We start from the raw sequence: 57,671 nt of genomic DNA on the forward strand, positions 1-57,671 counted from the left end.
TCTGCTGGGGTGGCAGCTTTGCCGTGGAATTAGTGGCAGCTTTCGCGTGGAATGGGTGGCAGACTTCGTCTGGAATCAGTGGCAACCTTGGTCTGGAATACGCAGGTTCAGCCAGTATGGTGGTCTGCGCCGATGATTGGGAATTAGAGGGGCGTTCAGCTGGACAACTACACTGACACATAGGGTCGCCATCGGCTACCAACGCTACTGTGATCTCGATCACTGGATTCGCCGTTGCGTCCGGATGGCCTACTGGCCGATAGTGGTGCAAGCCGAGAACCAAAGTCATGAGCCTGATGAAGCGCGGCGTTCATGTGCAATCGGCCGTAACGTGTGGCATAACCTGCAAAGGATCCTGGCGCAGTTCGAGGAAACCGGGGGTATTCAACAGGCGCTATCTAATGACTACCTGAAAGCCGAGGGATTAGTATCACTACGCGATGGATGCAAGCTTCACCATTCCCGGTGAAATGCCCTGTGCGGAGCCGCATGTAGGGTGTTGTGGGGGCTGGGGGCAGGTCACCCCCGGCTACCCGATTATATTTATAAAGAAAGTCCTATGTGTCCGAGAAAAAATGACTCCTTTAAGATTCGAGGGCTTTTCCTCGCGAGACGCTTGATTCCAAGAATCGATCAGCGATTTCAGCGATATCGGGGTATTTCTTCCTCGAATGATGAATTGCCGACTTGGTCGGGATAACTGACTTTACAAGAGGGTCGTAGTCTTCAAAAAACTCTTCGTATCCACTAAGTAAGCTTTGGGCGTTATTTGCAGCTCCCCGAACAACCCAGAAATCAAGCTCTTGGTAATGATAGAAACGTTCTATAAAGGACTTACCTGAATCCCACCCCCAGGCTTTCAAACTAATGGGGCCAAATTTATTCTGGCTTTTGGTCAGGCAGTCTTCTGCTAAGTGATTAAGTAAAACTGCAATCGAATAAGCAGTTTGACCACTGCTCCTCGAAACTTCTAAAAGCTGTTCTTCAACTGCTGCTGCGACCAAAATATAAGCAGCAACATATTCGTTTACTTCAAGTGGGAATTGTAGCGCTTTGGGCGGGGATTCCTCGGATGCCTTCGCATCGTCTATTACGCGTCTTAACCATTTCTCATCTTCTGCAATTTCACTATTCGAAAACTCAGGCTCAACATGGCTTAGAGCTTCTTCAACCTGCCAAGGTCTTGATAAGCGCCCCGTGTAAACCCAATGACGTAACTGACCGGCAGAAAACGCCTTTGTAGAGGTTGCAATCACGCCCAGAAGTGAGCTGTACTGCTCTTTTAAACGTGCATGGAGAGCAGCGCCAGTGGCATCAGCAGTATGACGCTTGTCTTTTTCCAGTGTATCTATTTGTTCACCCAAAGAACGGAGTTGCTGCCAACGTTGACGGGCAAGGTGATCTTCAAGGTTTGCAGCCCTTTCTTTTTCAGCATTCGCTCTAAACTTCGCCTTAATTGCTGCGTTTCGCTGATAAAAAGCAACCGCAATTGCCACGAGCAAACCAAGTATACTTGCGACGCTTCCCATTGATGCCATATCAAACATGCAATACTCCACCTAGTACGATCGCGATATATTACCGAATATCCAGATTATTTTCTTTGAAAACATGACCGTGAATCGCGAATCCCCAGGACCAGTTCGCTTGGAACGCAGAGACTGGACTATTAAATGTCGTGCCCTACCACAATCACATGAATATAACACTAACAAAAGAAGACAATTTGTAGCGCCAGCGGAAAATTGTTCCGCTGATTTCGATTGCTAAGTATCCCTCTTCAGGTGCAGGACCTCACCAAGAAAAAGGTACGTGTTTAGAAACAGAGCTCGTGCTTCTTCGACTGGGACTTCCTTGTGAACACCAGTGCATACTCGGTCGAAGAGGTTCGAGAGATTTTGTCTTAGCCTCTGTCGTCGAGATTTGCTTTCGCAGTTTTCATACACGTAAGCGTTGATCCGATTCTGGTGTTTAGAAGCGTCGAGCTTCACCTGATTGCCGCCCATATCTATGACCTCATCTGTCGGCGGATATACAGAGTCAGCAAACGATTCTATGATCCTTCGGCATGTAGTTAACGCATGGCTAATGGATTCTGTGCTTCCAATGCTTAACCGTTCCATAGCAGACGGAATCTGCTCGATAACATCCGCACAACTACTTGATATTAATCTGTCAACATCCCTTTGGTAACGCTCGAATATAGTTTCCGCAAGATTATCGAAAACCTTCTCGTAGTAAACGTCTGTCACGAATCGATGTAACAACGCCATCACTTTGCTTCGTATGCCACTAAACTTAGAAATATTGGATGACGCATCGTTCATTGCTCGAATGGCAGCAGATGCAGCATAGTTGTGATCCCCCGCCGAATCGGGTATCCGCATAACTTTAAGTTTCGATTTCTCAGCTTCAACTAGAGCCTCTAGTTGTGCGAGGGGAACCCAGTAGCCTTTATTATCGGGCTTTTTGATCCAGCGACCGGTAAGCCCCATGTACTTCAAAGCGGTCTCATTGTTACTGCGAAAGCCGCCAAGTTCGAACTTTAACCACTCTGATATTTCACTGGCGCCAACTATTCTAGCCAAGCGAGATGCCTTGAGTATAAGGCTCTCTCCGCTAGATCGGCCGAGTTCAAGATCGTCCAATAAATCTTGGACTAGCTCTAACGTATGTTCATTCTTGTTTAATGGCACAACGGTTCCTGTTTTTATGCTTAACGCCAGCGGCAGGGGCGTGACGTAAGGAGCATCCCTTGACCACATTGGTTAGCTTGCATCATTGAGTAGATAACCCCAGATATGCCCCTCGAAAAGACTCTCACTATCTTGTGGTGTGAGGTGTACATATAAATACCTCTCTGTCGGGTCGAATCCCGATACAATCTTTTCTACCGAATAATAAAAATTTTCCTCAACATGGCCCAAAACCTCGGAATCACGTGAGGGCATTTTATATATTGGATTTCCTATGTAAATTGGTGGAGGAGAAATGCTCAATTCTCTTTTTGGCCACTTTCTGTTCGACTCAATCTCTTGCTTTTTAATAAGAAAGCTCAACAATACGTCCAAGCAATAGCTAAAGTTTTCTTGATTTAGTTCGTTAGCAGCGAAATGAGGTTCATATTCCACGTGCCAGCTGTCTTTTTCGGTTTCGACTACAGTAGGCGTAAGCCTTCGAAAATTCTCTACATCAACTGTGTTTAATCCCCATTCGATACAGTCAGTCTTCAGTTGTTCATGATTTACTTGAAGATAGTTCGATGGGGATTTAACGTTTTCAGATATCCATTCACTATTCTTTTTCCAATAATGTGCTTTTACGCCTGTTAAGTCGAGGCCCAGCAGACCCAAAAAACCTTTCTGACCTGAGCCTATATTGCGAAATTGATAAATACAATACTCAAATTCATACTCTGAATAAAATGCCTTCCGAAGGTTAACAAGAGCATCCAGATATTTTTTTGATTCTGCACAACTTATCGACTCTCTGATTAAGTCTTTCGCCTTTCCATCTTTCAACATGTCAGTTAGGAAGATTTCCTGAAGGCCACAACCAACCACGTGCGAGAGCAATTCGTCAACAAATCTGCGTGCAACGTTAAAGTAATTGATAACGGACGTTGGTTCTGTCAACTGTCCATAATGTTTAGCAATCACTCTCTGCTTATTCAATGCTTTTATAGTTCCTGACTTCACTATCGGAACTTTGAACTTTTTAAGTTCACCTAAGAGTTCGTCGAAGGATTTAGACTCTAAGTTTCGCGTCTCATCGACGTCCAGTTCGTCCAACGCTGCTAGTACTACCAACTCAATGAAATCCTGGAGCAAAATTATACCAGCAGTCGAAGCATGCTTGTTCCCAACATTCACTAACGACTTGGTTTCACCATATATGGCTTTAGCAACCATTAAGGTGTTCAAAGTCGAGTGCTTCATCCGTTTCCCCTCTGAAAGCTAACAGCGTACTAGGTAGCTGTCTCCATAAACGGCCTTTTGTAACTGAGTCGTTATTTCACATCAATAGTACAAACCCACTAACCACCGACACTCTAAAACCCCAAAAAAAACATGTAACTACAAGCCCCGAAAAGAAGCAAGCCAGATCCCGCTAAGTAATATCAATGCAGTCACATTCTCACCAATAACGAAGCGCTACAAATATAGCCCCCCAACAAAAAGGCCCGGCAGCTTCCGCAACCAGGCCTTTTCATCACTCAGCGGTCAATCACCTCAACCACACTTGCTGTCGCCGCAAGACAGGCAGGTGGCGCACCCGTCCATCACGATCACCGCCTTGGTGTTGCACTTGCCGCACATGGTGGCGTTGGCGGGGTAGTCGCTGCCACTGTCGTCGTTGGTGGCTTTGTTCTGGCTGGCTTCGAACTCGGCGCGTTTCTCGGCGAGGATGCGCTTGGTGGTTTCACTCAGCTCGTCGCTTTCCAGCAGGCCGATGGCCTTCAGGTGCTTCTCGATCACGGCGCCGATTTCGGCAACCAGTGAGGGCATGAACACGCCGCCTTTCTTGAAGTAGCCGCCGTTGGGGTCGTACACGCTGCGCAGCTCTTCCACCAGGAAGGTTACATCGCCACCTTTGCGGAATACCGCAGAGATTACGCGGGTGAGGGCGATAACCCACTGGAAGTGTTCCATGGATTTGGAGTTGATGAACACTTCATACGGCTGCCGGCTTTCGTGGTCGGTGTCTTCGTTCAGCAGGATGTCATTGATGGTAATGTACATCGCGTGCTCAGCCACCGGCGGTTTGATCTTGTAGGTGGTGCCCAGCAAGAAATCCGGCCGTTCGATGTTTTCGTTCATCTCCACCGGCTTGGTTTCAGCCATTACCGGTGCCTGGTGCTCGTTAGGGGTTTCCGTGTCGGCTTTCTTGACTCGGTAGCCGACAATCTTGTTGCTGATTTTCACTGTCATGTTCGTTGTCCTGTCTGTCGGTTCCCGGGATCAATATTTACCGTAAGTGCCTTCTTTAAGCGCATCAAACAGGTTGGCGGCGGTGTGGGTTTCGCCGTCGTACTCTACCTGCTCGTTGCCCTTGAGGGTCACTTTGCTGCCATCATCCAGGGTGAACTCGTACAGCGTGTTTTCGAGGTCTTTCTCTTTAACCAGTACGCCCTGGAAGGCTTCCGGGTTGAAGCGGAAGGTGGTGCACCCTTTCAGGCCCTTGTCGTAGGCGTACAGGTAAATGCCTTTGAAGTCCTGGTACGCGAAGTCTGTGGGCACGTTGGCGGTTTTGGAAATGGAGGAATCTACCCATTTCTGTGCCGCTGCCTGAATGTCTACGTGCTGCGTGGGGGTTACATCATCGGAAGTGGTGAAGTAACTGGGCAGCTTTTTGTCTTCGTCTTCGGAGAAGGGCATAGCGCCGGGATTGACCAGATGGCGGTAGGCCAGCAGCTCGAAGCTGAATACGTCCACTTTCTCTTTGGTTTTACGGCCTTCACGGATGATGTTCCGGGCGTAATGGTGCGAGAAGCTTGGCTCAATGCCGTTACTGGCGTTGTTGGCCAGCGACAGGCTGATGGTGCCGGTGGGCGCGATGGACGTGTGGTGGGTAAAGCGGCCACCTTTCTCTGCCAGCTTTTTCACCAGTTCCGGCTCAACGTGGCCAATCTGCTGCATGTAGCGGCTGTACTTGGCGTGCAGCAGCTTACCCTTGAGGATGTCGCCCACTTTGTAGCCGTCTTTGGCCAGGTCCGGGCATTTGTTCATCATCTTGGGGGTGATTTCAAACTCGTCTTCCATGATGGGCGCCGGGCCTTTCTCTTCAGCCAGGGCCAGGGACTGGCGCCAGCCTTCCACGGCCATTTCCCGAACCACGTCTTCGGTGAACTGCACGGATTCGTCAGAGCCGTAGGGCATGCGCAGCATCGCGAGGGTGGAACCCAGGCCCAGGATGCCCATACCGTGGCGGCGCTTGTAGGTGATTTCGTGGCGCTGCTCGGCCAGCGGCAGGCCGTTGATTTCCACTACGTTGTCCAGCATGCGGGTGAAGATGCCCACTACCTTGCGGTACTTCTCGTAGTTGAAGCTGGCTTTGTCGGTGAACGGGTAGTCCACAAACTTGGTCAGGTTCACAGAGCCCAGCAGGCAGCTGCCGTATGGGGGCAGGGGCTGTTCACCACAGGGGTTGGTGGCGCGGATGTCTTCGCAGAACCAGTTGTTGTTCATCTGGTTGACTTTGTCGATCAGGATGAAGCCTGGCTCGGCGTAGTCGTAGGTGCTGGTCATGATGGTGTCCCAGATGAACTGGGCTTTCACCGTCTTGTAGATGCGGCAGGCAACCTTGCCTTCTTCGTTTACCACGTAGCCGTCCTGAACCGGGAAATCGCGGTACAGGAACTGCTCGGCGTTGTTCAGGTCCAGGCCTTCGTCTTCCACTTCCTTCTTGGTGACGGGGAAGGAGAGGTGCCAGTCGTCGCCGTTGCGTACGGCTTCGATGAAGTCTTCGGTGATCAGCAGAGACAGGTTGAACTGGCGCAGGCGGCCGTCTTCACGCTTGGCCTGGATGAATTCGATGACGTCGGGGTGGTGTACATCGAAGGTGGCCATCTGGGCACCGCGGCGGCCACCGGCAGAAGACACGGTGAAGCACATGCGGTCGAAGATATCCATGAACGACAGCGGGCCGGAAGTGGTGGCGCCGGCGCCGGCGACGTAGGCGCCGCGGGGGCGCAGGGTTGAGAACTCATAACCGATACCACAACCGGCCTTGAGGGTAAGGCCCGCTTCGTGGTTTTTCTCCAGGATGTCGTTCATCGAATCCTGGATACTGCCGGAAACCGTGCAGTTGATGGTGGAGGTGGCAGGCTTGTGAGCTTCCGCACCGGCGTTGGAGGTGATCCGGCCAGCCGGAATGGCACCGTTCTGCAGGGCCCAGAGAAACTCCTTCATGTACTTGTTGCGTACATTCTTGTTCTCCACTTCCGACAAGGCCTTGGCAACGCGCTCGTAAGTTGCGTTGATGTCTTTGTCGACCGCTTCGCCTGTCTTGGTCTTCAGCTGGTACTTGCTGTGCCAGATATCAAGCGACGCTTCCTGCATGGGAATCGTTGTGATCACTGCCTGTGCCTTAGCGTTCATTGCCACCCTCGGTTTCCAGTATGTCTCGTTTTGATGGTGCCGTCGCCGGCGCCATGCCCCTTTTTTAATGGTGTTGCGTTCTTACTGCCGGCCTGTTTTTGGGTAAAAAACACTACATGTGGTATTTGCCTGGCGGAAGGTGCCGCCTGTTCAGAGCCGGTGGATTGCCGTTATCTTGCTGTCGGAGTTGCTTTTGCCGGCTTTCCCGGCGCCCGCGTGGCGGGCTGTGTGGTTGTTATTTGCCCTATATATGGGCTTCTTGTTCGTGAAGTATAACAGGATATAGTGGTCTGTGAATAAGAGAGCAACTATTGAATGAGCTGTGAGTGCAAAGAAAATCAATGGAAGAATACTTGCAACGCGCAAAATGCCTGTTGTGTGGGCGTTCAGCCCGGTTTCGAGGGAATCACTAGATGTTGTGGTTAAAAAGCGTTCAGTCGAAATTGTTGTGATGTGCAAGTTTTTGTGATGTCTGCACGTATCGAGATGCGACGTGTCGGTAGAGTATCAGGGTGGCGTCGTAACAACGCAGTGGCCCACAGGAAGTGATAACTACTATAAAAGGAAAAGAACAATGAAAGGCCTGAAACCTACCATGCTTGCGCTGTGTGTTGCGGGGGCAGCCCCTGCCGCCATGGCGTTCCAGCCGTTGGATGAAGTCTCGATGGGTAACATCACCGGTCAGGCGGGTGTCACTATTGAGCTGGAAACACGGCTGAATATTGATCGGTTTATCTACACGGATGAGGGATCGTTGGTGATTAACGATATCTCTGTGGGTGGTACCAACCGTATTGACCTGTTCCCGGAACTGGGCTTTAACCTGACCGGAGCCGCGCCCAGCGACAAGCTGGACAACGTAAGGATCAATATCGACATTGCCAATGACGGCGATGCCATTATCAACATTCTCCCGATGACCTTCGGGGCTGTGGATATGCGCATCACCACCGGAGCCTGGGACCTGACCGGCACCGATAGCAGCACCACCATTATGGATAACTTCCAGATGGACATGCTGATTGGCTCTGGCACCATCCGGGTGGATACCGCCACGGATACTCTGAGGCTGTTAACGGATTTCGCCATTGATGACATGGACTTCGATATTCCGTTCCTGGCCATGGGCATCCGGGATCTCCGGCTCACCGGAGCGGATTATGATCTGCAGGCGCCCCAGCCCTTGCGGCTGTTCGCCACGGTGGATCTGGATATCTTCAAGGGCGCCAATGCCGCTGGCACGGAGGTTCTGGCCATTGAGATGGACAGCTTCCGGGCCGACCTGAGCATTGGTGGTGTGTTGATTGGTGGCACGTCGATTGGGTCGGTTATGCTGGACGACCTGGCGATTACCAATACCTCAATGCGCATCTACGGCCATTGATGGCTTGAGCGTTGCCTGAAAACCAAAACGGGGCCTTCGTGGCCCCGTTTTGTTTTTAGTGGAAATGAACTTAGCCCAGCAACAGGCTGTCGTCGTCCACTTCCAGCCCGCGCTGTTTCTCGAACAGACCGAGCAGATCTTTTACTTCCAGGCCTTCCCGGTCTTTACCGGCAATGTCGAACACCACCTGTCCCTGGTGCAGCATGACTGTGCGGCTTCCCACTTCCAGCGCTTGTTTCATGCTGTGGGTGACCATCAGGGCGGTCAGCTTCTGTTCTTCAATGATCTTTTGCGTGAGCTCCAGAACAAAGTTGGCGGTTTTCGGGTCCAGGGCGGCGGTGTGCTCGTCCAGCAACAGGATGCTGGACGGCGTAAGGCTGGCCATCAGTAGGCTGACAGCCTGGCGCTGACCACCGGAGAGCAGGCCCATCTTGTCGCCCAGGCGGTTTTCCAGGCCCAGCTTCAGGGTGGCCAGGCTGTCCCGGAATTGCGGCAGGTACTTGCCTTTTACCGCGGTGGTGAGGCCACGGCGCTGGCCGCGCTTGATGGCCAGTGCCAGGTTTTCCTCGATGGACAGGTTCTCACAGGTGCCGGCCAGGGGGTCCTGGAACACCCGCGCCACTCGCGAAGCCCGTTTATGGGTGGGCAGGCGGGTAACGTCCTGGTTGTCGACGATAATCTGGCCACTGTCCACCATCACCTCGCCCGACAGGGCGTTCAGGAAGGTGGACTTGCCGGCACCGTTACTGCCGATCACGGTCACAAACTCACCCTGGTTAACGGTCAGGCTCATGCCCCGCAGTGCCGGGTTTTCCAGTGGCGTACCCTTGCCGAAGGTAAGCCGTAGATCGGTTGCGCTGATCATAGTGCCTCCTCAGGCTTTCTTGCGGGTGAAGCGGTTGGTGAGATTGGTTCGTACACCGGGCAGCACAATTGCCAGGGTAACCAGTACCGCAGTAATCAGGTTCAGATCCTGCGCCTGCAGGCCAAGTACGTCTGCATTCAGTGCGAAGGCAATGGCCAGGCGGTAGATGATGGCGCCGATCACGCAGGCCAGCAGGGCACGCATAACGGTAGACGGAGTGAGTACCGCCTCGCCGCCAATCAGGGAAGCCAGGCCAATAACAATCACGCCGACACCCATGGTGACATCGGCGGCGCCCTGGCTCTGGGCGAACAGGGCGCCGGCCAGGCCAACCAGGCCGTTAGACAGCGCCACACCGAGAATGATCATGCCGCCCGTGGCGATGCCCTGAGCCCGCGCCATGCGGGCGTTGGAGCCGGTGGCTCGCATGGCCAGGCCAGTTTCCGATTTCATGAAGCGCCACAACAGCACCAGGGATACCGCCACGACGATCAGGAACAGAATCACCGGTACCTGGTGGAACTCCAGGCCGAGGGAATACCAGGGCGTCAGCACCGTTTCTTCTGACAACAACGCGATATTCGGCCGGCCCATGATGCGCAGGTTTACCGAGTACAGCGCAATCATGGTCAGGATTGAGGCTAGCAGGTTCAGGATGTTGAGTTTGACGTTCAGGATGGCTGTTACAGCACCTGCCGCCATGCCTGCCAGCGCGGCGAAGCCGGTGGCGATCCACGGGTTCCAGCCTTCCAGGATCAGAACGGCAGCTACGGCGGCACCCAGGGGGAAGCTGCCGTCCACTGTCAGGTCGGGGAAGTCGAGAACACGGAAAGAGAGGTAAATACCAAAGGCAACCAGGCCGTAGATCAGGCCGGTTTCAAGAGCACCGTAGAATGCAATTTCACTGAGCATGGGTAGTTAATCACCGTGAAAGAAAACGGGCGGGCCCTTTTGGGGTCCGCCCGTGTTGGTCAGGCGTTACTTGTCGCTTTTGACGACTTCTTTTGCGTCCTGGATGAGGTCTTCGGACAGGGTAATACCCATGCGCTCACCGGCGCCCGGGTTAACGTAAAGGTCCAGCTCTTCCATGGTTTCAACGGGCATGTCGGCGGTGCCGGCACCTTCCAGTATGCGCACAACCATGGCGCCGGTCTGGCGGCCGTGGTTGTAGTAGTTGAACCCAAGAGCGGCAACAGCACCACGCTCAACAGTGGCGGTGTCTGCCGCGAATACCGGGATCTTGGATCGTTCGCCAACGGAAATCACCGCCTCGGCGGCACTGATCACGGTGTTGTCGGTGGTCAGGTAGATGGCATCTACCTTGCCAACCAGTGACCGGGCCGCACCCAGTACTTCAGAGGTCTTGGTGGCAGCACCTTTAACCAGCTGCATGTCGCGGGCCGCCAGGCGCTCTTCGAGCAGATCGATCAGGGCGGCGGCATTCGCTTCACCGGGGTTGTAAACGGTGCCGATGCGCTTGGCATCCGGCATGATGCGCTGCAGCATGTCCAAATGCTTCTCAATAGGCAGCATGTCGCTTACGCCAGTGATATTGGCGCCCGGAGCCTCAAGGCTCTGGACCAGTTTGGCCGCTACCGGGTCTGTCACTGCGGAGAACACAACCGGAATGTTGCGGGCTGCGGCTGCTACAGTCTGGGCAGACGGGGTAGCGATGGCAACAATCACGTCCGGGCTTTCACCCACGAACTTGCGGGCAATCTGTGAAGCAATCGCTGAGTTGCCCTGGGCGCTTTCGTGCATCAGGCGTAGGTTTTCACCCACGCGGTAGCCGCGTTCGGTCAGTTCATCTTTGATGCCTTCATGAGCGGCATCCAGTGCCGGGTGCTCAACAATCTGCGTGATGGCAACTACACGGGTTTCGTCAGCCTGAACCAGGCTTGCTGCTGCCAGCAGCGAAGCGCCGATCAGGGTGCGCAAGGTCTTCTTGGCCATATGCCCATCTCCGAGTCAGTGACTGATGTCCCCGTTTGCCGGGGCGGAAAAATGAAAGTGCGCAAGTTTACCACAGGGATATAGGTTTCGGGGTAGGGATGGGCGATACTTTATCAGTTGCTATTGCGCATTTGTCTGAAATGCAGATATTTTGGTTTGGTCACGTTTTGACGTGCAGGGGTGTGTTGAAATAGGCTACGAAAGTCTAATAATACGATACCCCCCAACTATAAAGACAAACTAGGAAGGTCCATGGACACAACAAACAAACTTCCCCTCGATATGCTGTACCACTGGGAAGCCACGAAAGCTGATTCCCCTTACATGACTCAGCCGATTGGCAACGGCAAGGTGGTTGAATACACCTGGGGCCGGGCAATTGATGAAGCCCGCAGGATGGCGTCTTACCTGAAGTCCCTTAACCTGCCGGAAAAGAGCCGTATTGGTCTTATTTCGAAGAACTGCGCGCAATGGATCATGACCGACTGGGCAATCTGGTTGGCTGGCCATATATCCGTACCCCTGTACCCGACCCTGAATGCGGATACCGTCAACTACATCCTGAACCACGCCGAATGCGAGGTTCTGTTTGTGGGTAAGCTGGACGACTGGGACAGCATGAAGCCGGGCGTTCCGGATTCCGTGCGTTGCATTTCCTATCCCCTGAGCCCCCCCAACGATTTCGAGACCTGGGACGACATCGTGGCCAAGTACCCGCCGCTGGAAGGTCAGGTGCACCGTGAGCCGGAAGAGCTGGCAACCATTGTGTACACCTCTGGCAGTACTGGTCGGCCCAAGGGTGTAATGCTCAGCTTTGAAAACATGGCGTTTGCCGCTGCTGGTGGCATTGAGACTCTGGGTGTGGGCCCCGAAGAGCGCATGCTGTCTTATCTGCCGCTGGCCCACGTGTTCGAACGTACCTTTGTAGAGTTGGGCTCTCTGTATGCCGGCTTCCATCTGTACTTTGCTGAGTCCCTGGATACCTTTGTCCAGGATCTGCAGCGGGCGCAGCCCACGCTGTTCCTGTCTGTGCCGCGCCTGTGGGTGAAGTTCCAGCACGGTGTGCTGCAGAAGGTGCCCAAGCAGAAGCTCGAGCGGTTGCTGAAGATTCCGCTGGTCAACAAGCTGATCAAGAAGAAAGTCCTCAAAGGCCTTGGCCTGGACAAGGTCAAGCTGGCTGGCTCCGGCTCCGCGCCGCTGTCCAACGATGTGCTGGACTGGTACCGCAACCTGGGCCTGGAGCTGCTGGAAGGCTACGGCATGTCTGAGAACTTTGCCTATTCGCACATGAACAAGCCGGGCCGAACCCGTACCGGTTACGTGGGCGAGGCGCTGCCGGGTGTTGAGGTGAAAATCAGCGAGCAGGGCGAAGTGTTGGTGAAGAGCCCGGCCACCATGATGGGTTACTACAAGGACGAGGAGAAAACCAAGGAAACCTTTACCGAGGATGGCTTCCTGAAGACCGGCGACAAGGGCGAGATCGATGAGATGGGCCGCCTGAAGCTGACGGGCCGCATCAAGGAGATCTTCAAGACCAGCAAGGGCAAGTACATTGCCCCTGCGCCGATTGAGAATCGTCTGATGTCCCATGACGCCATCGAGATGGTGTGTGTGTCTGGTGCCAACCAGACCCAGCCCCATGCCCTGGTGCTGCTGGGTGAGGAAATCCGGCCCAAGATGGCTGACGAGAGTTTCCGTAAGGAGATTGAGGAAAGCTTCACTCAGCTGATCAAAGACGTGAACAAAACCGTTGATCCCCACGAGCAACTGGCGTTCATTACTGTGGTTAGCGATGAGTGGTCCATCGAGAACAGCTTCCTGACCCCGACGCTGAAGCTCAAGCGTAACGTGGTTGAAGACGCTTACCAGGAGAAAGTGGATAGCTGGTACGCGAAGAAGCAGCCGGTTATCTGGCAGTAATGGCAGAACGCTCTACGCGGTAAACAAGAAGGCCCGGCAAATTGCCGGGCCTTCTTGTTTCTGAATCCGCAACTGGGCCCGCCGAAATCAGGTCATGGTCCTGGAATTGGAGATGGACCGGCTCATCAGAATGATCGGAATGATGCCCGCCAGCACGATGATCAGGGAGGGCAGTGCGCTGTGGTACAACTGCTCATCGGAAGCAAACTGGTACACGTAGGTGGCCAGGGTTTCGTAGTTGAATGGACGCAGTATCAGGGTGGCGGGCAGTTCCTTCATGCAGTCTACAAACACCACCAGGGCCGCTGTCACCAGGGTGCCCCTGAGCATGGGCAGGTGCACCTTCACCAAGGTTTTACCGGGTGTGTGGCCCAGTGAGCGCGAGGCCATGTCCATGCTGGGCGTGATTTTTTGCAGGGCGCTTTCCACACTGCCAGCGGAAACCGCCAAAAAGCGAACCGTGTAGGCAAACACCAGGGCAAACGCAGTGCCGCTCAGCAGCAGGCCGGTGCTGAAGCCAAAGTAATCCCGCATCAGGCCATCGAACCAGTTGTCGAAACCGGCCAAAGGAATAATGACACCAACCGCAAGCACCGCGCCGGGCATGGCGTAACCCAGGCTGGAAAGGCGCATCAGCACCTGCATGCCGCGGGTATTGTGCAGCCGGCGGCTGTAGGCGAGGGTAACACCAATCAGCAGGGTGGTCAGCGCTGCGGTACCAGACAGGAACAGGCTGTTAAAGGTGTTGCGAATGAAATTCGGGTTCCAGCTTTCATCAAAGTATTCCCAGGCGTAGTAGCCAAGGGTGGCGCCCGGAATGATGAACCCGAATACCAGTGGGACGGCGCATACGGCCAGGCAAATCATCTGCCGCGGAAAAGACATGGTAAAGCGGTGGATGGGGTCGCGGTTATCGCGGGCGGCAAATTGTTGCTGGCGCCGGCGGGAGTAGCGTTCCAGTGTCACCAGGATCACCACGAACATAAGCATGGTGGTGGCGATCTGGGCCGCCCCGCCGAGGTTGCCCAGGTTCATCCAGGTATCGAACAGGCCCAGGGTGAGGGTTTGTACGGCAAAGAAGTCGACGGTGCCGAAGTCGTTCAGGGTTTCCATCAACACCAGTGACAAACCTACCGCGATAGCAGGGCGGGCAATGGGCAGCACTACCCGGAAAAACGTACTGATGGCTGAATGGCCAAGACTGCGGCTGACCGCAAACAGTGACGGCGATTGCTCCATGAAGGCGGCGCGGCCCAGAAGATAAACGTAAGGGTAGAGCACCAGGCCGATCATCAGGACAGCCCCTTCCAGGCTGCGAATCTCCGGGAACCAGTAGTCTGCGGCGCTTTGCCAGCCAAACCATTCCCGTAGGGCCTTCTGGACCGGCCCAGCGTAGTCGAGCAGGCTGGTATAAACGTAGGCAATCACGTAGGCCGGCACCGCAAAGGGCAGCAGCAGGGCCCACTCGAAGAATTTTCGCCCCGGGAACTCGCACATGGTGACCGCCCAGGCGGTGGAAAGCCCGATGATCAATGTGAGAATGCCCACGCCAATCATCAGTTTGATGGTGGTTGTGAGGTAGCGGGGCAGGGTGGTTTCCATCAGGTGTGGCCAGATGTTCTCATCAGGGAACAAGGCCAGGTAAAGCACAGAGAAGACCGGTAAAGCGACAATGGCCGTGGTGATCAGGGCACTGATCATCCATCGTTTTGAGGTGCGTTTGGCCAGAAGTGGTTGCGAAAGCCCCGGATTGGCACTGGAAACGACCTCGGTCATGCTTGTCCCGTTATGGAAGTGGTGATGAGAAGAATTGCAATTTTAGATACTGAGGGGACTCACTGCAATGACGGGGGTCATTTCTGTCTCTGAAATAGGCACTAAAAAGGGTACCAACGTGCTGTTGATACCCTTTCTGATAGGCGCCTGATGTCGGCGCCAGTTGGCCAGCCGTTCCGGTTAGCCGTCGTAGTCGACGCGATCAATCAGGCGAACGGCTGCGTTGCGGTTGTTGGCAATTTCCTGCAGCGACAGGTTGTCCGGGTTCATTTCGCCCCACTCAGCAACCATGCCGGTTGGCTTGACTTCCGGGTTTGCCGGGTACTCAGAGTTGGCCTCGGCGTAGATGCGCTGTGCGCTCGGTGAGGACAGGAACTCGATCAGCTTGATGGCGTTGTCCTTGTTGGGCGCGCTCTGGGTCAGGGAAATACCACTGATGTTCACGTGAGTGCCACGATCGTTAGCGTTCGGGAACACCAGGTTGACCTGCTCGGCGGTCGGGCGCTGGTTTTCGTCCATCAGCATGTTGCCGTAGTAATAGCTGTTACCCAGGGCAAGGTCGCACACGCCTTCGGCAATAGCTCTGATCTGGTCACGATCACCGCCCTGGGGCTTGCGTGCCAGGTTGTCTTTAACGCCCTGGAGCCACTCCTGAGCCTTTTCTTCGCCATGATGGGCGATCATGGAAGACACCAGCGCTACGTTGTACGGGTGCTTGCCGCTACGGGTGCAGATACGGCCTTTCCATTTTGCATCGGTCAGGTCTTCGTAGGTGCTGATCTCGCCTTCTTCAACCCGGTCTTTGGAGGTGAAGATCAGGCGGCCACGGGTGGTCAGGGCAAACCACTTGCCGTCCGGGTGACGCAGGTTTTCCGGAATGTTCTTGTTAACGGTGTCGCTGTCTACTTCCGCGACCAGGTTTTTTTCAACCAGCTCGTTGATGCGGGAGATATCGACCGTCATAACCACGTCGGCCGGGCTGTTACGACCTTCACGTTCCAGACGTTCCGCCAGACCCTGCTTGGCGAAGACAACGTTGGTCTTGATGCCGGTTTCATCGGTAAAGGCATTCAACAGCGGCTCCAGCAGATAAGCCTGGCGGTAGGAATAGATGTTTACTTCGCCATCGGCGGTGGCAGCCATCGGTGTGGCGGTCAGGGCGATGGCAACAGCGGCTGCTAGTTTTATTCGCATAGTGTTTTCCTTCCTTTTGTTTGGCTCACCTGATAGATAAACTCACAGGCAGTTAAAAACGACAACTATTCTCATTGCTATCACGGTTTGAGTCAATAACGCCGGAGGGATATTTGTGTAAAAATGGTGTTATGCTTGATAACACTATAAAAAACAGGCCAAAAACAGGGTTCCCGGGGTATGGTAGACAACGATCGCAGAGTGCACAGCCGCACCGCTTTGAGTGCGAAAGTTAAGGTGGTACACGAACAGTTTGGTGAATTCGTGTTCTCAACCCGTGATATCTCGGACGGAGGTGTATTCATCGTACTCAACGACGAGCCCTTTGCGCCGCAATTAGGTGACAAGGTAACCGTGCAGGTGCAGGGTTTACCGGTGCCGGCACCCATACTGGATATGGTGGTGGTACGGCAGACCAACGACGGTTTTGGCCTGCAGTTTGACCAGAATGATGAATAGTCCGTGGAATGTCCCCGGCCAATCCCGATAATGGAAGTCTTCGAGTCTGAGTTTTGAAAGGACGGCTTTACTGATGACTTTCGCTTTTTCAGGGCGTTCCGGGTTAGTGGCGGTGTTGTGTTCATTGCTTTTGTTGAACGGCTGCGCCAGTTACTACACACACTATGCGATGTTCCCGGCCGAGACCTCCGCCGGCGAAACCCGCCAGGTGAGGGTGTCCTGGCAAAGTGCCGAATACCCAGGCTGGTGGCTGGCCAACAACAAGGCGACGCCTATCCGGCTGGAAACCCAGTGCAGCGAAAGGGTGTGGCGTATCACTGACCAGAACCACAGTGACAGCGGCGCCTGTGGCGAGGGGATCAGAGCCTGTGGTGAGGCCGGGAAAGACCGTATCGCAGCTACTGGCCAGCCGGCTACGGGCAAGGATGTGTGTGTGGCGGTTGAGCAGGGAGCGACCCTGCAGGGTGTCGCCGATATAGGGTCGAGTTTCGGCCTGCTGGTGAGCTGCCGGCCGGAATCTGTAGTGTTTAAGCGGGGTGATGACGAGGTAAACATGGATTATCTGCGTCCGTCGCCGGTTGCTTATACCGTTCACGCCAGAAAAGTTCCCAGGGGCACGCTCAGCGCCCGCCTGCCATCGTTCAACGAAAGTGAGTGCAAAGAAGACTGACGAGTGTGGCATTCAGCCTGTGATGCCGTTCACGATGCTACATTTCGTTGCGGTTTGATAACTTGCGTTACTCATTGTTTCCTTTCTGTGGTGTTTGGATACCAAACTGTAATGGTGTCTTTTAACCAGAGTGGCAAACTGGTTGATATCCAATAGTCCAGTTTTCTGAGGTGTGCGGTGGGAGTCCAGCAGAAGAAAATCGCGGTTCATGATCTGGAGGTCGGCATGTTCGTGTCTGACCTGGATCGGCCGTGGCATCAGACCCCATTCCCCATTCAGGGCTTCTATATCCGCTCCCAGAACGACATTCGGGCCCTGGTTTCCCACTGCAAGTGGGTGATGGTCGATGTGGCTGAGAGCCGGGACTCTGTCGCCCTGAGTAAAGAGACCGGAAAATCCTTCCGTAAGGCGTCCACCAGTCGCACCAGCGGCCGGGAGGAGCTGCAGCTGGCTCCGTTGAGTATTCGTCAGCCAGTCACCTACCAGACCGCCACCACGCTCAAGAGAGAAGTAAAGGCTTCCCGCCGTTTGCTGGCGGATGCCGAGAAAGCGCTTAAGGAGACATTCGCGACAGCCCAATCTGGCCAGATGCCGGAGCTTCGGCCGGCTGCCGAGGTGGCCCGTAAAATGGTGGCAAGTGTTGCCCGCCAGCCGGATGCGTTGTTGTGGCTGAGCCGCACCCGTCAGTATGACGATTACATCTATCGCCATGCGATCAATACCGCCGTTTGGGCATTGGTCTGTGGTCGTCAGCTTGGTCTGAATGAAGGCCTGCTGAACCATCTTGGCACCGGTTGTTTGCTGTCTCAGGTGGGCAAAACCGAGCTGCCGAAAGACCTGCTGATGCGCGAGCATCAACTCGGGCCGGAGGAATACGCGGAGTATCGTAGCTACGTAACCCGGGGCGTGAAACTGCTTGAACACGCCGGCTTGTCACGTGCGGTGATGAGTGTGGTGCAGGGGCATCGGGAACGTCACAACGGTTCCGGTTTCCCGCAGGGGATCCGTGGCGACCGTATTCCGCTGCTGGCCAAGGTGGCTGGCATCGCTGAGTTTTTTGAATCGATGACGGCACCCCGTGATGATCAGCAGCCGTTGACCCCCGCTAAAGCGGTTTCCCTGCTGTACGACATGCGCAATATCGAATTCCAGGAGGACCTGGTTGAGGCCTTTATTCAGGCCATTGGTATCTACCCGACCGGTTCACTGGTGGAGCTGTCCGACGGCCAGCGGGGTGTGGTGGTTTCCCACTCGCCAGAGCGTCGTCTATGGCCCCGGGTGATGGTGATGCAAGGCCCGGATTGCCAGCCCCTGAAAACCGCCAGGATTATTGACCTGGCGAAATTCAACCAATCCCGTCCGTCCTCTGAAGCGGTGACTGTAAGGGACTGCCTGCCCCACGGAACAGAGGGATTGGACCCAGCCCTTTACGATGTTACCGGTGGCGAATTCCGGTGGTCGCTGAACAGTCTGATCAATCGATAACAACCCGCAATTGTTTGCGTACCCAGCGGTAGGTGTTGCCTGGTCTGAAGTTGATCAGCAGCTCCGATTCTCCGCCACTGGGCCCGGCCACAAAGTAGTCTACGTCTGCGTCTTGCCAGCTCCAGGAGTGGACAACGACATCCTGCTCCCGTTTGCTGATTGCCTCCAACTGAGCTAGTTCTGGCTCCCCACCGATCTTGCGGATTGCAACCGTCTTGATTTCGGTGTCGCTGGCGGCATGGTTGGCTTTATGGTCTGCCAGGTAATAGCGGCGCCTGATTTCCCGGGTGATGGCATTCAGCTCCCGGCGTAGATAGGTTCTGGCCCGTTCGTTGTCTGCATCTTCCAGGGTCCGTACGGCCTGGAGAATCCGGTTACGCAGGTTTTCCAGGTCTTCCCGGTAGTCGGTATCCGGATCAATGTCGTCGTCGTTTTCCGGCCGTGGCGGTGCGTTGTTGATGTCGTCGTCTGTGGGTGGGGCGGAGCAAAGCTCGTCGTCCTCCGGGTAGAAGCAGATCTGCGCCAGTAGTTGATTGGCGGGTGAGTCTTCTGCGGTGAACTCCGCCTGGTTGACGTTAAAATTCAGGGCGTTGGGCAGGTCCGGGTTGTCCAGGGCGGCGTTTAACTGGTCGACGACTCTTGTGCGTATATCAATGCCTGAGCCTTCAGGTACATTCTCTGTCCAGTTCAGGGCCATCAGAAACCGCGTCATGTTCAGCAGGGTGATGTTGTTGAGCTGCTGTTGTTCGCTGATGGTGTGATCCCGAAGCTCCTCGTCATTCACGCCGGGGGTGTTGAGGGCGTCCCGGGTCTCTGGCAGAAATTCGAGAAAGGTTACGTATTCCCGTGCCGGAACGTCAGAGACAATGGGCAGATTGCCAACGTTGAACGACAGGGTTTCGCCGGGATAGTAGCGGAACCGGCCCTGATCATCGGTTGTGCCGGTCTGGCTGGCGGTTTGGTAATCGAGACCACTAACCCCCAGAAATTGCACACGCCCGGTACTGGTGTCGTCTGAGCCGGAACTGCCACCGCTGTCCAGGCAACCTGCCAGAACAAACGCAGCGGAAAAAGGTAAGAGCAGGCGGGTGAGGTGAACGAATCTCATAGTGTGTCGTACAATCCCTTCGCGTTGGCCTGGCGCATCCGGTGCCGGGTGTCAGGCTTTTTGTAAGTTGTTGTAACAGCATTATAGGGAGGGCGGCAGAGGTATATCGGGAAACCTGTCGCAGTTTCTGCGTTTGCCGGTGGTCTGCCTGGTTGTGCTCACCCCCCTTGATTTTCGTCAGATCGCCACAATCACCTAGCTCTCTACCTATTTGCCGGTTTCGGCACACGTTCCTCTCAGATAACGGTTTGGTTATGACCTACGCATTGGAAATTGAAGGGCTGGTCAAAAGCTACAGCAGTGGCTTTCAGGCGCTTAAGGGGATTGATCTTCAGGTACAGGAAGGCGATTTTTTCGCACTTCTGGGCCCGAATGGTGCTGGAAAATCCACCACCCTGGGCATTGTGTCTTCGTTGGTGAACAAATCCGGTGGGCGGGTGAAGGTGTTCGGCCATGACATCGATACCGAACTGTCCGCCGCGAAGCTGAACCTTGGCGTGGTACCACAGGAGTTCAATTTCAACCAGTTTGAAAAGGTCTTCGACATAGTCACCACTCAGGCCGGTTACTACGGCATTCCCCTCAAGCAGGCCAGGATCTCGGCGGAGAAGTACCTCCGGAAACTGGGCTTGTGGGACAAGCGAGACACCCCGTCGCGGATGCTGTCTGGCGGTATGAAGCGGCGGCTGATGATTGCCCGTGCGCTGGTGCATGAACCACGCCTGCTGATTCTCGATGAGCCCACCGCCGGCGTTGATATCGAACTGCGCCGTTCTATGTGGCAGTTCCTGGAAGAAATGAACCGCCAGGGCACCACGATCATTCTGACCACTCATTATCTTGAAGAAGCCGAGGCGCTTTGCCGCAATATTGCGATCATTGACCACGGGGAGATTATCCGGCACACCAGCAAGCGCGAGCTGCTTAAACAGCTGAGTGTGGAAACATTCGTGCTGGATCTCGAGCAGCCCGTTGATGCCGCCCCGGAGCTCGAAGGCTTTCATTGCGAACTCAACGACGACGGGGCACTGGAGGCCGAGGTGGCCAAAGGGCAGGGCCTGAACGCCCTGTTTGTTGAGCTGGAAAAGCAGGGCATCAAGGTAATCAGCATGCGCACCAAAGCCAACCGGCTGGAAGAGCTGTTCGTGCGCATGGTGGAAGATAACGCCCGTGAGACCAACCGGCAGGCGGAGGTGACGGCGTGACCTTGCATGCTTTGTGGACCGCATTCTGTACCATTGTACTTCGAGAGATTCGCCGGTTTACCCGGATATGGCCCCAGACTCTGTTGCCGCCTGCGGTCACCATGACGCTGTATTTTATTATCTTCGGCAACCTGATCGGCTCGAGCATTGGTGAAATGGGTGGGTTCGACTATATGCAGTTCATTGTGCCGGGGCTGATCATGATGGCGGTGATCACCAACTCCTACGCCAACGTGGTGTCATCGTTTTTTTCCATGAAGTTTCAGCGCAGCATTGAGGAGCTTCTGGTGTCGCCGGTTCCAAACTGGACTATCCTGGCCGGTTACGTGGCGGGCGGTATGGCCCGGGGGCTGAGTATTGGCCTGGTGGTTACCTTGCTGTCTCTTGCCTTCACCCGGTTATCGATTCACAGCCTGCCCATGGTGGTGGTGACGGTATTCCTGACATCGGCGTTGTTTTCCCTGGGTGGCTTCATCAATGCCATGCTGGCGACCAAGTTTGACGATATTTCCATTGTGCCCACGTTTGTGCTGACGCCGCTGACGTACCTTGGTGGGGTGTTCTACAGCATCGATATGTTGCCGGGGTTCTGGCAGGACGTGTCGATGGCCAACCCTATACTCTATATGGTGAATGGTTTCCGATTCGGCATACTGGGTGTCTCAGACGTTAATCCGTTTGTCTCCCTTGGTATGATTCTGGTTTTCATTGTCCTTTTGGCGACCATTGCACTGCGTATGCTTGCCCGGGGCAAGGGTATCCGCCACTGAAAGGTTTCAGGTAAAACTATGGCTTTGCACAATGCGCCGCTGGGTAAGTCCAGCGACTATCCGGATCAGTACGATCCGTCCCTGTTGTTCCCGGTTGCCCGTGAGGAAAACCGCCGCCGTATCGGGCTGGAGGATGGCCGCTGGCCATGGTTTGGTGAGGACCTCTGGCAGGCGTGGGAGATATCCTGGTTGCGCCCGGGCGGCGTGCCAGCAGTTGCCTGGGGGGAGATCCGTTTTCCGGCGGCGTCGCCGTCGATTATCGAAAGCAAATCCCTGAAGCTCTACCTGAATTCCCTGAACCAGGCGGTGTTCTCATCGGCGGATCAGGTTGCCGAGACCATTACCGCAGACCTGTCCAGTGCCTGTGGTGCCGCCGTGACTGTGCGGCTGTTCAGTGTCGACGAATCCGCGCCTGCGGAAGGTCGGCCGCAGGGCTATGAGCTGATTGATGACGAGCCGGTAGACGATGTGGTTTACGAATACTCGGCGGATTCACTCAGCGCTGGCGAGGAAGTGGTCAGCGAGCAGCTGTGTTCCCACCTGCTGAAAAGCAATTGCCCGGTCACTGGTCAGCCTGACTGGGCCAGCGTGTTCGTTCGTTATACCGGCCCGAAGATAGACCGTGCGGGTTTGCTGCGTTACGTGGTCAGTTTCCGCCAGAAGCAGGATTTCCATGAGCACTGTGTGGAAACCGTGTTTACGGATTTGATGGCCCGGTGCCAGCCAACGGAATTGATGGTTTGTGCCCGGTACACGCGGCGTGGAGGGCTGGATATCAACCCATGGCGCAGTACCCGTGCAGAGGGTGATGCCGGACCGAGGTTGGTCCGGCAGTAGTTAGTCGGCGTCGTCTTCCTGACGCAGCCGGTCGGCTGCGTCTTCCAGGGCGGCGAGTACGTCTCTGCGTTCCCTTTCGGTGATCTTGTCGGAGTCCAGGTACATGGCAAAGCCGCTGTGTTCATGCTCCAGGAAGCTGCGGTTCGGGCCCATGTCCCGGCGGAAGTCCACCACCTCGTAAATGGGCACCGGCTTGCCGAAGCCCTTCACGGTGATCTCGCCTTTGTCCCGGCACATGATGCGATCTTTGATCAGAGAGAAGGTCTCGTAGGACACCAGAATCTCGCCAGGTTCTGCGAGGCTTTCCAGCCGGCTGGCCAGGTTCACCTCCTTGCCGATAATGGTGTAGTCCATCCGGTTTTCGGCGCCAAAGTTACCCACCGTGGTGTACCCGGTGCTGATACCCATACGGATCTCAAGCGGGGTTTTGATGCCCTGGCTCCGCCATTTCTGGCGCATGATCTTCATATGCTTGCGCATGTCGATGGCCATCGACACACAGGCGAAAGCATCTTCTCGCTGGCCGCGGCTGGTCGGGTCGCCAAAGAAGATCATGATGGAATCGCCAACGAATTTATCGATGGTGCCGCCGTATCGGAGAGCGACTTCTGACATTTCATTGAAGTAGTGATTGAGCAGTTCGGTCAGGGCTTCGGGTTCCATTTCTTCAGACAGTTCGGTGAAGCCCTTGATGTCGGAGAAGAACACGGCCAGTTTTTTGCGCTGGGTTTCCAGGCGAACGTCACGCTCGCCGGTAAAAATGGATTGCCAGACCTGCGGGGACAGGTATTTGGATAGCTTGTGGGAGAGTGCGATGGACTGTTCGCGCTGGTTCTGGATCTGGGTTTTTGCCAGCAGTAGCGTGCGGGCCTGCTGGTGGGAATAGTAGGCGGTTACGCAAATATAGACGCCGGTAGAGGCCAGGGCCAGGATGCTGGTCAGCAGTGGCGATTGCAGGCTGTCGGCAACGCCAAAGGTAGCTGCAGACGCCGCAAGTGAGGCGAGCATGAGTACGGTGCCGAACAGCCACTGGCGGATACCGCCCACAATCAGGCAACTGAACATCAGCATTAACAATATGGACACCGAGGGAATGGCAATCAGGCCGATAAGGCCGATGAAGGTGCCACCAATAACGCAGTCGAGAAACAGCATCTTCTGCCGGATTCGTGGTGAGCGGCGAAGAAACGTACGCCTGGTCAGCAAATGGGCGATGTGCGGCCAGGTAAGTGCGCCGGCCACAAACCACAGCAACCATTGCTGAAACACGCCCTGGAGGATTCCGGCGACAATAATCGCGGCCGTTGCGGTGTAGGCGATGATTCGGCCGTTATAATCCGGCATGGGCGGAATGGCCACGGTGTGGTCGTGGATGTCCGCGGAAGCGAGCTTACCCGCGCTGCTGGCGACATTGCGCAAATCGGCCTGTGCGCTCATCATGTCAGAACCGAGTCTTCCCGGTGGCAGGAATACAGGGCCCTGCAGTTGCGAAAAGCTTGTTGGTCACTCATTGTATGCCGCCGAACACGTTATCGTTGTTGGTGGTTATTTTTCTATGTGTAGTTACTACTAAAGGTTAACAGTATTACGTATAACCCACAATTCGCTGAGGCATCTTTGCCCTTAGGGCAACAGATACAGCCATCTTGACTGTGAGCCAGTATGACGTCTGTAACCCGATTTTTACTCGAAAGAGCATCCGAACCACGATTAGAAGACCCGGCACCGCCGCGGAGTATAGTTGATGTGGCCCTTCAGTGTGCCGCCAGGGCACCGGACCATGCCTTACTGAGGCCATGGCGCTATCTTGTGGTGGAAGGGGATGCCCGGCAGGCCCTGGGAGACCTGTTCGCCAAGGCATGTCCTGATAGCGCCAGTGAGCAGGAAATCGAGAAAGCCCGGCGGGCGCCGCTGCGGGCACCGATGGTGATCGTAGGAATCGCAACGCCCAAATCCCACCCGAAAGTGCCGGAGGTCGAACAGCTTATGTCTGCCGCATCGGGCATGAGCTTTCTCGGCCTTGCCCTGCAGGATGCTGGTTTTGGCGTGATGTGGCGTACCGGGGGTGTGGCCTACCATCCCGATGTGCTTGAAGGGTTGGGTTTAAAGCCCGGGGAAACGGTCGTCGGCTTCCTGTATACCGGTACGGTGTCGGTTGAGAAACCTTCAGTGCCACGCCCGGCTACCGGGGATTTTGTAAAGGTCTGGCGTGGGCCCGGGCGCCAGGAAAGTTGGTGAGCTTCCCGCTGATGTTTTGATAGCGGCAATCCGTTTAACCGCCAAGGGAAATGGTTTGCCGCCTTTGCTCTGAACCCTTCTCCGTTGCCGCTCAAAATCTGATCGCATCCCTCCAGAAGCCCTGGCGCCCAAGCACTCTCGAAAACTGGCACCACCTTTGCTTTGACACTTCCAGAACGCAAATCCGGCAAGCCGCCGTTCAAGCGGTGCCGGTGCAGAATTCCGGAGGCAGTCATGGCAATTACATTTGATAAGGCATTGGGTATTCACGAGCACGCACTTCAGGCCCGGGTGCAGCGTGCGGAAGTACTCGCCAACAACCTGGCCAATGCCGATACCCCGGGCTACAAGGCACGGGATATCGATTTCAGGGCGATGATGCAGAAAGCTCAGGAGTCGGTCAGTGGTCTGCAAATGGCGACCACGCACCAAGGCCACATGGACACCTCCAGCCCCGGCAGTGACGGCGAGTTGCTTTACCGCAATCCGCACCAGCCGTCTGTCGACGGCAATACCGTGGATGCCCAGGAAGAGCAGAGCCGCTTCATGCGCAATGCCATGGACTACCAGGCCAGCTTCCAGTTTTTGAGCAGCAAGTTTTCCGGACTGACCAAAGCCCTGAAGGGTGAGTAAGCCGCAGTCATTTACGATTTGAGGAGATTGCCATGTCACTGGGCAACATTTTTGACATCGCCGGTTCCGGCATGACCGCACAATCCCTGCGGCTGAATACCACGGCTTCCAACATTGCGAACGCCGAGACTGCCAGTTCCAGCACAGAGAATGCTTACCGGGCGCGCAAACCGGTCTTCGCCGCCATTCAGCAGGCCATGCTGAATCCGGGCCAACAGCAGAGTTTCGGCACCAGCCTGAATGAAGGTCCCGGCGCCGGTGTGCGGGTTGAGGGGATTCTCGAAAGCGATGCAGAGTTGCAGATGCGCTACGAGCCTAACCACCCTGCTGCCAATGAAGACGGTTACGTGTTCTACCCGAACGTGAATGTGGTTGAGGAAATGGCAGACATGATGTCTTCCTCCCGCAGTTTCCAGATGAACGTGGACGTGATGAACACTGCCAAGTCCATGATGCAACGAATCCTGACGCTGGGTCAGCAGTAAATAGTGAGGAGTGAGTCATGAGTGCAGTGAATTCGGCTTCGGCCTCAGACGTACTGAGCCAGTATCGGATCAATCAGGACGACAAGGCCCGGGGCGGCAGCGAGCTTGGCAAAGACGCCTTTATGGAACTGATGCTCGCCCAGCTTAAGAACCAGAACCCGTTAGAGCCCCAGGACAACGGCGATTTTATCTCCCAGCTGGCGCAGTTCAGTTCCCTGGAGGAGATGCAGAACCTGTCGGGCACCGTTGAGGATGTGGCCGGACAGTTCCGTTCCAGTCAGGCGCTGCAGGCGTCTGCAATGGTTGGCAAGACCGTTCTTGCGCCTTCCAATGTGGGAATTTTGGGCAATGATGGCGAGATTACCGGAACCATCGAAGTGCCGGCATCTACCGGTGGGCTGCGCTTGTCGGTAATGAACCAGAGCGGTGAGCTGGTGCGCCAGATTGATATGGGCAGCAGCCAGGCCGGTGTGGTGTCGTTCCGTTGGGATGGCGAGGACGGCAACGGCAATCCTTTGCCGCCTGGGCCGTACCAGATTGTCGCGCAGGGCTCTTATCCATCCGGCCCTGAGCAACTGGGCACCATGGTTAGCGCCAATGTGGACAGTGTGTCCCTGGGTAAGGGTGGTTCGATCACTCTCAATCTTGCCGGTATGGGCTCCATTGCCCTGTCCGACGTCAAACAAATTAACTGATCCGGTGTCAGACCAGGAGGTATAAGTCATGGCATTTAATACAGGTTTGAGCGGCCTTCGGGCGGCCTCGGTTGATCTGGATGTCACCGGCAACAACATTGCCAACGCCAGCACGGTGGGCTTCAAAGGCAGCAAGGTACAGTTCGGTGATTTGTACGCCAGCGGCTTTCTGAGTGGCGGCACCAACCCGATCGGTGATGGCGTGCGCGTGCAGGACGTCAAGCAGTCCTTCGGCCAGGGCAACATCAGCTTTACCGATAACGGCCTGGACATGGCCATCAGTGGTGATGGTTTCTTTATCCTGAACAACAACGGTGAAATCCGTTATTCCCGGGCCGGCCAGTTCGGTATCGATAAAGACGGTTTTGTGACCAACAACCAGAACATGCGGGTTCAGGGTTTTACCGCGGATGATGACGGCAACCTGTCTGGTATTCGGGGTGATCTGCAGATTGAAACTGACAACCTGGCTCCGCGCCGTACCACCAATCTGCGATCCGATCTGAACCTGGACTCCCGGCAATCTGTGCTGGAAAGCCGGGTGGTGGACTTCCAAACGGTTTCCATGGGTGATCTGACCGTAGACGATGTGTTCCGTATCGCCTATTCAGATGGCACCAACTCGCCAGACATCACCATCCCTGCCGGTTCCACCGCGAGAGACGCTGCGGGCATCATCAATCAGCAGCGCGGGTTGTCGGCCTCTGCCACCACGGCGGTCACCCTTGGTCAGGAATTCTCGATTACTGATCTGGAAGATGCATTAGCGGCCGGCGATACTGAATTCCGGATAGAGCTGGATGGCCAGAATGTGCCTATCTCACTCAGCGGGGTCAGTTCATTGCAGGGGCTGGTAGACGCCATCAACGCCTCTAGCGCCACAAGCCTGTCTGCCTCCCTGGTTGATGGTGGAAGCGATATCCGGATTATTGATAACCGTGGTTCAAATGTGGGTATCAGTTTTGCCAGCACCGATGCGGGGGTCAACCAGCCTCTTGAGGTGTTCCAGGGTGACGTGAACATTCAGTCTGATCGCACGGTTCAGGACATTCTTCCGGCTGGTGCGAGCAGCGAGATTGCCGATGCCTTTGCAGGTGGCGACCTGCGGATTACCAATTCCTTCAATCCCCTTGATCAGAGAACCTACAACCACGCCACCTCAACCACCATTTTTGACAGCCTGGGTAATTCCCACGAACTGACCCAGTTCTTCGTCAAGAATCCTTCGCCTGGCAACGGCATCGGTGTCAGTGAGTGGTCGGTCTATCTGCAAATCGACGGTGAGCTGGTAGCTGGTACCGATACTTCACCTTACACTGCCCGCTTTAACGAGGACGGCACCCTGCAGTCCATCAATGGTGATCCAAACGGCGAGATAGTGATCACTGACTGGATTCCGAAAGACCCGAACGGTGAACCGAATGGCGCAGATGGCCCACCACTGCCGGGTGAAGAGGTTGTTACGCCTATTCCCGAGCCGCCAACAACCTCAGCCTTCGTGGTGGACCTTGGGAATACCACCCAATATGGCGCCAATTTCGGTGTCAACGACCAGCGCCAGAACGGCTACAGCACCGGCCGTTTGTCTGGCCTGGACGTGTCTGACCAGGGTGTGATCTTTGCCCGATATACCAACGGCCAATCCAAATCATTGGGGCAGGTGGCGTTGGCATCGTTCAACAACACCAATGGGCTGTCACCGGTGGGTGAAACCACCTGGGTGGAAACCTTTGAGTCTGGCCAGCCGATTATCGGCGCACCGGATACCGGTACCCTGGGTTCCATTAAGGCAAGCTCGGTGGAAGAGTCCAACGTGGACCTCTCCGCAGAGCTGGTCAACCTGATCATTGCCCAGCGCAATTACCAGGCTAACGCCAAGACCATTGAAACCTCCGATGCGGTCACCCAGACCATCATCAACCTCCGGTAACGCCCTTCCATAAACATGGCATGACTCCTGCAGGATGACTGGAAACAGTCAAAATTCCGGCAGGAGTTTGCCCATGGACAAAGCTCTTTATATTGGAATGTCTGGCGCCAAGCAGAACATGCTGGCCCAGCGTGCCCATGCCAATAACCTGGCAAACGTGAACACCACCGGTTTCAAAAAGGATTTTGCCCAGGCCCGCAGTATGCCTGTCTTTGGTGAACACCATCCCACCCGCGCCTACGCCATGACCGAGCGCCCCGGCACCGATCTCTCTGCTGGCGCCCTGATGGACACCGGTCGCAAGCTGGACGTTGCCGTAGAGGGCGATGGCTGGCTGGCAGTGCAGAACGATCTGGGTGAAGAGGTGTTTACCCGCAGCGGCAGCCTCCAGGTGGATGTAAACGGCCTGGTTCGCCTCGCCAGCGGTGAGCTGGTGCTGGGCAATGGTGGCCCCGTGGCCCTGCCGCCCTTTGACAACCTGCAGGTGGGGGCAGATGGCACCATCTCTATTGTGCCCGTCGGTGGCCCGCCGGATCAGCTGGTGGAAGTGGACCGCCTGAAACTGGTGAACCCGCCCGGCAATGCCCTCGAGAAGGGGCTGGATGGATTCATCCGCCGCAAGCCGGATCAGGCCCTCGATGGCCCGGAGCCGCCGGATGCCGCTATGCGCGTCGCCACTGGTTTTTTGGAAAGTTCGAACGTTAATGCTGTGGAAGAAATGATTGCCAACCTGCAGTTATCCCGTCAGTACGAGATGCAGGTGAAGGTCATGTCGACTGCCAACGAGAATTCCGAGGCTGCGGCACGACTGTTGCAGAACCTTTGATAACACTGAGATCAGATCATCCACTGGCCACAAGCGGCAAAGAATCGCCGCTGCAGCCGGCGGGTAAGGAGTAGAGCAATGCATCCAGCACTTTGGGTCAGCAAAACCGGGTTGAGCGCACAGGACACCAACATGTCCACCATCTCAAACAACCTGGCAAACGTGAATACCACGGGCTTCAAGCGTGACCGGGCGGTATTCCAGGATCTCCTGTACCAGATCAACCGGCAGCCGGGCGGTCTGAGCACTGAGAACACCGAGCTTCCGTCTGGCCTGCAACTGGGTACCGGGGTGAGGGTGGTTGGCACTGCCAAGCAGTTCAGCCAGGGCAACCTGCAGATTACCGATCAGCCGCTGGACCTGGCCGTGAATGGCCGTGGCTTCTTCCAGATTGAGCTGCCGGATGGCCAGATTGCCTATACCCGGGATGGTCAGTTCCAGTTGAATGCCGACGGCGATGTGGTAACGCCGGATGGTTACCCGCTGGAACCCAACATCAACGTGCCGGAAGACGCGACCAACATCACGATTGGTAAGGATGGCACCGTCACTGTGGTGACCGATGACCAGGCTGCGCCAATCAACCTTGGCCAGATCACCCTGGTGGACTTCATCAACCCCCAGGGCTTGCAGGCCATCGGCAACAACCTGTTCAAGGAAACCAACGCCAGTGGCGATCCGGCAGAGGGTGAGCCTGGCCTGGCCGGTCTGGGAAATATCGAGCAGGGCACCATTGAGTCATCCAACGTCGAAGTGGTGGAAGAACTGGTCAATATGATCACCACCCAACGGGCCTATGAGATGAACTCCAAGGTGGTCTCCACCACCGATCAGATGCTCCAGTTCATTACCAATAACATCGGGTAAGTTATGAACATCATTCATCACACCTTCAAGAAAGAACGGTTCGCCACCCTGGCACTGGTGGGTGTGCTGATTGTTCTGCAGGGCTGCACCGCCATGAGTCGCCCACGGGCACTGCCAGACGACCCGGCATACGCACCGGTGCGCGCCCAGGCCATGATGCAGCGTGACCCGGACTCCGGCGCCATTTTCCAGCCGGCCCGTAACTACAACCTGTACGGTGATACCAAGGCGCTGAACATCGGTGATGTGTTGACTGTGACCCTGCAGGAATCAACCCGTGCCAGCAAGAGCGCCGAAACCAGTATCACCAAAGATCAGGAGCTGAACATTCCGGAGCCGAGCATCTTTGGTAAGGCCAACATTGGCCTGAATGCCAGGGCGAACTTTGAGCGGGACTTCAACGGTTCTGCAGAGGCGGACCAGAGCAACAGCCTGGCCGGCAGCATCACCGTCACCGTCACGGAAGTTCTGCCCAACGGTGTCCTGCGCGTTCGTGGTGAAAAGTGGCTGTCGCTGACCAACGGCGACGAGTACATACGCCTGACCGGTATGGTGCGGCCGCAGGATATCAAGCCGGATAATACCGTGGCCTCCAACCGGGTAGCGGATGCCCGCTTTGCCTATGGCGGCACCGGTGATTTCGACCAGGCTAACCAGATGGGCTGGCTGGCGCGGTTCTTCAACAGTGAGTGGTGGCCGCTATGATGCGCCGAATGATTGCTGTGTTCGCGTTGCTGGCAGTGTGTGCCTCTCCGGTGATGGCTGACCGCCTGAAGGATCTGGCCAAGGTAAAAGGTGTCCGCAACAACCAGTTGATCGGTTACGGCCTGGTGGTGGGCCTGGACGGTACCGGCGATAAAGCGCCGTTCACCAACCAGACCTTCCGCAACATGATGAATCAGTTCGGCATAACTCTGCCGGATGGCGTTAACCCGAACCTGGCTAATGTGGCGGCGGTTACCGTCAGTGCCACTTTGCCGCCTTTTGCCAAATCCGGCCAGGAGCTGGACATCACCGTGTCTTCCATCGGTAACGCAGACAGCCTGCGGGGTGGCACGCTTCTGATGACGCCGCTCAAAGGCGCTGATGGCCAAGTCTATGCCATGGCCCAGGGCAGCCTGGTGGTGGGTGGCTTCGGTGCCCAGGGGCAGGACGGCTCCCGGATTACGGTGAACGTGCCCAGTGTTGGCCGGATTCCCAACGGTGCCACCATCGAGCGGGAAGTGGAATCGCCGTTTACCCGTGGCGACACCATAACCTTCAACCTGATGAGAGCCGACTTCACCACCGCCCGCCGGGTAGTGGAAGCCATCAACGATACGCTTGGGCCGGATATGGCCTACGCCCACGATGCAACCGCGATTTCCGTGCGGGCTCCCCGCGACCCATCGCAGCGGGTCAGCTTCCTGTCGATTCTCGAGAACATTGAAGTGGAGCCGGCTGAGGAGGCCGCGCGGGTGGTCATTAACAGCCGCACCGGCACCATTGTGGTTGGCCAGAATGTGCGGGTCAGCCCGGCGGCGGTCACCCACGGCAATCTGACGGTGACGATTCAGGAAAACCCGGAAGTGGTGCAGCCCAATCCGTTTGCCCAGGGTGACACTGCGTTGCAGCAAAACACCCAGATAGCGGTGACGGAAGACCCGGCCAGAATGTTCCAGTTTGGCCCTGCCACCACACTTAATGAGATCGTTCAGGCCGTTAACCAGGTGGGAGCGGCCCCCGGGGATGTCATGGCCGTACTCGAAGCCCTGAAAACAGCCGGCGCTCTGCGTGCCGAGCTGATCGTGATCTAGGTGTAGCCATGCAGGACTATCGCGTACAACAGGCCGAGATCTACACCGACTTCAGTGGGCTGAACGCCCTGAAGACCCAGGCGAGATCGGATAAACAGGCAGCCCTGGAGCAGGTGGCGCGCCAGTTTGAAAGTCTGTTTCTGGCGGAGATGCTGAAATCCATGCGTAAGGCCGGGGAGGCCTTTGCCGAGGGTAATTACCTCAACAGCAACGAATCCGAGTTCTACCGGGACATGTTCGACAGCCAGGTCAGTTTGAGCATGTCTGGCGGCAGTGGAACAGGTCTTGCGGAGGCGCTGGTCCGGCAACTGAGCCGCGATGTGCCCGGCATGGCCAGTAATGGCGAGCGGCTGGCGGGGCACAAGGCCACCCTGGCGGACTATGACCGCAGTATGCCGGCGATATCCCGCAACTTGCCAGAGCAGCTGAAGGCCATCGATGAAATGACTCAGGCGGCCGAACAGAAGCAGCCCGAGCAAACCGTGACGGCGGCAGAGTTACCATTGACCTTTGAATCACCGGAGCACTTTGTCGCTGAGTTGATGCCATTTGCCGAGCGCATCGGTAAGGAAAGCGGCATTGACCCAAGGTTGATGGTGGCCCAGGCGGCGCTGGAAACCGGTTGGGGGCGCCACATGATCAAAGGGGATGGCGACCAGCCCAGTTTCAATCTGTTCGGTATCAAGGCCGATACCCGCTGGGGCGGTGACGCCGTGACCATCACCACCACCGAATTCCGTGGCGGTGTGCCCATGAAGGAGCGCGCTGACTTCCGGGCTTACCCGGATTACGAGGCGAGCTTCAGGGATTACGTGGATTTCCTTCACAGCAACCCCCGGTACCGGGATGTGCTGTCGTCAGCCGACCAGCCTGAAGTCTTTGCAGACAAGCTTCAGGAAGCCGGCTATGCAACTGATCCGGAGTATGGTTCCAAGATTCGCCGGATTATGAACAGGGATTCTCTGATGACGCTGTCCATGAACAGCGACGTGCCGAGGGAGTAAAGCATCATGGCAGGGTTGATCGGAATCGGTTTGACCGGGGTGCTCAGTCATCAGACAGCGCTGAACACCACCGCCAATAACATCACCAATGCAAACACTCCGGGTTACAGCCGGCAGGAAGTGCAATTCGATACCCAGGAAGGGCGGCGTACGGGTGCCGGTACCATTGGCAGCGGGGTGTCCATTTCAAACATTCGCCGGCTGGCGGATGAGTACCTGACCCAGCAGTTGCGGGAAGACAGCACGCTGTTCGGGGAGCAGAACGCCCTGAACGCTGAGCTGACCCGGCTGGATAACCTGCTGGGGGGCGAAAGCACGGGGTTGAACAATGCCCTGAACAATTTCTTCGCGGCCCTGCAGAATGCAGCGGAAGACCCGGCTTCACTGCCTCAACGCCAGCTGGTGCTTAGTGAGGCCCAGCAGGTGGTGAATCGCTTCCAGGCGCTCAACCAGGAATTTATCCAGCAACGGGAATCGGTTAAAACCCAGATGCAGCAGGGCGTGAAAGACGCCAATTCCCTGCTCAAGAGCATCGCCGATCTGAACCTGGCTATTTCTGAGTCTCCGGGCCTGGCCCAGGGCAAGATGCCCCTGGAGCTGATGGACAAGCGGGATCAGAAGCTCAAGGAGTTGTCGGAACTGGTGGGCATTCGGGTTACCCAGACAGAGGGTAGCCAAGTGAATGTGTCACTGGCTAATGGCTTGTCGCTGGTAACCGGCGCCAATGCCTCCGAATTTGCCACCCGGACCAGTGCAGAAGACCCCACCCGCCTGGAGTTCACCCTGACCACCAGTGGCCGCACCCTGCAGGTGGATGAGCAGATCAATGGCGGCAAACTCGGCGGCCTGCGGCGGTTTGACCAGGAGGCCCTGAAACCCGCGTTTGATGAGTTGGGTCGGTTGGCCGTTGCGATTTCAGCGTCCATCAACCATCAGCATGAAATCGGGATGGATCTTGAGGGTGATCTGGGAGGTAACTTCTTTACGGATGTTAACGACATCGGGCTTCAGCGCAGTAGAGTTGTGCCCAACGCTAACAATGCAGATCCCAAAAATGGCCAGCTGGCGGTTGAGATTACCGATAGCAGCCTTTTACCAGCGGGCACCTGGACATTGCAGTTCAGTGGTGACGGCCGCAACTTCGAGCTGATCGATTCCGCCACTGGCAAAACCGTCAACCAGGGCCGACTGCCAGACCCGGTACAGTCCGAGATTTCCATGCCCGGTTTTAATATCCGGGTGGAAGGCGGGCAGTTCAATGCGGGCGACAAGTACCTGATCCAGCCGAGTCGAAATGCCGCTGAGAATATTAAGCTGAACGTTCTGCGGGAAGAAGATCTGGCGTTCGCCAGCCCGATCCGGGCTAGCGCGGATGACGCCAACCTCGGGACAGCCAAGATCAATCAGGGCAACATGCTGAACGTTCGCAACCCGAACACCAATGCCCTGTTGCCGGGGTTTGAAACCCGGGGCGAGCTGGCGAACGGGCCATTGGAGATACGATTCAGCAATGATGGCACCGACGTTACCTACACCATATTTGATGGTAATGGTGACCCGTTGAATCCTGCGAACCTGGCCTATGATCCGCAGCGGATCAACACCATTTTCAGTAACGATCCGACCGCCGGCGACCTCTATCAGGGCTACCAGTTCGAAATGACCGGCGAGCCGGCCGACGGTGATGTGTTCACCATTGGCTATAACAGCAACGGCATTTCCGACAACCGAAATGCTGAGCTGCTGGCTGCCTTGGGTACCGCCAATACGTTGAACGGTGGCCGGCAAAGCTTCACCGAGGGCTATGCGGGCCTGGTCGAGGATATCGGCGTCAAAACACGCCAGAGCCAGCTTGATAAAGAGGCTGGTAAAACGTTACTGGAGCAATCCAATAACCAACGTGAATCGATCTCCGGCGTGAACCTGGATGAGGAAGCCGGCAAGCTGATTCAGTATCAGGCGGCCTATAACGCGTCGGCACAGGTTATGTCTGTAGCGCAGGATCTGTTCAACACCTTGTTGCAGAGCTTCCGGTAAGGCGAGGTAAACGAAAATGATCCGGATTTCATCTCAGCAGATTTTCTCTGGCGGCATCAGCCGGATGCAGGACGTGAACAGCAACCTGGTGAAAACCCAGGAGCAGATTTCCACTGGCAAAAAGGTCAACCGGCCCTCCGATGATCCAGTGGCTGCGGCGCGCATCCTGAAGCTCAATCAGGAGGTCAAGCGCATTGAGACCTACGAGCGCAACGCCAACCTCGCCGACAACCGCATCAAGCAGGAGGAGAGCACCCTGTCCAGCGCGGTGGATATCATCCAGCGGGTGCGGGAACTGACCGTTCAGGCGGGTAGCGGCTCGTTATCTGCCAACGATCGCCAATCCATTTCAGCAGAGCTGAAGGAGCGGCTGGGCCAGCTGGCGAACATTGCCAACACCCGGGATGCCTCCGGTGAATACATTTTCAGCGGCTTTCAGGGCAGTACCCCGGCATTCGCCAAGGACGACTTTGGCGCCTGGAAATATCAGGGTGATGAGGGCCAGCGGGTACTCGAAATAGATGACGGCGTGACAGTTCCGATCAGCGACCATGGCAAGGGTATTTTTGTGAACGTGCCAGCGGCGGTTTCTGTTACTGGTTCGGATGACGGCACGGGCACCGGTGTTGCTGCCCAGGGTTATGTGTCCGGGTTGGAGCTGATTGCACCGAAAGACCTGAGAGACGCGTTCAGCCCGGCGGTTCCCGATGACCTGACGGTGAGGGTGATTGATGTTGGTGGCGGCAATCTGAATATCGAAGTGGAGGATCCGCGTACAGGCACGATTTTGACGACACAACCCTCGCCGGCGGTGCCTGGTGAGGAGTTTGTGGTCGCTGGTCTGCGTATGACCGTTAACGATGCCGCCGATGGTGACGAATTTACACTGGGTATCAGCGACAAGCAGTCCATCTTCGGCACCATCGAGAAACTGATCGCTGGTCTGGACAGCATCGACAAGGCGACACCAAAATCCAGCGCCGAGTACGATGCGCTCATTGCGGAATCGTTGACTAACCTGGACAACGGCCAGGAGTCCATCATTCTCAAGCAAACTGAACTGGGTGGCCGGTTGAATGCCATCGAATCCACTTCGTCATTTCTGGAGGATTCGGGGCTGTACACCAAGGAAATACGTTCACAGTTGCAAGACGTGGATTATGCCGAGGCCATCAGTAACCTGAGCTTCCAGAGCTTTGTGTTACAGGCCGCCCAGCAGTCGTTTGCGCAGATCTCCAGGCTCTCTTTGTTTGATCGTCTGTAATTGGCTGAGGCGGTAGGAGATTTTTACTCCCCGCCCGGTTGCTTTCAGATTCAGGCTCAGTATAATCCTCCCACTCTCCGATGGCGGCGTGGTGAAATTGGTAGACACGACGGATTCAAAATCCGTTGGGGTAAAACCCGTGGCGGTTCGAGTCCGCCCGCCGCTACCACTTATTGGCCGCAACCTGCGGCATCGTGAATAGCCGGCCCATGAACGTCTCCGATTTTCATTTTGACCTGCCGGACGAGCTCATCGCCCGTTACCCGCTCAAGCAACGCAGTGCGTCCCGACTGCTGGCACTTGAAGGCCTTACCGGCCAGACCCAACACCTGAACTTCACCGATCTCCCCGGCCTGTTGCAGCCTGGCGATCTTCTGGTATTCAACAACACCCGTGTTATTCCGGCCCGCTTGTTTGGCCAGAAGGAATCCGGTGGCCGTGTTGAAATTCTGGTGGAGCGCCTGTTGGGTGAGTTTGAATTGCTGGCCCACGCCCGTGCCTCAAAGGCTGTTAAAGAAGGCCAGAAGGTCCTCCTGGAAGATGGCTCTGCTCTGCGCATGGTGGGCCGGGAAGACGCACTTTTCCGATTTGTATACGAGGGCCTTGAGCCGGTCCTTGATGTGCTTGAACGTATCGGGCACATGCCGTTGCCGCCGTACATGGAGCGGGATGATGACCAGTCTGACCGGGAGCGATATCAAACCGTCTATGCCAAAGAAGCAGGCGCTGTGGCGGCGCCAACGGCAGGGCTGCATTTCGACGACGAGATACTTGAGGTCCTCAAGAGCAACGGCATTGAGTTTGCGTATGTAACCCTTCATGTAGGTGCGGGAACCTTCCAGCCGGTGCGGGTCGACAAAATTGAAGACCACCTGATGCACAGCGAAGTGGCCCATGTGCCCCAGGAAACCGTGGATGCGGTTGAGCGCACCCGGGCCCGGGGCGGCCGGGTGGTTGCGGTTGGCACCACTTCCGTGCGTTCGCTCGAATCCGCCAGTCGGGCAGGGCAGCTGAATACGTTCCGGGGGGAAACCGATATCTTTATCTACCCGGGCTATCGTTTCCAGACCGTTGACGCCATGATCACCAACTTCCATCTGCCGGAATCCACACTGATCATGCTGGTCAGTGCCTTTGCCGGCTACCGTAATATCATGTCTGCCTATCAGGAAGCCGTTGAACAGCGGTACCGTTTTTTCAGTTACGGTGACGCCATGTTCCTGACCGCCCAGGAGCCAAGCCTGGGCATGCTGGCCGGGGCAAACCAGACCGAATCCCGTGGAGAATCCTTGTGAGCAATTCCTGTTTTATGTCGTTCGAGAAGCTGGGCGAAGACGGCAGGGCCCGCCGGGGCCGGCTGACCTTCCCCCGTGGAACGGTTGAAACGCCTGCGTTTATGCCGGTCGGTACTTACGGCACGGTTAAAGGGATGTTGCCAAGAGATATCGAGGCAATCGGCGCGGAAATTATCCTGGGCAACACCTTCCACTTGATGCTGCGCCCGGGCACGGAAGTAATCAAGGCCCACGGCGACTTGCACGATTTCACCCAGTGGCAGGGGCCAATACTGACCGATTCCGGCGGCTTTCAGGTGTTCAGCCTGGGCGAGATGCGCAAGATTACCGAGCAGGGCGTGACCTTCCGCTCCCCGGTAGACGGCTCAAAGGTGGAGTTGTCGCCGGAAATTGCCATTCAGGTGCAGCGTGACCTCGGTTCCGACATTGTCATGATATTTGATGAATGCACGCCGTATCCTGCTACCGAGAAACAGGCAAAAGAATCCATGGAGCTGTCCCTTCGTTGGGCGGAACGCAGCAAAAAGGCCCATGAGGGCAATCCGGCGGCGTTGTTTGGCATTGTCCAGGGTGGCATGTTCGAGCCCTTGCGGGACCGATCCCTGCAGGGGCTGACCGATATCGGGTTTGATGGCTACGCCATTGGCGGTCTGTCGGTGGGCGAGCCGAAAGAAGACATGATTCGCATTCTGGACCATTTGCCTTCGAAAATGCCGGAAGACAAACCTCGTTACCTGATGGGGGTTGGACGTCCGGAAGACATTGTTGAGGCAGTTCGCCGGGGGGTAGACATGTTTGACTGTGTTATGCCCACCCGTAACGCCCGGAATGGCTACCTGTTCACCTCGACCGGCATTGTCAAGATTCGTAATGCGAAGAATCGTCACGATACCGGCCCGCTGGATGAACGTTGTGACTGTTATACCTGTCAGAATTTCTCAAAGAGCTATCTGCATCATCTGGATAAGTGTGGTGAAATGCTGGGCGCGCAGCTCAATACCATCCACAATCTGCGCTTCTATCAGAACCTGATGAGTGGATTGCGTGGGGCCATTGAAGCAGGTACATTGTCCGACTTTATAAGCGAATTCTATGCCTTACGTGGCGAATCTGTGCCGCCGCTGGGTGAATCCTGAGCAATTTTTACCTCAATATCAGTCAATAAACGGAGAACCTGAATGAAATCAATCAAACTGCTCATCGTTGGTCTGCTGTCTCTGATGCCTGCACTTGCCATGGCGCAGGATGCCGGTGCCCAGGGCATGAGCGTGATGGGTCAGATCATCTTCTTCGCCGGCTTTATCCTGATTTTCTACTTCCTGATCTGGCGCCCGCAGTCCAAGCGTGCCAAAGAGCATAAAGCGCTGATGTCCGGCCTGAACAAGGGCGACGAAGTGGTGACTTCCGGTGGCGTTGCCGGCCGCATCACCAAGGTGTCTGACGACTTCATCGTGCTGGAAGTGTCTGATAACGTCGAGATCAAGATTCAGAAAGTGGCGGTGGCTGCGGCGCTGCCCAAGGGCACACTGAAAGATATCTGAGCCAGTTGTGCGCAGGGCGGCCTATGGTCGCCCGTTTTGTGTTGACTTGCTGAAACACCAAGGCCGGCGCCATAGCTGGCTCGAAGGATTCTCATGCTGAACAAGTATCCTCTCTGGAAGAACCTGATCATAGTGTTCGCACTGGTCATCGGGTTCATTTACGCGTTACCGAATTTCTTTCCCGATGATTTCGCCATACAGGTTACCGGCGCCCGGGGCAGCACCGAGGTAGACCAGCGTGTGCTGGACCGTGCCCTCGGCGCCCTTGAAAGCCGCGGGATCGAAGTCAAGGAAAGTTCTCTTGAAGACCGCAATGCCCTGATTCGCCTGAACAGTTCCGACGCGCAGTTGCGGGCTCGCCCGGCAGTGCAGGCCGCCCTTGGTAACGATTACCTGGTGGCTCTGAACATGGCTCCCTCAACTCCTGGTTGGCTGCGTAGCCTCGGTGCAGGCCCGATGAAGCTCGGCCTTGACCTGCGAGGTGGTGTTCACTTCCTGCTGGAAGTAGACATGGACACGGCTGTCAGCCAGCGTCTGGAGGCGTTTTCCGGGCAGATCAAAAGAGAGCTTCGGGATGAGCGTATTCGCTATCGGGGTGGAGATGTTGAAGGCAACCGGGAGATTGTTCTTAGCTTCCGGGATTCTGAGTCTCGCAGTGCAGCCTTTGATCTGATTCGTCGGCAGTACAATGAGTTTCTGCTCAATGAAAGCACCCGGGAAGGCGAATTCCTGTTGGCACTGACCCTCTCTGAAGCTGAAGTGAGGAATATCCAGGAATATGCCCTGGAACAGAACCTGACCACCATCCGTAATCGTGTCAACGAACTCGGCGTGGCGGAGCCTCTGGTTCAGCGCCAGGGCGCAGATCGTATTATCGTTGAGCTGCCAGGTGTGCAGGATACCGCCCAGGCCAAGCGGGTTCTCGGCGCAACAGCCAATCTGGAATTCCGGATGGAAGCCCGCCAGGATACCCCGGGAGCAGAAACCGAGCAGTTCGGTTTCCGTGACAACCCCCAGCGAACAGCTCGCCTCGAGCGGGACGTGATTGCCACCGGTAATAATGTGGCTAATGCCCAGCAGGCCTTCGATGAGAATGGTCAGCCGCAGGTTAACATCACCATGGATTCGGTTGGCGGCGACCTGATGAACCGCGCTACCCGCAATAATGTGGGGCGCCGCATGGCGGTGCTGTTTATCGAGTTCCGCACCGAGACTGAAGCGCAGGAAGTAGACGGTGAGATTCGGGAAGTCGAAAAGCGGATTGTGGAAAAGGGGCTGATCAGCCTGGCAACCGTCCAGTCAGCGCTGGGTAGCAGTTTCCGCATTACTGGTCTGGATTCGATACCGGAAGCTGCAGAGCTGGCGCTGCTGTTGCGGGCAGGTGCACTGGCGGCACCCATGTACTTTGTTCAGGAGCGGACCATTGGGCCAAGCCTCGGACAGAAGAACATCGACGCTGGTGTAACCTCTGTTGCCTTTGGTTTCGCCTTGGTACTCATCTACATGTTGGTGTTCTATCGTGGCTTCGGGGTAGTGGCGAATATCACGCTGACCCTGAACCTGATGTTGCTGCTGGCCTGTATGTCCATTCTGTCTGCCACGCTTACCTTGCCGGGTATTGCCGGTATCGTTCTGACAGTGGGTATGGCGGTTGACGCCAACGTTCTAATCTTTGAGCGAATAAAGGAAGAGCTTAAAGCTGGTGTGCCGCCGCAGAGTGCGATTAACTCGGGGTACAGCCGGGCCTTTGTGTCTATCTTTGATGCCAACATAACCACTCTGTTGGTCGCTGTGATCCTGTTTGCCATGGGTTCCGGCCCGGTCAAAGGGTTCGCGGTAACACTGAGCATCGGCATCCTGACCTCGATGTTCTGTGCCCTGGTGGTCAGTCGCGCCATTGTGAACGTTGTCTACGGCGGCCGCAGGGTCGAGAAATTGTCGATCGGGGGGAAGCTGGCTAATGGCTGATACACAGAAACAACCATTTGATTTCATGGGGTTGCGGAAGATTGCTTCCGTGCTTTCGATCACACTGGTGGTGATTTCCCTGGCTTTGTTGGGTGTTCGCGGCCTGAACTTTGGCATGGACTTCACCGGCGGTACCTCAGTAGAGCTGGAGTACGCCGAGGCGCCGAGCCTTGACGCTATCCGGGACCAACTGGCAGAAGCGGGCTATGAGCAGTTCGTCGTTCAGAACTTCGGCGCGGATACCACCATCCTGATCCGCATGGCGGAAGCTGAGAACGATCAGTTAGCCCGTGAGGTGGCTGGCATGCTGGCTGCCTCCGGCGCCGAGCTCGAGTTGGTGGGGTCCGAGTTCGTCGGTTCTCAGGTTGGCGATGAGCTCAAAGAAGACAGTGGTCTCGGGCTGTTGATTGCCTTGGCGGTGGTGCTGATCTACGTGGGCATGCGCTTCCAGTTCAAGTTCGGTATCGCGTCTGTGATACCGCTGGCTCACGACGTCATTATTGTGCTGGGCGTGTTTGCGCTGTTCCAGTGGACGTTTGACCTGACCGTGCTGGCAGCGTTGCTGGCGGTAATCGGTTACTCGCTGAACGATACCATCGTTGTGGCGGACCGTATCCGGGAGAACTTCCGGAAAATGCGGGTAGGCGAGCCCTGGGATATCATCAACGAGTCCATTCACCAGACCATCACCCGTACCATCAATACTTCTGGTACAACCTTGGTGGTGTTGCTGGCGTTGTATTTCTTCGGTGGTGAGGCCATCAACAACTTCGCCCTTGCGCTCATTATTGGCGTGGTTGTGGGTACCTACTCCTCCATCTATGTCTCTGCCAATATGCTGATGGTGATGGGTGTTACCCGCGAAGACCTGATGGTACCGGCGAAGGAAGGCACCGGTGAAGAAGCCGAAGAAGAGCAGCCGCCCGAGTGGCTTAACCGGATGTGATCCGGTGGGGGAGGCCCGGGCCTCCCGCTTTCCGAGGCATGAAAAAACCGCCAGTCCCGTGAGGGAGTGGCGGTTTTTTTGTACCGGGAAGTCTACCTGGGCAGACGGCCGCGGAACGGGTGCAATACCTTGAGCACTTCGCGGAACAGCTTTGGATTGGCCACAACCAGCTGTTTGGCATTGCCAGCAGACGGGTTGCCGGAGAAATCGCCAGTCAGTGCGCCGGATTCCATGGCCAGGGTGACACCCAGGTCCAGGTCTGAGGCTTCCGGCCGGAAGATTACAGCGGCGTCCAGAAGGCCTGCAGAAACGCGGGCAATATCCAGAACAACGCAGCCGGAGGTGCGGAACATGGCGCTCTCACGCGCCAGCACTGCGGCCATTTCGCCCCAGATCATCGGGTCGTCGCCTTTGCGAGCCTGATCCAGCAGGTTGGTGGCAAATGCCGCCTTGCCGGGTAATTTGATTTCAGACGTGCGCACACGGCGGCTGTTGAGGGCTGCCCCATGGCCGCGGCTGGCAGAATATTCTTCACCTGTGATCGGATTGACCAGCAACAGGTTTTCTGTCCGGTTGTTCTTTTTCTGGCTCAGTGCCAGGGCAAATTCCGGAATACCACGAATGAAGTTTTCGCGGCCAAGCACGGGGAAGATGTGCCAGCTGCGCTCGCTGCCAGCGGCGTCGGCCTCGCCCATCGGTGCGATGGTGTGATCCCGATATGCCTTTTCCAGTTGCTCGGTGAAGTTGTCATAAATGGATTTCTCAACCCGTTCGAGCTGGCGGTAGCGCTCGGCCTCGTCCTTGCCGTTGGGTTCCTGTCGCTCGAAATGTGCTTTCAGGTAATCTGATCCCTGGCGGGCAACGCGCAGGGCCATTTTAATTGCTGGTTGCATCTGAGTGTTCATTATCCGGGTGTGTGAAGGCCCGGTATGATAGCAAAAACAACCCGCGCTTGTACGTTTTTTGGCTCAGCAAATGCACGGATACCATGGGTTTCGGCAACTCCGGAGAGCAGGGCGGCCCGGGTTTCTGCTATCATTCCCTTCCAATATTTAACGTCTGTTAATTCATAGGCCCGAAAACCATGCACAAGCCCGCATTGCCACAGGAAGGTTCTGACACGTTCAATGATCAGGTCAGGATCGTCCTGGTTGAAACTTCGCATTCCGGCAATATTGGTGCGGTCGCAAGGGCGATGAAAAACATGGGGCTGGGCAACTTATGGCTGGTTAACCCGGCTTCGTTCCCGGATGAGGCCTCTTACGCGCGTTCTGCCGGTGCCTCAGATGTTCTGGACAGGGCCCAGGTGGTTGCCACGCTTGACGACGCGCTGGCGGATTGTGTGCTGGTGATGGGTACCAGTGCCCGCGGCCGGAAGGTGCCCTGGCCGGTGATTGCTCCGCCCCAGGCGGCAGCGACGGCGGGCGAATATAGCCGGCAGGGTCGGGTTGCGCTGGTGTTCGGGCGTGAAAACCACGGTTTGTCCAATGATGAGCTTCAGCGTTGCCACTACCACATTCATATTCCGTCGAATCCGGACTACAGTTCATTGAATCTGGCCATGGCGGTGCAGGTGGTTTGCTACGAATTGCGCATGCATTACCTGCGCAGCCTTGAAGAAGGTGAGGCGAGTCCCAATCTTGAGGCCATGGTTGGACCGGGCGACCGTGGCTGGGATGTGCCGCCGGCAGAAGTGCAGGAGGTGGAAGGCTTCTTCGGGCATCTGGAACAGGTGTTGGTGGATGTGGATTTCCATCGTCGTAACAACCCCAGGCAACTGATGACCCGCCTGCGACGCCTGTTTCAGCGCGCACGTCTTGACCAGATGGAAATCAATATCCTTAGGGGCATTCTGACATCCGTACAAAAGGCTGCCGGAACCCTGCCGGGGAGCGACAAGCAGAAAAATACTGCGGATGAGGGGCAGGAAAAAGGCCATGTTTGAGCGTTTAAGGGAAGATGTCAAAAGCGTATTTCACCGGGATCCGGCGGCGCGGAACACCTTCGAGGTGCTTACCAATTATCCGGGCCTCCATGCATTGCTGTTTCACAGGTTTTCCCATTGGCTCTGGAATCTTGGGCTGAAGTGGCTGGCGCGGACCATCTCCACGTTGGCGCGCTGGTTCACCGGTATTGAGATTCATCCGGGTGCGACCATCGGTCGGCGGTTTTTTATCGACCACGGCATGGGCGTGGTGATCGGGGAAACCACGGTTATCGGCGATGACGTCACCCTCTATCAGGGCGTTACCCTGGGCGGAACGAGCTGGAACAAAGGCAAACGCCACCCGACTATCGGTGATGGCGTGGTTGTCGGTGCAGGTGCAAAGATTCTTGGGCCGTTCGAAGTGGGCCCTGGTGCGAAGATTGGTTCCAATTCCGTGGTTACCAAAGCCGTCCCCGCCGGCGCTACAGTGGTGGGTATTCCGGGCCGGGTGATTGTGAAGCGCCACTCCGACGATGACGTGCGGCGCAAGGAGATGGAAGAGCGCATGGGCTTTGACGCCTATGGTGTGACGGAAGAGATGCCAGACCCGGTTGCCCGGGCCATGCGTTCGCTCCTCGACCACATGCATGCGGTGGATGATCGAATTGAAACCATGTGCAAAGCACTCCGTAAGGTGAACAGTGAATATCAGAACGGAGAGCTGCCGCCGTTGCATGAAGAAGACTTTGACTGTGTGCGCGACGAGGCGGACAACGAGGGCAGGGGTTGAATACTTGACTGTTTTGGTGGGTCAATTCATACTCAGCCCTGCGAATCGAGATTCAATCCCATCACTGGGGCTGAGAATATGAAGCTGACCACCAAAGGCCGCTACGCTGTGACGGCGATGCTTGATCTGGCTCTGCACGGAAGCCAGGGGCCGGTAAGTCTTGCGGATATTTCAGCCCGGCAAGAAATTTCCCTCTCTTATCTGGAACAGTTGTTCTCGCGTCTGCGTCGCCAGCATCTGGTGGTGAGTGTGCGTGGTCCGGGCGGTGGCTACCGCCTGAGCCGGCCTGCCGACGACGTGTTTGTTGCTGAAGTGGTGGATGCGGTCAGTGAATCGCTCGACACCACCCGTTGCGGCAACAAGGGCGATTGCCAGAATGGCGAGAAGTGTCTTACCCACCATTTATGGTCTGATTTGAGTGATCAGATCCACCAGTTCCTGAGTGAAATCAGTCTGGGGGATTTGATGCGGAAGCGCGAGATCCGTCAGGTGGCGGATCGCCAGAACCGGAAGCACTCGGATGATGACTCTGACGCGATTAATACCCAACGCCTGACCGACCAGGCCACTGCCTGATAAACAGCATCCTGTGATTATGAAAAAGCCCGTATACCTGGACTACGCGGCCACGACGCCCGTTGATCCGTCTGTTGCCTCAGACATGATGAACTACCTGACCCTTGACGGAGTGTTTGGTAATCCTGCTTCTCGTTCCCATGGATACGGGTGGCAAGCGGAAGCGGCCGTTGAAAACGCTCGACGCCAGGTCGCTGACCTGATTCACGCCGACCCAAGGGAGATTGTCTGGACCTCCGGCGCTACCGAGTCCGACAACCTGGCCATCAAGGGTGCGGTTGCCGGCCACGAATCGCCTCACATTGTAACCTCGGTGATCGAGCACAAGGCGGTTGTGGATACCTGCAAATGGCTCGAGCAAAACGGTGTTGACGTTACCTGGCTGCACCCCGAGTCTGACGGCCGGATTGACCCCCAGGCGGTGGTAGCCGCCCTGCGTGATAACACCGTGCTGGTCAGCCTGATGATGGTGAATAATGAGCTGGGGTGTGTGACCGATATTGCCGCCATCGGCGAGCAGCTTCGCCAGCGAGGCATCCTGCTGCATGTTGATGCCGCTCAGGCTGCGGGTAAAATCCCAGTGGTGGTGGGCGAGCTGAACGTTGATCTTCTGTCTTTGTCAGCGCACAAGGTCTATGGCCCGAAGGGCGTGGGAGCGCTTTATGTGCGCCGTTCTCCCGATGTGCGTATTCAGGCCCAGATGCATGGCGGTGGCCATGAGCGGGGGATGCGTTCTGGTACCCTGCCAACCCATCAGATTGTTGGCATGGGGCGGGCGTTTGAGCTGGCCGGCGCGGGGCTTGATGATGAACTGTCCCGGCTTGAATCGCTGCGCGAACGATTTCTCACAGGGCTGGAAGGGCTCGAAGGGGTGCACTTTAACGGCAGTCGGGAACATCGGGTGCCTGGCATTGTCAATCTGTCATTCGAGGGTGTGGAGGCTGAGTCTTTAATGCTCGGGCTACGAAATCTCGCGGTATCGTCCGGTTCCGCCTGCGCCTCAGCGACAGTAGAGCCCTCGTTTGTGTTGCGGGGCATAGGTTTGAGCGATGAGTTGGCGCACCGTGCCCTTCGGTTTTCGTTTGGCCGGTTCAGCACCGAGCAGGAAATGGATTTTGCCTGTTCGCAAATTATTGATGTTGTTACCCGACTTCGTGCCGTGCGGTAGGCAGTTGCACCCGGACTGCGTATAATCGCACCTCTGAATTTTCATGAACCTGACTGGAGAAATACCATGGCAAACGAGCGCACGCTCTCTATTATCAAGCCCGACGCGGTCGCCAAGAACGTTATCGGCGAAATTTACAGCCGTTTCGAGAAAGCTGACCTGAAAATCGTCGCTGCCAAGATGATGCACCTGACCCAGGAGCAGGCAGAAGGTTTCTACGCCGAGCACAAAGAGCGCCCGTTCTTCAACGATCTGGTTGCTTTCATGACGTCTGGCCCGGTGGTTGTGCAGGTGCTGGAAGGCGAAGGCGCCATCCTCAAGAACCGCGATCTGATGGGTGCTACCAACCCGAAAGAAGCGGCGGCCGGCACTATCCGTGCCGACTTTGCATCATCCATTGATGCCAATGCCGTTCACGGTTCGGACTCAGCAGCTTCCGCTGAGCGTGAAGTGGCGTATTTTTTCAATGACAACGAGATCTGCCCGCGCGGTTGATGTTGTTGGTTCAGGGGTGGTGAAAACCACCCCTGAATTGGTTATCTGATCGAGGTTATTGCATGACTGGCACTGCCGAAAAAATCAATCTCCTGGGGATGCCCAAAGCCAAGCTTGAGGCGTTCTTTGAGACCCTGGGCGAAAAGCGCTTCCGGGCGCAGCAGGTGCTGCAGTGGATCCATCAGCGAGGCGTTGATGACTTCGATCAAATGACCAATATGAGCCGCGTACTGCGTGAACGGCTCAAGGAAATCGCCGAAGTTCGTGGTCCGGAGGTGGTCTACGACGAAACCTCCAAAGATGGCACCCGAAAGTGGGTGATGCGCATGGATAACGGCAACAGTGTTGAAACCGTACTGATTCCGGATGGCGAGAGGGGCACCCTGTGCGTATCTTCGCAGATTGGCTGCAGCCTTGACTGCACGTTCTGTTCCACCGGCAAGCGTGGCTTCAACCGTAACCTGACTGCTGCTGAGATTATTGGTCAGGTCTGGGTTGCCCGAAGAGCCTTCATGCCCTTTGATCCCACCGACCGCCCGATCACCAACGTGGTGATGATGGGCATGGGTGAGCCACTGCTCAACTTTGACAATGTCGTCGATGCCATGAACCTGATGATGGAAGATCTGGCCTATGGAATCTCCAAACGGCGGGTGACCCTGAGCACGTCTGGCGTGGTGCCTGCCCTGGACCTGTTGGGTGAGGTTACCGATGTTTCACTGGCCATCTCGCTCCACGCACCCAATGATGAGCTACGCAACACGCTGGTTCCATTGAATAAAAAGTATCCCATAGCGGAACTTCTGGCGGCGACACGGCGGTATCTGGCTCGGTTGCCGGATAAACGTAAGGCCACCATTGAATATACGGTTATTGAAGGCGTTAATGATAAACCGGAACATGCGCGGGAGCTGGTGGCCCTGTTGAAAGGCCTGCCTTGCAAGATTAACCTGATCCCGTTCAACCCGTTCCCGGAAAGCGATTTCAAACGGCCCAGCATGAACGCAACGCGGCGATTCCAGACGGTACTCAACGAGGGCGGATACGTAACCACCATTCGTACCACCCGTGGTGATGACATAGATGCTGCCTGTGGGCAATTGGTCGGGCGGGTGGAGGACCGAACTCGCAGGAGCAAGAGATACATTGCAGTACAGCAGGTAAATCCCTGATTTAACAACGCGGAAGCGACTAAGGTAAGGTGTTTCGTGAAAGGAAAAGCACAAGGCTCGCATCTGTTTACAATGGCTGTTCTATTGTTCGGTCTTGTTCTCTCCGGTTGTGTGACCACAACCGACAGTCGCTTTTCCCGGGAAGCGGACCGCGACAAAGCGGTCAGTAATTACGTACAGCTGGCCACGGCCTATATCGGTCAGGGCAATCTTGATCGTGCTCGCCACCACCTTGAACGTGCCCTGGAACTCTCCCCGAATAGTTCTGAAGCCCTGGCAGCCATGGGGTTGGTCTATAACGCTGAAGGCGAGCCGGAGCTGGCTGAACGTAACTTCAAACGCGCCATCAGTCAGGATTCCAGCTACTCCCGGGCGCGGGTTTACTACGGTGCTTTTCTATATAGCAACGGACGGTTTTCCGAAGCCCGGGATCAGTTCAGTGTTGCTTCACGCGATACCGGTTATCGGGAACGCGGAGCGGTATTCTATAATCTGGGCATGACCGAGGAGCGGCTTGGTAACCTCGATGCTGCCGCGGGTGCCTACCGACGTGCTGTGGAACTAACTCGCGGTGAAGCAAGGACTTTGCTTTCTCTGTCCAGGGTGTTGGTTGAACAGGAGGATTTTACCGAGGCTTCCCGTTATTACAGCCGCCTTCAGACCATGATCCAGCGCAATACCCGCTTGTCACACTCGGCGGAAAGCCTGTATACGGGTATTCTGATAGCCCGGCATTTTAATGATCGTGATCAGGAAGTGAGCCTGGCGATGTTGCTCCGAAATGATTACTCAAATTCTTTGGAATACCAACAATACAGGGTGTTGATTGCCAATGACCGGTGACGTGGAGCCAGATCAGGTGACGGCGGAGCCTGTCGGGGAGCAGCTTCGGCAAGGGCGTGAGCGTCTCGGATTGAGCGTCTCAGCCATTGCTGATGAACAGCATCTCCGGCCGTCTGTGATTCAGGCTATAGAAAACGGCGATTACAGCAAAATAGACAGTGAGCTTTTCCTAAAAGGGTATGTGCGTGCCTATGCCCGCCAGGTGGGGCTGGACGCAGACGCGGTTATTGCCGACCTGAATCGGGAGCTGGAGCCGGCTCGCCAGCAAAGGGAACAGGAACACCAGGCAAGCCCCCTGGTTTCCATTGAACGCAAGAAACGCCGCAAGCGTCAGGTTGCAAAAGTGCTCTTGGCGCTGTTGGTTGTCGCGTTGGTGGCCTACCTGATCGCAGGATATCTTGCGGAGCAGGGAGAGGGCGGCGAGGCAGCTCCAGAGGCGGAAACCCCGGCCGAGACAGTGACGCCGGAACAGGGCCCGGCGGCCGATGGTCAGGACGTGCAGCCGGTGACCGAGCCGAATGACGAGTTCGGCGCTGCGGAACAGCCGTTACCTGAAGAAGGCTCGACGGTTCTGGAAAGTGAACGTGTACCCCCGGCAGAGCCGCTGGAGCCTGAACCCATCGGTGCGGAGCTGGATGAGCTTCCGGCTGATCGGGTGCCCGCTGTCACCCAGTCGACAGAGCCTGCCTTGCAGGAAGAGCAGCTGCTTGCTCCCGCGGCGACAACCGAGGCCCGGCTGCAGATTGCTTTTTCAGGAGATTGCTGGGTACAGGTGACAGACGCCGGCGGTAGCCGGTTGGTCAGCGGCTTGCGACGTAGCGGAGAGCAACTGGATGTGACCGGAGATGCACCGTTGACTGTGGTTATTGGTGCTGTGAGCGCCGTTGAGTCCATTCGATTCCAGGGTGAAGCCCTGAATATTGGTGATTTTCGCGTAGTGAACAACCGGTCGGAGTTCACGCTCGAACTTTGATCCGAACGCCCGAATAACTGTTGGTTCCAGCAAATGAAACACGAATCCCCGATCAAAAGACGTAAATCCCGCCAGATCATGGTGGGCAATGTGCCGGTTGGCGGCGATGCACCGATTGCGGTTCAGAGCATGACCAACACAAACACCTGTGATGTAGAGGCGACTGTTGGCCAGATTGCAGCGTTGCAGGAGGCCGGCGCCGATATCGTCCGTGTTTCAGTACCCTCCATGGAGGCCGCTGAAGCGTTCGGACAGATTCGCAAGCGCGTATCTCTGCCGCTCGTTGCCGATATTCACTTCGATTACAAAATTGCCCTGCGAGTGGCCGAGCTTGGTGTTGACTGTTTGCGCATCAACCCCGGTAACATTGGTCGGGACGATCGCGTCAACGCCGTCATCAGCGCGGCTCGGGACGGCAATATCCCGATCCGTATTGGCGTGAATGCCGGGTCTCTTGAAAAGAGCCTGCAGCGTAAATACGGTGAGCCTACCGCAGAGGCCCTGGTAGAGTCTGCCATGCGGCACATCGATATTCTGGATAAACACGATTTCCAGGATTTCAAAGTTAGCCTGAAGGCGTCAGAGGTATTTATGACCGTTGATGCCTACCGGAAGATTGCCTCCCAGATTGTACAGCCTTTGCACCTGGGTATTACCGAGGCCGGTGGCTTTCGTTCGGGCACAGTAAAATCCTCTATCGGCCTTGGCATGTTGCTGATGGACGGTATTGGCGACACCATTCGGGTATCACTGGCCGCAGACCCCGTGCAGGAAATCAAGGTTGGCTTCGATATTCTCAAGAGCCTGCGTTTGCGCAGCCGTGGTATCAACTTCATCGCTTGCCCCAGCTGTTCCAGGCAGAACTTTGATGTGATCCAGACCATGAATGATCTGGAGGCTCGCCTGGAAGACGTCAATACCTCCCTGGACGTTGCCATTATTGGCTGCATAGTGAACGGTCCCGGAGAAGCCAAGGTGGCGGACCTCGGGTTGACGGGCGGTACGCCGAAAAACCTTCTGTATTTGGACGGAAAGCCAAATCAGAAGTTGGACAATGCGACGTTGACGGACGACCTGGAGCGAATCATCCGGGAAAAAGTTGCAGAGCGGCAGCAGCAGGAAGAATCCGTGATTGCCCGGTCTGCGGACTGAGCCGTCCAATTCGACATCATTCATTAAAGTATCAGGGTTTTAACTTGGCTAAGATTCAGGCAATCCGCGGAATGAACGATATTCTGCCGGAGCAGACCCCCGTCTGGCAGTATGTAGAGTCAACGGTACGTCAGGTACTTGGGCAATACGGATACCAGGAAATCCGCATGCCGGTGGTTGAACAGACCGAACTGTTCAAGCGCTCGATCGGTGAAGTCACTGACATCGTCGAAAAAGAAATGTACACCTTTGACGACAGGAATGGCGACAGCCTGACCCTTCGCCCGGAAGGCACAGCCGGTTGCGTCAGGGCAGCCGAAGAGCATGGCCTGCTGTTCAACCAGACCCGCCGGCTTTGGTATACCGGCCCGATGTTCCGCCACGAACGCCCCCAGAAAGGCCGCTACCGCCAGTTCCACCAGATTGGCGTGGAGTGTTTTGGCATGGATGGTCCGGATATAGACGCCGAGTTACTGATACTCACGGCGCGGCTGTGGCAGGCCCTTGGTCTTGCCGGGCATACGCGCCTTGAGATTAACTCCATTGGCACCAGTGAAGCCCGGAAAGTCTACCGCCAGGCTCTGGTTGATTATCTGGAGCAGTACCGGGATCAGTTGGATGACGACAGTAAGCGCCGGTTGACCACGAATCCGTTACGGATTCTGGACAGCAAGGATGCCGGAACCCGGAAAATCCTGGAAGGGGCGCCAAGCCTGGACGATTACCTGGATGACGAATCCCGGGCCCACTTTGAGCAATTGAAGGGGCTGTTGGACGCCGCCAGCGTGAAATACAGCGTAAACCCGGCCCTCGTTCGGGGTCTGGATTATTATGGCAAAACCGTTTTCGAGTGGATTACCGACAGCCTCGGTGCACAAGGCACCGTGTGTGCTGGTGGCCGTTACGATGGCCTGGTAGAGCAGTTGGGTGGCAAACCAACCAAGGCGGTGGGCTTTGCTATGGGGCTGGAGCGACTGATCCTGTTGCTCGAAACCCTGGAATTGGTGCCTGATTACGTTAACAACCATGCCGACGTATACGTAACCGCCATGGGCGACAAGGTTATCGCTCCGGCGATGGCGATTGCGGAAGAACTTCGCAGCGCGTTACCCGGTCGTGTGGTTGTCACTCACTGTGGCGGTGGCAGCTTCAAGAGCCAGATGAAGAAGGCGGACCGCAGCGGCGCCCGCTACGCGGTCATCCTGGGCGAGAATGAGCTGGCCAGTGGCAATGTTGGCCTGAAGCCCTTGCGCGACGATGAGCCGCAGCAGGACATTGCCCGCAGTGAACTGGCCCAGGCGCTCGCCAACCGGTTTGCACAATGAATTTCACAAGAACAGCAACATTATTGATGAACAGGAGTTTACATGGCTGAGTTGCGCACCGAAGAGGAACAGATCCAGGCGATCAAGGACTGGTGGAAGAAGAACGGCAGTTCTCTGCTGATTGGTATCGGTGCTGCGCTGGCCATCGTATTCGGCTGGCAGGCCTGGCAGAACCACCAGGCTCAGCAGCGTGCGGAAGCGGCTAACCAGTTTGCCACTCTGCTCAATGCCTTTGCCGATGAATCCGACGAGAATGCCAGCGAAACCGTCGCATTTGTTGCCGAGACCCTTCGCAACGACTATGGCAAGAGCGCCTACGCCATCTATGGCAACCTGGTACTGGCTCGCCAACAGATGATGGTGGACGGTAACGCCGAGGCCGCCATTGACTCGCTGAGCTGGGCCCTGGACAAGGCAGCGGATTACCCGGCCCTGAGCCTGGTTGTGCGTAACCGACTGGCCCGGGCACAGTTTGCTGCCGAGCGGTACGATGACGCCCTCGCAACCCTGGATGGTGCGGCCAATGCCGACGCCTTTGCTGGCGTGTTCTCAGAATTGCGTGGGGACATCCTGCTCGCACAAGGTGACACCGACGGCGCCCGTGATGCCTACATCACGGCACGGGAGCAAAACCAACAGGGCCGCAGCGGTATTCTGGAACTTAAGCTCTCTGACCTTGGTGTCGGGGAGGGGGCCTGATGCGGGTAACTCGCAACAGGTTCGTTCGTTTTTCTCTGGCATCCTTGGTGGTGCTGCTCGTGGGCTGCAGCACCAAGGATACCTTTGAACAGCCGGTGCCGGTTCCTGAAATTGATGCCAGTGTTGAGTTCAAGCGTATCTGGACCATGTCAGTCGGTAAGGGGCATGATGACCAGTTTTTGCACCTGGCACCGTTGTACGCCGGCGACGTGATCTATGCAGCCTCTGCCGATGGCCTGCTGGTGGCGGTGGAGCCCGGGAATGGCAAGGCGCTCTGGCAGCGGCGGTCGAAAGACCGGATATTTGCCGGCTTCGGTGGCGACGGTAACCAGTTGTATTACATCACCCGCGATGCCGAACTGGTTGCCTTGTCACGGGAAACCAGCGAGGAGTTATGGCGGGCCTCATTACCGACCGAAGGTCTTGCTGCGCCCCAGTCCAATGGCTCTCTGGTGGTTGCGCAAACCACCGATGGCCGCGTTATCGGTTTCGATGCTGCTAATGGCGAACGCCTCTGGCAATACGACGGCCAGGTACCGGTGCTGTCCATGCGGACGGCGGCGGCTCCTTTGGTGGGCGGCGACATTGTGATTGCTTCTTTCGCCAACGGCCGTGTTATAGCGCTCACCGCGGATGCTGGCCAGCCGGTCTGGCAGTACGAGGTCGGGCAACCACAGGGCCGTACAGAACTGGAGCGGCTGGTGGATATCGGTGGCCAGCCGTTGGTCCTTGAATCGGCCATTATGGTGGCCGGGTACCAGGGCAAACTGGCGCTGGTTGATATTCGCTCCGGGCAGGAAATCTGGAGCCGCCGTGCTTCAAGTTTCTACTCGCCAAGTATCGGTGGTGGCAGCATCTTCCTGGCGGCGGCGAACGGCGACATTATTGCCTATCGGGGCAGCGACCGCCGTGAACTCTGGGTTCAGGACCGGTTGTCCTGGCGCCAGGTCACCCGGCCGGTGGCCAGTGGTGACTACGTGGTCACCGGGGATTACGAGGGCTACCTGCACGCACTGTCCCGTGAGGATGGCGCCTTGCAGGGCCAGCTGAAGTTCGACAGTGACGGTATCCGCGTACCGGTTCAGGTGATTGAAGATGGTAACCTGCTGGTTTACGGCAACGGTGGGCGAATGGCGGTCTATAGCCTGAAACCAAAAAAGTAACACCGTTCACATGATCAGCCCGGCATGAGCTGGGCTTTTGACCTTTTTATATAGCAGAACATTATGACCCCAGTTATTGCCCTGGTAGGACGCCCGAACGTGGGTAAGTCCACTCTTTTCAATCAGATGACCCGTTCCCGCGACGCCTTGGTGGCGGATTTTCCGGGTTTGACCCGTGACCGGAAATACGGAGAGGGTCAGTACGAGGGGCAGAAGTTCATTGTCATCGACACCGGTGGTTTGACCGGTGACGAGGTGGGGCTGGACGCAGAGATGGCCCGGCAGTCCATGCAGGCCGTTGAGGAAGCCGATATCGTCCTGTTTCTGGTCGACGGCAGGGCGGGGCTGACAGCCGGTGATGAGATGATTGCAGATCACCTGCGCCGTTCCGGCAAGCAGGCGCATCTGGTGGTGAACAAGACCGATGGCCAGGACCCGGATGTTGCCTCCGCCGATTTTTACTCCCTGGGTTTTGAGTCCACCTTCCCGATTGCGGCTGCCCATAACCGGGGTATCCGCTCGCTACTGGAAGTTCTGCTGCCTGGGCCGGTGGACGTTGAAGAGCAGGACCGGGCTGATCGGTACCCGGGTATTCGAATTGGAGTGGTCGGTCGCCCGAACGTAGGCAAGTCGACTCTGGTCAACCGGATGCTGGGTGAGGAACGGGTCGTTGTCTACGATATGCCCGGCACCACACGGGACAGCGTGTATATCCCCTACGAGCGGCACGGCCATCAGTACACCCTCATTGATACAGCCGGTGTGCGGCGCCGGAAGAACGTGAAAGAAGTGGTGGAGAAGTTCTCCATCATCAAAACCCTTCAGGCCATAGACGACGCCCATGTGGTTATTCTGGTGATTGATGCCCGGGAAGGCCTCGTTGACCAGGATATGCACCTGATTGGCTTTGTTCTGGATGCGGGCCGCTCCCTGGTGATTGCCATCAACAAATGGGATGGCATGGATCCGGAAGACCGCGAAAAGGTGAAAGAGCAGGTGGGGCGCCGCCTGGACTTCCTGGACTACGCCGACAAGTATTATATCTCGGCTTTGCACGGTACCGGTGTTGGCACCATGTACGAGTCTGTGCAGGCCTGTTATGAGTCCGCAATGGCCAAATGGCCAACCAATCGCTTGACCGCCATCCTGCAGGATGCCGTGGCCCAGCATCAGCCCCCCATGGTTCATGGTCGTCGTATCAAGCTGCGCTATGCCCACCAGGGTGGTTCTAACCCGCCGGTGGTGGTGGTGCATGGCAATCAGGTGGATTCGTTGCCCGGTGCTTATAAACGGTACCTGGAAAATACCTTCCGCAAGGTGCTGAAGGTGGTGGGCTCGCCCATCCGGTTTGAGTTCCGGTCTGGTGAAAACCCCTTCGCCACCAAGGTGGACCGCCTGACGCCGCGCCAGAAAGTGAAGAAAGACAACGACATCAAGAAGGGGCGCCGTGTGCGCAAAACCCGACAGAAGAGCGTCAAGCGCTGATCTGCCGGGCCGCGCCCATTCTGTAACGGGTTGGCGTTACGCCAACCCGGCACTCTCTACCTGGCGGGCCTGAACCGCTGTCAGGGCAATTGTGAAGACAATATCCTCCACCAGCGCCCCACGCGACAGATCGTTTACGGGTTTTCTCAGGCCTTGCAACATCGGGCCAACACTGACCACATTGGCACTTCTCTGAACCGCCTTGTAGGTGGTATTGCCGGTGTTGAGATCCGGGAACACAAATACCGTTGCCTTGCCGGCCACCTTGCTGTCGGGTGCCTTGGCCTTGCCGACACTTTCGATGGCTGCGGCGTCGTACTGCAGTGGGCCGTCTATCAACAGATCAGGGCGGCGTTCCCTGGCAATGCGAGTGGCTTCCCTGACTTTATCCACATCTGCGCCGGTGCCGGATTCCCCGGTGCTGTAGCTGATCATGGCAACCACGGGCTCGATGCCGAAGGCTTCGGCGGACTGGGCGCTCTGGATGGCAATATCTGCCAATTCCTCAGCGTTCGGGTCCGGGTTGATGGCGCAGTCACCGTAAACCAGGACCTGTTGGGGCAGGAGCATGAAGAATACCGATGAAACCACTTTGGCGTGATCGTGGGTTTTGATCAGCTGCAGAGCCGGTCGAACGGTATTGGCGGTGGTGTGAATGGCCCCTGACACCAGACCGTCGGCTTCATCCATGGCAACCATCATGGTGCCCAATACCACGTTGTCCTCGAGCATGGCTTCCGCCATGTCTTCAGTTAGCCCTTTGTGTTTTCGCAGTTCCACCATGGGCGCGATATAGCGATTACGGACTGACTGAGGGTCAAGTATCTCAAGGTCTTCGGGCAGTTCAACGCCCTGGGAGTTGGCAACCGATTGTATTTCTCGTGGATCACCGATCAGAACACAGCGGGCAAGTTTACGCTGGTGGCAAATGATGGCGGCCTGAACGGTTCTGGGTTCCGCACCTTCAGGCAGCACGATGCGTTTGTTGGCGGCCCGGGACCGTTCGGACAGTTGATAACGAAACGCTGGTGGCGACAGGCGCCCCTGGCGCTGAACCTTCAAATGTTCCTGCAGCCAGTCGGTATCGATTCGCGTAGCCACAGACTCCATGGCCTGTTCAATCCGATCGGGGTCATCGATGGGAATGGTGGCCGACAGGTTGGCAAGCATGTGGGCGGTTTCATAGGTATTGGTTGAAGAACTGAGCACCGGCAGCCCTGTTTCGAGTGCCCGCCGACACAGGTCAATTACCCTGTCATCGGGCATCAGGCCACCGGTGAGCATCAATCCGGCGAGCGGCACACCGTTGAGTGCTGCGACGGCTGTGGTCACGATGATGTCTTCCCGGTCGCCGGGGGTGACCAGCAAGGTGCCTGGCTTGAGGATGTCGGTCATGTTCCGGATGGTACGGGCGCACACAGAAACGCGCTGTACCCGCCGGGAGTGCATCTGGCCGCCATGGAGCACCGGTACCGCGAGCTCGCGGGCCACGTCGGAAACACGGGGTGCCAGCAAGTGCGGTTGCCAGGGGATTTCACCCAACAGGCGAAAGCGCCCGGTGTTGAATACCGAACAGGCGGTCTGATAATCGATGTCCTGATGCTGGTGATCGAGGTGCTGGTCCAGGGCAATGCCAGTTTTTTCCGGGGCAC

Annotated in this window: 52 protein-coding genes and 1 tRNA gene (1 of these 53 running past the window's edge); 39 read left to right on the forward strand and 14 right to left on the reverse strand. The window is 56.3% G+C overall.

From position 1 onward, the window contains the following. Positions 1 to 584: 584 nt before the first annotated feature. The 5 genes from J122_RS09625 to J122_RS09645 all read right to left on the reverse strand — a co-directional run bounded on the left by J122_RS09625 (position 585) and on the right by J122_RS09645 (position 7,100). Positions 585 to 1,547 carry a hypothetical protein gene (locus J122_RS09625; RefSeq protein ID WP_061332090.1) on the reverse strand — a complete coding sequence of 321 codons (963 nt, stop codon included), beginning with the start codon at positions 1,545 to 1,547 and terminating at the stop codon, positions 585 to 587. Positions 1,548 to 1,766: 219 nt separating this feature from the next. After that, positions 1,767 to 2,765, reverse strand: a complete 999-nt coding sequence (locus tag J122_RS09630) for a hypothetical protein (protein ID WP_197463834.1) — start codon at positions 2,763 to 2,765, stop codon at positions 1,767 to 1,769. Positions 2,766 to 2,768: 3 nt separating this feature from the next. After that, positions 2,769 to 3,938: a hypothetical protein gene (locus J122_RS09635; protein ID WP_061332093.1), complete on the reverse strand. Its 1,170-nt coding sequence runs from the start codon at positions 3,936 to 3,938 to the stop codon at positions 2,769 to 2,771. Between the two features lie 294 nt (positions 3,939 to 4,232). Further along, positions 4,233 to 4,931 (reverse strand): NrdJb, encoded by a 699-nt coding sequence (locus J122_RS09640; protein WP_061332095.1) that lies wholly within the window; start codon positions 4,929 to 4,931, stop codon positions 4,233 to 4,235. A gap of 30 nt (positions 4,932 to 4,961) precedes the next feature. Then, entirely contained in the window at positions 4,962 to 7,100 is a 2,139-nt protein-coding gene (locus J122_RS09645; RefSeq protein WP_061332097.1) for an adenosylcobalamin-dependent ribonucleoside-diphosphate reductase, read from the reverse strand. A 574-nt stretch (positions 7,101 to 7,674) separates the two neighbouring features. Between J122_RS09645 and J122_RS09650 the strand changes: the two genes are divergently transcribed. Continuing rightward, positions 7,675 to 8,484 carry a DUF6160 family protein gene (locus J122_RS09650; RefSeq protein WP_061332099.1) on the forward strand — a complete coding sequence of 270 codons (810 nt, stop codon included), beginning with the start codon at positions 7,675 to 7,677 and terminating at the stop codon, positions 8,482 to 8,484. Positions 8,485 to 8,554: 70 nt separating this feature from the next. Here J122_RS09650 and J122_RS09655 read toward each other — a convergent pair whose 3' ends face one another. The 3 genes from J122_RS09655 to J122_RS09665 form a co-directional block, all read right to left on the reverse strand. Beyond that, positions 8,555 to 9,349, reverse strand: coding sequence for an ABC transporter ATP-binding protein (locus J122_RS09655; protein WP_061332101.1), 795 nt, complete (start codon positions 9,347 to 9,349; stop codon positions 8,555 to 8,557). A gap of 9 nt (positions 9,350 to 9,358) precedes the next feature. Beyond that, the gene (locus J122_RS09660) at positions 9,359 to 10,261 is read right to left on the reverse strand and encodes an ABC transporter permease (protein ID WP_061332103.1); all 903 of its coding nucleotides are present in this window, start codon (positions 10,259 to 10,261) and stop codon (positions 9,359 to 9,361) included. 66 nt (positions 10,262 to 10,327) lie between these two features. Beyond that, a complete protein-coding gene (locus J122_RS09665; RefSeq protein WP_061332105.1) occupies positions 10,328 to 11,302 on the reverse strand; it encodes an ABC transporter substrate-binding protein in 975 nt (324 codons plus the stop codon). Positions 11,303 to 11,554: 252 nt separating this feature from the next. Here J122_RS09665 and J122_RS09670 point away from each other — a divergent pair, with 252 nt between their 5' ends. Next, positions 11,555 to 13,222 carry an AMP-binding protein gene (locus J122_RS09670; RefSeq protein ID WP_061332107.1) on the forward strand — a complete coding sequence of 556 codons (1,668 nt, stop codon included), beginning with the start codon at positions 11,555 to 11,557 and terminating at the stop codon, positions 13,220 to 13,222. 87 nt (positions 13,223 to 13,309) lie between these two features. On the opposite strand, the gene J122_RS09675 is transcribed toward J122_RS09670, so the two are convergent. Both J122_RS09675 and J122_RS09680 read right to left on the reverse strand, forming a co-directional pair. After that, a complete protein-coding gene (locus J122_RS09675; protein ID WP_061332109.1) occupies positions 13,310 to 14,998 on the reverse strand; it encodes an ABC transporter permease in 1,689 nt (562 codons plus the stop codon). A 180-nt stretch (positions 14,999 to 15,178) separates the two neighbouring features. Beyond that, on the reverse strand, positions 15,179 to 16,192 hold the full coding sequence (locus tag J122_RS09680) for a Fe(3+) ABC transporter substrate-binding protein (protein ID WP_061332111.1): 1,014 nt from the start codon (positions 16,190 to 16,192) through the stop codon (positions 15,179 to 15,181). A 180-nt stretch (positions 16,193 to 16,372) separates the two neighbouring features. Between J122_RS09680 and J122_RS09685 the strand changes: the two genes are divergently transcribed. From J122_RS09685 to J122_RS09695, 3 genes are all read left to right on the forward strand, one after another. Further along, a complete protein-coding gene (locus J122_RS09685) occupies positions 16,373 to 16,651 on the forward strand; it encodes a PilZ domain-containing protein (RefSeq protein ID WP_061332113.1) in 279 nt (92 codons plus the stop codon). Positions 16,652 to 16,724: 73 nt separating this feature from the next. After that, positions 16,725 to 17,321, forward strand: a complete 597-nt coding sequence (locus J122_RS09690; protein ID WP_061332115.1) for a hypothetical protein — start codon at positions 16,725 to 16,727, stop codon at positions 17,319 to 17,321. 177 nt (positions 17,322 to 17,498) lie between these two features. Further along, on the forward strand, positions 17,499 to 18,806 hold the full coding sequence (locus J122_RS09695) for an HD-GYP domain-containing protein (RefSeq protein WP_061332117.1): 1,308 nt from the start codon (positions 17,499 to 17,501) through the stop codon (positions 18,804 to 18,806). Here J122_RS09695 and J122_RS09700 read toward each other — a convergent pair. Next, entirely contained in the window at positions 18,796 to 19,914 is a 1,119-nt protein-coding gene (locus J122_RS09700) for a hypothetical protein (protein ID WP_061332119.1), read from the reverse strand. The two genes, J122_RS09695 and J122_RS09700, sit on opposite strands and share 11 nt — an antisense overlap. A 254-nt stretch (positions 19,915 to 20,168) precedes the next feature. Here J122_RS09700 and J122_RS09705 point away from each other — a divergent pair, with 254 nt between their 5' ends. The 3 genes from J122_RS09705 to queF are packed head-to-tail and all read left to right on the forward strand — an operon-like array spanning position 20,169 to position 22,726. Beyond that, positions 20,169 to 21,119, forward strand: coding sequence for an ABC transporter ATP-binding protein (locus tag J122_RS09705; RefSeq protein WP_061332121.1), 951 nt, complete (start codon positions 20,169 to 20,171; stop codon positions 21,117 to 21,119). Beyond that, a complete protein-coding gene (locus J122_RS09710) occupies positions 21,116 to 21,889 on the forward strand; it encodes an ABC transporter permease (protein ID WP_061332123.1) in 774 nt (257 codons plus the stop codon). The genes J122_RS09705 and J122_RS09710 overlap by 4 nt, the downstream gene beginning before the upstream one ends. 18 nt (positions 21,890 to 21,907) lie before the next feature. Beyond that, a complete protein-coding gene (gene queF, locus J122_RS09715) occupies positions 21,908 to 22,726 on the forward strand; it encodes an NADPH-dependent 7-cyano-7-deazaguanine reductase QueF (RefSeq protein ID WP_061332125.1) in 819 nt (272 codons plus the stop codon). Here the strand turns inward: queF and J122_RS09720 are convergent, their stop codons facing one another. After that, positions 22,727 to 24,166, reverse strand: coding sequence for an adenylate/guanylate cyclase domain-containing protein (locus tag J122_RS09720; RefSeq protein WP_058091113.1), 1,440 nt, complete (start codon positions 24,164 to 24,166; stop codon positions 22,727 to 22,729). Between the two features lie 222 nt (positions 24,167 to 24,388). Between J122_RS09720 and J122_RS09725 the strand changes: the two genes are divergently transcribed. The 18 genes from J122_RS09725 (at position 24,389) to secF (ending at position 42,251) form a co-directional block, all read left to right on the forward strand. After that, a complete protein-coding gene (locus tag J122_RS09725; protein ID WP_061332127.1) occupies positions 24,389 to 24,964 on the forward strand; it encodes a nitroreductase in 576 nt (191 codons plus the stop codon). A gap of 234 nt (positions 24,965 to 25,198) precedes the next feature. After that, positions 25,199 to 25,597, forward strand: a complete 399-nt coding sequence (flgB, locus tag J122_RS09730) for a flagellar basal body rod protein FlgB (RefSeq protein ID WP_058091111.1) — start codon at positions 25,199 to 25,201, stop codon at positions 25,595 to 25,597. 32 nt (positions 25,598 to 25,629) lie between these two features. After that, complete coding sequence (gene flgC / locus J122_RS09735) at positions 25,630 to 26,082, forward strand: flagellar basal body rod protein FlgC (RefSeq protein WP_061332129.1); 453 nt, start codon at positions 25,630 to 25,632, stop codon at positions 26,080 to 26,082. 17 nt (positions 26,083 to 26,099) lie between these two features. After that, complete coding sequence (locus J122_RS09740) at positions 26,100 to 26,777, forward strand: flagellar hook assembly protein FlgD (RefSeq protein WP_061332131.1); 678 nt, start codon at positions 26,100 to 26,102, stop codon at positions 26,775 to 26,777. Between the two features lie 28 nt (positions 26,778 to 26,805). Beyond that, positions 26,806 to 28,707, forward strand: coding sequence for a flagellar hook protein FlgE (locus J122_RS09745; protein ID WP_061332133.1), 1,902 nt, complete (start codon positions 26,806 to 26,808; stop codon positions 28,705 to 28,707). 73 nt (positions 28,708 to 28,780) lie between these two features. Continuing rightward, positions 28,781 to 29,533: a flagellar basal body rod protein FlgF gene (locus tag J122_RS09750; RefSeq protein WP_058091107.1), complete on the forward strand. Its 753-nt coding sequence runs from the start codon at positions 28,781 to 28,783 to the stop codon at positions 29,531 to 29,533. A gap of 78 nt (positions 29,534 to 29,611) precedes the next feature. Further along, entirely contained in the window at positions 29,612 to 30,400 is a 789-nt protein-coding gene (flgG, locus tag J122_RS09755; protein WP_058091106.1) for a flagellar basal-body rod protein FlgG, read from the forward strand. A 3-nt stretch (positions 30,401 to 30,403) separates the two neighbouring features. Continuing rightward, a complete protein-coding gene (gene flgH, locus J122_RS09760; protein ID WP_061332135.1) occupies positions 30,404 to 31,105 on the forward strand; it encodes a flagellar basal body L-ring protein FlgH in 702 nt (233 codons plus the stop codon). Next, positions 31,102 to 32,196 carry a flagellar basal body P-ring protein FlgI gene (locus tag J122_RS09765; protein WP_061332137.1) on the forward strand — a complete coding sequence of 365 codons (1,095 nt, stop codon included), beginning with the start codon at positions 31,102 to 31,104 and terminating at the stop codon, positions 32,194 to 32,196. The genes flgH and J122_RS09765 overlap by 4 nt, the downstream gene beginning before the upstream one ends. Before the next feature lie 8 nt (positions 32,197 to 32,204). Beyond that, on the forward strand, positions 32,205 to 33,200 hold the full coding sequence (gene flgJ / locus J122_RS09770; RefSeq protein WP_061332139.1) for a flagellar assembly peptidoglycan hydrolase FlgJ: 996 nt from the start codon (positions 32,205 to 32,207) through the stop codon (positions 33,198 to 33,200). A gap of 6 nt (positions 33,201 to 33,206) precedes the next feature. Beyond that, positions 33,207 to 35,237 (forward strand): flagellar hook-associated protein FlgK, encoded by a 2,031-nt coding sequence (flgK, locus tag J122_RS09775; RefSeq protein WP_061332141.1) that lies wholly within the window; start codon positions 33,207 to 33,209, stop codon positions 35,235 to 35,237. Between the two features lie 16 nt (positions 35,238 to 35,253). Then, positions 35,254 to 36,501 (forward strand): flagellar hook-associated protein FlgL, encoded by a 1,248-nt coding sequence (gene flgL, locus J122_RS09780; protein WP_061332143.1) that lies wholly within the window; start codon positions 35,254 to 35,256, stop codon positions 36,499 to 36,501. Positions 36,502 to 36,583: 82 nt separating this feature from the next. Beyond that, positions 36,584 to 36,670 (forward strand) — tRNA-Leu (locus J122_RS09785). Positions 36,671 to 36,710: 40 nt separating this feature from the next. Further along, positions 36,711 to 37,796 carry a tRNA preQ1(34) S-adenosylmethionine ribosyltransferase-isomerase QueA gene (gene queA / locus J122_RS09790; protein WP_061332145.1) on the forward strand — a complete coding sequence of 362 codons (1,086 nt, stop codon included), beginning with the start codon at positions 36,711 to 36,713 and terminating at the stop codon, positions 37,794 to 37,796. Between the two features lie 14 nt (positions 37,797 to 37,810). Continuing rightward, positions 37,811 to 38,932, forward strand: coding sequence for a tRNA guanosine(34) transglycosylase Tgt (gene tgt, locus J122_RS09795; protein WP_061332226.1), 1,122 nt, complete (start codon positions 37,811 to 37,813; stop codon positions 38,930 to 38,932). A gap of 42 nt (positions 38,933 to 38,974) precedes the next feature. Next, entirely contained in the window at positions 38,975 to 39,337 is a 363-nt protein-coding gene (gene yajC, locus J122_RS09800; RefSeq protein ID WP_058091100.1) for a preprotein translocase subunit YajC, read from the forward strand. Between the two features lie 93 nt (positions 39,338 to 39,430). After that, the gene (gene secD, locus J122_RS09805; RefSeq protein WP_061332147.1) at positions 39,431 to 41,305 is read left to right on the forward strand and encodes a protein translocase subunit SecD; all 1,875 of its coding nucleotides are present in this window, start codon (positions 39,431 to 39,433) and stop codon (positions 41,303 to 41,305) included. Beyond that, positions 41,298 to 42,251, forward strand: coding sequence for a protein translocase subunit SecF (gene secF, locus J122_RS09810; protein WP_058091098.1), 954 nt, complete (start codon positions 41,298 to 41,300; stop codon positions 42,249 to 42,251). Before secD ends, secF begins: the two co-directional genes overlap by 8 nt. Before the next feature lie 92 nt (positions 42,252 to 42,343). Here the strand turns inward: secF and J122_RS09815 are convergent, their stop codons facing one another. Next, complete coding sequence (locus tag J122_RS09815; protein WP_058091097.1) at positions 42,344 to 43,144, reverse strand: inositol monophosphatase family protein; 801 nt, start codon at positions 43,142 to 43,144, stop codon at positions 42,344 to 42,346. Positions 43,145 to 43,335: 191 nt separating this feature from the next. Here J122_RS09815 and trmJ point away from each other — a divergent pair, with 191 nt between their 5' ends. The 13 genes from trmJ (at position 43,336) to der (ending at position 56,019) form a co-directional block, all read left to right on the forward strand. Beyond that, positions 43,336 to 44,196 carry a tRNA (cytosine(32)/uridine(32)-2'-O)-methyltransferase TrmJ gene (trmJ, locus tag J122_RS09820; protein ID WP_058091096.1) on the forward strand — a complete coding sequence of 287 codons (861 nt, stop codon included), beginning with the start codon at positions 43,336 to 43,338 and terminating at the stop codon, positions 44,194 to 44,196. Continuing rightward, positions 44,189 to 44,968, forward strand: a complete 780-nt coding sequence (gene cysE / locus J122_RS09825) for a serine O-acetyltransferase (protein WP_058091095.1) — start codon at positions 44,189 to 44,191, stop codon at positions 44,966 to 44,968. The genes trmJ and cysE overlap by 8 nt, the downstream gene beginning before the upstream one ends. 78 nt (positions 44,969 to 45,046) lie before the next feature. Continuing rightward, entirely contained in the window at positions 45,047 to 45,544 is a 498-nt protein-coding gene (gene iscR, locus J122_RS09830) for a Fe-S cluster assembly transcriptional regulator IscR (RefSeq protein WP_061332149.1), read from the forward strand. A 19-nt stretch (positions 45,545 to 45,563) separates the two neighbouring features. Then, the gene (locus J122_RS09835) at positions 45,564 to 46,712 is read left to right on the forward strand and encodes an IscS subfamily cysteine desulfurase (RefSeq protein ID WP_061332151.1); all 1,149 of its coding nucleotides are present in this window, start codon (positions 45,564 to 45,566) and stop codon (positions 46,710 to 46,712) included. A 66-nt stretch (positions 46,713 to 46,778) separates the two neighbouring features. Then, positions 46,779 to 47,207 carry a nucleoside-diphosphate kinase gene (gene ndk / locus J122_RS09840; protein ID WP_058091092.1) on the forward strand — a complete coding sequence of 143 codons (429 nt, stop codon included), beginning with the start codon at positions 46,779 to 46,781 and terminating at the stop codon, positions 47,205 to 47,207. A gap of 62 nt (positions 47,208 to 47,269) precedes the next feature. After that, positions 47,270 to 48,379 (forward strand): 23S rRNA (adenine(2503)-C(2))-methyltransferase RlmN, encoded by a 1,110-nt coding sequence (gene rlmN, locus J122_RS09845; RefSeq protein WP_061332153.1) that lies wholly within the window; start codon positions 47,270 to 47,272, stop codon positions 48,377 to 48,379. 72 nt (positions 48,380 to 48,451) lie between these two features. Then, the gene (gene pilW, locus J122_RS09850) at positions 48,452 to 49,222 is read left to right on the forward strand and encodes a type IV pilus biogenesis/stability protein PilW (protein WP_061332155.1); all 771 of its coding nucleotides are present in this window, start codon (positions 48,452 to 48,454) and stop codon (positions 49,220 to 49,222) included. Continuing rightward, positions 49,212 to 50,195 (forward strand): RodZ domain-containing protein, encoded by a 984-nt coding sequence (locus J122_RS09855; protein WP_061332157.1) that lies wholly within the window; start codon positions 49,212 to 49,214, stop codon positions 50,193 to 50,195. The genes pilW and J122_RS09855 overlap by 11 nt, the downstream gene beginning before the upstream one ends. 33 nt (positions 50,196 to 50,228) lie before the next feature. Next, complete coding sequence (gene ispG / locus J122_RS09860) at positions 50,229 to 51,347, forward strand: flavodoxin-dependent (E)-4-hydroxy-3-methylbut-2-enyl-diphosphate synthase (RefSeq protein ID WP_061332158.1); 1,119 nt, start codon at positions 50,229 to 50,231, stop codon at positions 51,345 to 51,347. Positions 51,348 to 51,391: 44 nt separating this feature from the next. After that, the gene (gene hisS / locus J122_RS09865; protein WP_082780550.1) at positions 51,392 to 52,672 is read left to right on the forward strand and encodes a histidine--tRNA ligase; all 1,281 of its coding nucleotides are present in this window, start codon (positions 51,392 to 51,394) and stop codon (positions 52,670 to 52,672) included. 42 nt (positions 52,673 to 52,714) lie between these two features. Then, positions 52,715 to 53,371: a YfgM family protein gene (locus tag J122_RS09870; protein WP_061332160.1), complete on the forward strand. Its 657-nt coding sequence runs from the start codon at positions 52,715 to 52,717 to the stop codon at positions 53,369 to 53,371. After that, positions 53,371 to 54,534: an outer membrane protein assembly factor BamB gene (gene bamB, locus J122_RS09875; protein WP_061332161.1), complete on the forward strand. Its 1,164-nt coding sequence runs from the start codon at positions 53,371 to 53,373 to the stop codon at positions 54,532 to 54,534. The genes J122_RS09870 and bamB overlap by 1 nt, the downstream gene beginning before the upstream one ends. A gap of 63 nt (positions 54,535 to 54,597) precedes the next feature. Further along, a complete protein-coding gene (gene der, locus J122_RS09880; protein ID WP_061332162.1) occupies positions 54,598 to 56,019 on the forward strand; it encodes a ribosome biogenesis GTPase Der in 1,422 nt (473 codons plus the stop codon). 36 nt (positions 56,020 to 56,055) lie between these two features. On the opposite strand, the gene pta is transcribed toward der, so the two are convergent. Further along, positions 56,056 to 57,671, reverse strand: partial view of a phosphate acetyltransferase gene (gene pta / locus J122_RS09885; protein ID WP_061332163.1) — the 3' portion only. 538 nt of this gene lie beyond the right edge of the window; 1,616 of the gene's 2,154 nt are visible here — the last part of the coding sequence; its start codon lies off the right edge, out of view; its stop codon occupies positions 56,056 to 56,058.

The organism is Marinobacter excellens LAMA 842, from assembly GCF_001574445.1.
GTDB lineage: Bacteria > Pseudomonadota > Gammaproteobacteria > Pseudomonadales > Oleiphilaceae > Marinobacter > Marinobacter shengliensis.

Coding starts and splice junctions, on each gene's coding strand:
- flgK (WP_061332141.1), top strand. CDS start 33,207: ATGGCAGGGTTGATCGGAATCGGTTTGACCGGGGTGCTCAGTCATCAG.
- flgL (WP_061332143.1), top strand. CDS start 35,254: ATGATCCGGATTTCATCTCAGCAGATTTTCTCTGGCGGCATCAGCCGG.
- pilW (WP_061332155.1), top strand. CDS start 48,452: ATGGCTGTTCTATTGTTCGGTCTTGTTCTCTCCGGTTGTGTGACCACA.
- J122_RS09740 (WP_061332131.1), top strand. CDS start 26,100: ATGAGTGCAGTGAATTCGGCTTCGGCCTCAGACGTACTGAGCCAGTAT.
- J122_RS09765 (WP_061332137.1), top strand. CDS start 31,102: ATGATGCGCCGAATGATTGCTGTGTTCGCGTTGCTGGCAGTGTGTGCC.
- J122_RS09680 (WP_061332111.1), bottom strand. CDS start 16,192: ATGCGAATAAAACTAGCAGCCGCTGTTGCCATCGCCCTGACCGCCACA.
- der (WP_061332162.1), top strand. CDS start 54,598: ATGACCCCAGTTATTGCCCTGGTAGGACGCCCGAACGTGGGTAAGTCC.
- flgG (WP_058091106.1), top strand. CDS start 29,612: ATGCATCCAGCACTTTGGGTCAGCAAAACCGGGTTGAGCGCACAGGAC.
- J122_RS09725 (WP_061332127.1), top strand. CDS start 24,389: ATGACGTCTGTAACCCGATTTTTACTCGAAAGAGCATCCGAACCACGA.
- J122_RS09750 (WP_058091107.1), top strand. CDS start 28,781: ATGGACAAAGCTCTTTATATTGGAATGTCTGGCGCCAAGCAGAACATG.
- J122_RS09720 (WP_058091113.1), bottom strand. CDS start 24,166: ATGATGAGCGCACAGGCCGATTTGCGCAATGTCGCCAGCAGCGCGGGT.
- J122_RS09670 (WP_061332107.1), top strand. CDS start 11,555: ATGGACACAACAAACAAACTTCCCCTCGATATGCTGTACCACTGGGAA.
- secD (WP_061332147.1), top strand. CDS start 39,431: ATGCTGAACAAGTATCCTCTCTGGAAGAACCTGATCATAGTGTTCGCA.
- tgt (WP_061332226.1), top strand. CDS start 37,811: ATGTCGTTCGAGAAGCTGGGCGAAGACGGCAGGGCCCGCCGGGGCCGG.
- J122_RS09870 (WP_061332160.1), top strand. CDS start 52,715: ATGGCTGAGTTGCGCACCGAAGAGGAACAGATCCAGGCGATCAAGGAC.
- J122_RS09660 (WP_061332103.1), bottom strand. CDS start 10,261: ATGCTCAGTGAAATTGCATTCTACGGTGCTCTTGAAACCGGCCTGATC.
- J122_RS09630 (WP_197463834.1), bottom strand. CDS start 2,765: ATGTGGTCAAGGGATGCTCCTTACGTCACGCCCCTGCCGCTGGCGTTA.
- iscR (WP_061332149.1), top strand. CDS start 45,047: ATGAAGCTGACCACCAAAGGCCGCTACGCTGTGACGGCGATGCTTGAT.
- J122_RS09815 (WP_058091097.1), bottom strand. CDS start 43,144: ATGCAACCAGCAATTAAAATGGCCCTGCGCGTTGCCCGCCAGGGATCA.
- J122_RS09640 (WP_061332095.1), bottom strand. CDS start 4,931: ATGACAGTGAAAATCAGCAACAAGATTGTCGGCTACCGAGTCAAGAAA.
- J122_RS09625 (WP_061332090.1), bottom strand. CDS start 1,547: ATGTTTGATATGGCATCAATGGGAAGCGTCGCAAGTATACTTGGTTTG.
- secF (WP_058091098.1), top strand. CDS start 41,298: ATGGCTGATACACAGAAACAACCATTTGATTTCATGGGGTTGCGGAAG.
- J122_RS09705 (WP_061332121.1), top strand. CDS start 20,169: ATGACCTACGCATTGGAAATTGAAGGGCTGGTCAAAAGCTACAGCAGT.
- J122_RS09645 (WP_061332097.1), bottom strand. CDS start 7,100: ATGAACGCTAAGGCACAGGCAGTGATCACAACGATTCCCATGCAGGAA.
- J122_RS09745 (WP_061332133.1), top strand. CDS start 26,806: ATGGCATTTAATACAGGTTTGAGCGGCCTTCGGGCGGCCTCGGTTGAT.
- J122_RS09665 (WP_061332105.1), bottom strand. CDS start 11,302: ATGGCCAAGAAGACCTTGCGCACCCTGATCGGCGCTTCGCTGCTGGCA.
- yajC (WP_058091100.1), top strand. CDS start 38,975: ATGAAATCAATCAAACTGCTCATCGTTGGTCTGCTGTCTCTGATGCCT.
- J122_RS09690 (WP_061332115.1), top strand. CDS start 16,725: ATGACTTTCGCTTTTTCAGGGCGTTCCGGGTTAGTGGCGGTGTTGTGT.
- J122_RS09675 (WP_061332109.1), bottom strand. CDS start 14,998: ATGACCGAGGTCGTTTCCAGTGCCAATCCGGGGCTTTCGCAACCACTT.
- queF (WP_061332125.1), top strand. CDS start 21,908: ATGGCTTTGCACAATGCGCCGCTGGGTAAGTCCAGCGACTATCCGGAT.
- bamB (WP_061332161.1), top strand. CDS start 53,371: ATGCGGGTAACTCGCAACAGGTTCGTTCGTTTTTCTCTGGCATCCTTG.
- J122_RS09655 (WP_061332101.1), bottom strand. CDS start 9,349: ATGATCAGCGCAACCGATCTACGGCTTACCTTCGGCAAGGGTACGCCA.
- ispG (WP_061332158.1), top strand. CDS start 50,229: ATGAAACACGAATCCCCGATCAAAAGACGTAAATCCCGCCAGATCATG.
- J122_RS09700 (WP_061332119.1), bottom strand. CDS start 19,914: ATGAGATTCGTTCACCTCACCCGCCTGCTCTTACCTTTTTCCGCTGCG.
- ndk (WP_058091092.1), top strand. CDS start 46,779: ATGGCAAACGAGCGCACGCTCTCTATTATCAAGCCCGACGCGGTCGCC.
- J122_RS09635 (WP_061332093.1), bottom strand. CDS start 3,938: ATGAAGCACTCGACTTTGAACACCTTAATGGTTGCTAAAGCCATATAT.
- J122_RS09855 (WP_061332157.1), top strand. CDS start 49,212: ATGACCGGTGACGTGGAGCCAGATCAGGTGACGGCGGAGCCTGTCGGG.
- cysE (WP_058091095.1), top strand. CDS start 44,189: ATGTTTGAGCGTTTAAGGGAAGATGTCAAAAGCGTATTTCACCGGGAT.
- queA (WP_061332145.1), top strand. CDS start 36,711: ATGAACGTCTCCGATTTTCATTTTGACCTGCCGGACGAGCTCATCGCC.
- flgH (WP_061332135.1), top strand. CDS start 30,404: ATGAACATCATTCATCACACCTTCAAGAAAGAACGGTTCGCCACCCTG.
- flgC (WP_061332129.1), top strand. CDS start 25,630: ATGTCACTGGGCAACATTTTTGACATCGCCGGTTCCGGCATGACCGCA.
- J122_RS09685 (WP_061332113.1), top strand. CDS start 16,373: ATGGTAGACAACGATCGCAGAGTGCACAGCCGCACCGCTTTGAGTGCG.
- rlmN (WP_061332153.1), top strand. CDS start 47,270: ATGACTGGCACTGCCGAAAAAATCAATCTCCTGGGGATGCCCAAAGCC.
- trmJ (WP_058091096.1), top strand. CDS start 43,336: ATGCACAAGCCCGCATTGCCACAGGAAGGTTCTGACACGTTCAATGAT.
- J122_RS09835 (WP_061332151.1), top strand. CDS start 45,564: ATGAAAAAGCCCGTATACCTGGACTACGCGGCCACGACGCCCGTTGAT.
- flgJ (WP_061332139.1), top strand. CDS start 32,205: ATGCAGGACTATCGCGTACAACAGGCCGAGATCTACACCGACTTCAGT.
- flgB (WP_058091111.1), top strand. CDS start 25,199: ATGGCAATTACATTTGATAAGGCATTGGGTATTCACGAGCACGCACTT.
- J122_RS09650 (WP_061332099.1), top strand. CDS start 7,675: ATGAAAGGCCTGAAACCTACCATGCTTGCGCTGTGTGTTGCGGGGGCA.